The organism is Rahnella aquatilis CIP 78.65 = ATCC 33071 (genome assembly GCF_000241955.1).
Classification (GTDB): domain Bacteria; phylum Pseudomonadota; class Gammaproteobacteria; order Enterobacterales; family Enterobacteriaceae; genus Rahnella; species Rahnella aquatilis.
In genome coordinates, this window is sequence record NC_016818.1 from 918,304 (window position 1) to 975,696 (window position 57,393).

Here is a 57,393-nt window from a genome sequence, read left to right on the forward strand (position 1 = left end):
ATCGAGTGCAATACAGCGCTGTTCGAAACCCGGCAACGTGCGGTTAATCAGCACCATGCCGGGGATTTGCTGCATCAGGCTGGTCAGCTCATCTTCCGGCAGCATTTTGGCGTGAACCACTAACGCCGCACAGCGGTGACGGATCAGTTGCTCAATGGCCTGACGTTCTTTTTCAACGTTATGGTAGCCGTTACCAATCAGCAAAAAATTGCCAGTGGCGTACGCGACCTGTTCAACGGCTTTGACCATCGCGCCGAAAAAAGGGTCGGAAACATCGGCCACGATCAGCCCCAGCGTTTCGGTTGCCTGTTGGGCAAGGGCACGGGCGTTGGCATTCGGATGATATTGCAGATGTTGCATGGCGTTCTGTACGGCTTCCCGCGAACTGTCACTGGCTTTCGGGGAATGGTTAATCACGCGTGAAACGGTCGCAACCGATACGCCTGCCAGTTTTGCTACATCCTTAATCGTTGCCATAACACTTCCATTTTCCGTGAGGGTAATCGTTTACACTGACCAGTTTTGCGGAAAAGACCGGTGGCTGCAAGGATGCTGATCGCAACTTTTTGATGTAAGCGCGATGTAACGGGAAAAGATCGTGCAGCTTTTACGCCCCGCCCTGCGAAAGGGCGGCGGGAGCGGGGTAAATGGCGAAACGCTGGACCACGTAAACGCCATTCCTCTTGCCTCTGTCTACACCTTTCCTTCTTCCTTAATCCACTGCATAAAATCATCGATAAACACTCTTGTTTTAAGCGGCAGCAGTTTATTGGGCAGGGTGATGGCGTAGGTGTTGCGCGGCAGGGGATTCTCCACCCGCCATTCAGGCAAGACGCGACGCAATTTACCATTAGCGATATAGCGGTTGGCGATGAAAGTAGGGATCAGCGCAATGCCGACACCTTGCAAGATGGCATCAATCATGGCGTCACTGTTATTGATCATCAGCCGTGGAACCAGCGTCACGGTCTCCATGATTTCATTGTGCCAGAAACGCCATGGACCGCGAAATTGCCGTTCATCGGGGAAAAAAATATTGTGTTTGATGAGCCCTGCCGGGAAATCCGGCAGCGCTTCGTCGTAATCCGCAGCACAAACCAATACGTAATCAATAGGCATCAGGGCACGGGCGACCATATTCTCCGGCGGGCTTTCGGTGACGCGCAGTGCCAGATCGTAAGCGTCCTGCGTCAGATTCGTGACCCGATCGGTCAGCGACAGCTCGACGTTTATTTCGGGATAGCGGCGTAAAAATCCGGGCAAAAAGGGTGTGAGAAGGATCTTACCGAGTGTGTTAGGCGCGGTGATGCGCAAAACACCCTGAGGAGTATCACTGAAGCTATCAGCCCGGGAGAAAAGTGTCTGCGTAGCCGATAGCACCGTCAGCGCCTGCTGGTAAATTTCCAGTCCGACCTCGGTTATGGCGACAGAGCGGGTCGAGCGGGTAAATAGCACCACATTGAGGCGCTTCTCCAGCCGGTCAATCATCCTGCTCACCGAAGAGGGTGCCAGCGAAGTCTCCCGTCCTGCCGAAGAAAAACTCCCTTTTTCAACCACCTGGATAAAAACGGACAAACTGGGAAGTAGTTCGGCTAACTCATTTGTGCTTTTCACGCATAGCTCTTTTGTTTCTGGAATATCTATCCAAATTATCATCAAGCCGTATGATGTTCAACAGAGGCAATCTCTGGTGAGAATTGGCCATAATAGTCAATTTATTTAATGGGTTAGCTATGTCAGACCAAACGGTTATTGAACGGATACGCCAGCACGATGTGCTGAATGTTGGAGTTAGTCTGGGTTTTAAAGGTTTGTCGTTTCGTAATGTATTGCACAATTGCTGGGAAGGGTTCGACATTGATTTAGCCCGTGCGGTAGCGGTGGCAGTATTAGGTGATGTCGGAAAAATTCATTATATGCCATTGCAGTCCGGTGACCGGTTTCGGGCGCTGCGTGACGGAGTGATTGACCTGGGGTCATTTAATTCCAGCATTACCTTCCAGCGTGAAGCAGAGTCAGACGTCAGTTTTGTTCATCCGATGCTGTTTGATGGCGAAGTGCTGATGACGCCGGCGAGTAATTTGCTCGAACCCGTTGAACAGGCATTGTATACCCGCGAGCGCCGGATAGCGGCCATGCGCGGATCCACCACCGAAGAGAACCTGAAACGTTACTTTGGACATTTAAATCTCTCCTGCGAGATCCGACTGTTTGATTCGCCTACTCAGGCCCGTCAGGCTTATCAGCAAGGTGAATGCAATATCTACTGTCTCGATTCCTATTTGCTGGCCGGCGAACGTGCTCAGCTGCAAGACAAAGAAGCGCATATTATCTTGCAGGATCGCATCTCGCTGGAAGCCATGTCACCTGCTGTGTCCTCTCATGACACGCAGTGGCTGAAAGCAGTGACCTGGATCATGCGTACGCTGATAGAAGCGGAAAACTTACAGGTCACCAGCAAAAACATTCTTGAAATGAGTCAGGAGGCGACGGGTTACCTGCACACCTTCCTTTACCCGTCAGAGCAGCATTGTAAAAATCTGGGGCTGCGTCCTGATTTTATCCGCGCGATCATTCATCAGGTGGGCAATTACGGGGAAATATTCCAGCGTAATTTGGGCAAATACTCAGAGCTTAACCAGCCGCGCCGGGATAATAATTTATGGTCACAAGGGGGAATGCTGTATTCGCCTTTATTCATCTGATATCTGATTTATACAGACCCTTTTAATAACAATTTTTTGTGCGTTTATCATTTTAATATTTCTTTGGCAGGAACATCATGAGTGAGTTATTGGCAGAAAAACAGCAAGAGATAGTATTGTCCGGTTCAGTAAAAAATAATTTCGGTTATTTAGAGACGCAGCCTGATAGTGTCGATTTTAGCATTATCAAGAATATTATTCTGCACGGTCATCATCAGGGTAATGTTCTGTATATCATCCGTAATTTTGCGAATAAAAAAATCTGTCAGGATGTGGCTGAAAACTTTAATCAGATGGTCAATCGCAACGGGGGCGGAAACCGCGCCGATGACGGTTTTGTTCTGACCAATCAGATTGGCGCCACGCAGTTTTCACGTAACGGTGAAAACTATATGGCGGAAGTGAACCGGGTCAACGCCAGTGTGGCAGAACTGATGTCCGTCGCGGACAGTTATGCCACCGAATCGCTGTTCCTCAACCGCACGCTGGAAGATTTATTCCTTGATGAAGGCATCCATTTTGGTCCGGCGCGTTATAAGAATTCTTACGCCTGTTTTGCCACGTTCCGTCGCTGGCTGGATAACGGTGTCATGTCGCTGATGCCGCATGAAGACCGCGCCCAGCTTAAGTTTGCGCAGCAGGATGATTTTGAAATTGCCGATGCCATGACGGTGACCGCGTTTAATGTGTGCCTGGAAGCGGCGCAGGGCGGTGGCGAATTGAAAATGTGGAACCTGGATCCGGATGAGCCATGCCGGGCCCGCTTTGGCGTGACGGACACCGGTTATCCCTATCCTCCGCACCTGTTGCAGGGCGTGGAATCACTCTCCGTGCGGCTGAATGCCGGGGATATTTACTTCATGAACGCCTGCCATCTGCACGGCGTCAGCAGCGTGAGTCAGGGAAGTCGCCTGACGGCCGGGCGCTTTATTGGCAGACTGAATAATAGCAAAGTGGTGTACTGGACCTAGCGGAAGTGAATTAATCATGGTGATTCATTCTCTCTTTGTCCTGAATTAATAACGAGTCTTATATGGAATATGTTAATCATCTTGCGGCCGGGGGATATGCATTTATTCCCGGCAGTTATTATCAAACGTTGCCTGATGTAAATTACGCGAATAAAGATAATTTTCTTTCTGAACTTGAACAGTTAAAACTGGCGTATGAACAACTGACGCTGGACCCTTATTCTGCGGGAAATCGCTGGCGCGGTTATGCGCAATGCCGTCGCAATCCGCAGGGTGAACTCAGTTTTGGTCATTTTACGGAATATAAGCAAACTAAAAAATACAATCCGGATACCGGCGGTATTGTTCGCCATTATCCTTTGCTGCCCGAAAATATTACCGCTAACCGCCTGATGCAGGCGATTTTGCAGGATGACATCGCTTTTGTTGAAGCCTACGGGCGTATCGGGCCAATGGAAGAACTGAGTGTCGGCATTCATTTATTCCGCTATGAAGCGCAGTGCGATGCGCCCGCGTACAGCTCACCCGTCTGGCTGCATAAAGATGATGAGGATGTGGTGTTTGTTCACCTGATCCATGCCTCCGCCAACATGCTGGGGGGCGACAATCTGATTGCCCCGAACCCTAAAAATATTGAGCGGGTGCTGCGCCTCGAGGCGCTATTCGACACGCTGGTGGTCAATCACGACAAATACCATGCTGTGACACCCATCGGCTGCCGCCAGCCGGGGGAGACGGCACTGCGTGACATCATTCTGGTAACGTTCCAGCGCACGATGAGGGAAGCAGCATGAGCCTGAAACATAAAGCATTTATCACGGGTGCCTCCAGTGGTATCGGTCAGTCGATGGTGGCGGCCTATCTGGCTGCCGGTTATGCGGTAGAGGGCATTGACTGTTCCCCGTCCGTTTTCGCCAATGAACCTGACTACGTTCATCACCAGCTGGATATTACCGATTCAGTGCGCCTGGATGGCGTGTTTGAAGCAGCAGAATACGCCAGCGATAACAATGTCTTAATAAACTGCGCCGGTACACGTGAAATCTGCCGTATCGATGAATTATCCCTCTCACTGTGGGAACGTGTTTTTGCCGTCAACGTGACCGCCAGTTTTGTTGCCGGACGTGCATTCTGTCAGCAACTGGTTCGCCATAACCTGCCGGGCAATGCCGTCAATATCGCCTCGGTTTCCGGCCTGATGGGCGAGCCTGACCGCACCGCCTATGTCTCTTCAAAGCACGCCGTGATCGGCCTGACGAAACAGCTGGCGCTGGAATACGGCAAACACCACATCCGGGTGAATGCCATTGCGCCCGGCGTTATCCGCACACCGCTCACTGAACCCTACTATGACAACCCGGCACAGATGGAGAAGATCCAGCGGGGTCAGTTCCTGCCTGTGCTGGGCGAAACGCAGGATGTGGCACAAGCGGCAATGTATCTCACCTCTTCTGATGCGCGATTTGTGACCGGCTCCACGCTGGTGATCGATGGCGGCTGGACGATTGGTAAAGACCTTTAATCCGATGGCCGGCATAACGGCCACAACTGACTTGCAGGAGTTTTATTATGAACAACACCTATATTTTGATCCTTGGCGGCGAGTTTGCTTTACGTGAGCGTGTGCTGGCGGGGGCGTTACGTGCCTCAGGAGGAATGCGGGTACTGACAATGGCAAAAAACCGTACCACGCCGACAATCAAATTTTTCGACGGCTTTTTACCGGGGGATGTCGCCGATGCAGAAGCTGTGCTGCGTGCTGTGCAGGCTCATCAACAGGAAACCGGTGAAACCCCTGCGGCGGTGATCCCGATGAATGATTTCACCGTGCGCGCCGCCAGCCTGCTGACGGAGCATTACCCGCTTTACGGCAATGATTGCCAGACAATCACTAACTGCCGTGACAAATTTGTGATGAAGCAGATCCTGCAAGCTGCGGGTCTGCCGGTGCCGCGTTTCGCTGCGTTTCGCACCCTCACTGAACTGAAAAAACTGATCGCGGAGTTCGGTCTGCCGGTGGTGATTAAACCCCGTGAACTGGCGGGTAGCCTGGGCGTGTTGAAAATCAGTCACGAACAGGAAATCGAAGAAGTGTTCGCCCGCTGCGTTACCGATGTGATTTCACTCAATGGTGAATCCTTTGCGCCGGAAGACTTGTTCCAGGTCGAGGAGTATATCCCGGCGTGGCAGGAAGTCAGCGTTGAGGTGATCAATCAGGGCGACTATCACCGGGCGATGGCTGTTACCGACAAATACCTGGGTGAAGAGCCGAATTTTGTTGAGGTGGGCCACAGTATGCCGTCGCTGCACAGCGACAATCAGGCACTGCGTGACATCGCTGAACGGGCCTGTCATGCACTGGGGATCCGTTACGGGGTGGCGCACTTTGAAGCACGTATTACGCCTGCCGGGGAGATCAAAATCATCGAAGTGGGGGCGCGTACCGGCGGCGACACCATCATGGATCTGGTGGAAAGAACCTACGGTATCAACCCGTATGAACTGCACGTACTCAGCCATCTGAACAAACTTAAACCGCTGCCGGAGACGCTCAAACCTCGCGGCCTGAGCGCCGTCGCTTTTATTAAAGCCGACGTTGGCGTGATTGAGAAAATCACCTTGCCCGCCAGCCTGCCAGCTCACGTGGTGAATATGCAGGTTACCGCTAAGCCGCTGGATCTGTCGAAAAAGCTGGTGTCGTGGAAAACCCGTGAAGGTTCTATCGAGTATTTCTGGCCACAGCGTGCCGCAGAACAGGGTTTTGACGAGCACTTAACGATTGCCGATCAATACGCCCGATCGCTGTTTACCCTTCGTCAGGTCTGATATCACCCGAGCCACCTCATGCGGGGTGGCTTCCGAACTTTTTTAAGGAAAGCAATGATATGAACAGTGATCGTTTTGGATTAAAACGTTTCGTCTTTTCCCGCTTTGCCGGGTCACTGTGCGATCAGTTTTTGCTGTTTGCCGTGCCGCTGGCCATTTTGAAAGCGACCGGTTCTTTAACCTTTTCCTCGCTGGCATTCGTGATTGAATGGCTGCCGCGCATTCTGTTTTTCCCACTGTCAGGTTTTCTGGCTGACCGTATCAGGCCCCGTTTTATCTTCTTTAACGTGGAAGCCGGACGCTGCGTGTTAATGGTGGTCGCTTTCCTGACCCTGACCTTTCATCCCGGCGCCACATTCCCGGTGCTGGCGGTCATGATGGCGCTGCTGTCGGTGGCCTATGTCCTGAACTTTGTTGCCACCGAAGCTTTGTTACCGCGCCATATCCCCGCAGAAACTCTGCCGAAAGCCCATTCCATGTTACAGGGTGTCGACCAGACCACGCAGGTTCTGGGCCCTGCGCTGGCAGTGGCAATTTCCGTTTATGGTGGCGTCGGGGCGATTTTAGCCTGTGCAGCCGTGCTGTTTGCTGTCTCTGCCATCAATTATCTGTTCCTCAAAACTCATGACCTTGAAGTTACTGAGAAGATGAGTCTACGTTCAATTGTGCAATCAAACATTACGGCGATTCAGGTGCTCAGGCAGAATAAAATCCTGCTGCATCTGTGTGCGCTGACCTGGGTAGTGAATCTGGTTTACGGTGCGGCGCTGGTGGTGAGTGCGGCGGTGATCCTCAAAGAGTTTCATCTGCCTGAGAGTTACTTTGGCGTATTACAGACCTCGGCAGCGCTGGTCACCATCATTACGTTTTTCTTTGTGCCGCGAATTGCCAGACGCTTTGGGCTTTCCACGCTGGGAACCCTGTCGTTTTGCGGCATGATATTGTCAGGTGCGCTGATGTCGCTTTCACTCGATTATGCGATGTATCTGGCAGGTTACGCATTACTGATGGCTTTTGACGGTGCATTCAGCGTCTACCTGCGTACCTTACGCAGCCAGATTATTCCGCAGAAACATCTGGGAAAAACCATGGGGCTGATTGGCCTGATGAACATGTGTTCGGTCCCCGTTAGCGGCCTGGCGGTGACAGTGCTGGCAGGAAGCTTTATGCCGTTGCAAATCATCGGCATCATACTGATTTTTGCGCTGATATTAGGACTGATGCTGATCGTCATTGGCCGCCGTGCCTTCGGCTACCACAGCTGGCTGCCGCCGGTCATCGCGCAGCCGCAGGCCTGAAAGGATCATCTCTTTTCAAACGATAAATAATGGGGAGAAAATCCCCTTTTCTGTTTATCCACATTTGTGCTTTGAGTTATCAGCGCCGTGAATGGTATTTTTAAAGTCACTTATCTGCGCTGAGAAAAATAGAAAATATGTCGATAAAACGCTATCCGCAACTGGCCCACTGGGGCGCTTATACCGCCGTGGTGGAAGATGGCCGGTTGATCCGCTGCGAGCCTTATCAGGCCGATGCCGATCCTTCCCCTTTACTCGATTCCATTGCGCCGCTGGTCTATTCCGACAAACGTATCCGCAAACCGGCAGTGCGCCGTTCGTGGCTGAAACACCGCGAAAACAGCGATCGCTCGCTGCGTGGCCGTGAAGATTTCGTCGAAGTGGACTGGGATCAGGCGCTGGATCTGGTGGCTGAAGAGAATAAACGCGTGCGTGATCGTTACGGCGCTTCCGGTATTTTTAACGGCTCTTACGGCTGGTCATCCGCCGGACGTTTGCATCATGCCCGTTCTCTGGTGCGCCGTTTTTATTTCACCGGCGGCGGCGGGGTAGATCAGCAGGGCAACTACAGTTGGGGCTCGGCGCAATTTTTTCTGCCGTACGTTATCGGCACTTTTACCCCGCTGACCGGACGTGTGACCTCGTGGCCAAGTGTGGTCGAGCACGCTGACATTCTGGTGGCGTTTGGTGGGCTGGCGCTGAAAAATGCACAAGTGGCGTCCGGCGGCGCGGTGGAACATACCCTGAAACCGGCGCTGGAACAGCTGGCGAAGAAAGGCACCCGCGTCATTAACATCAGTCCGATGCGCGACGACTGTCCGGAATTCGTCAATGCAGAGTGGATCCCGATCCGCCCGAATACCGACGCCGCGCTGATGATGGCCGTCGCCTATGAAATTCAGCGCCGCGATGCGCAGGACGACGCGTTTCTTGCCAGCCACTGTGTCGGTTATCCGCAGCTTGCCGCCTATCTGCGTGGCGACACGGACGGCATCCCGAAAACCCCTGACTGGGCGAGCGACATCACCGGCGTACCGGCTGAACGTATTGCGCGTCTGGCTGACGACCTGATCGGGGTGCGCAGCTTTATTACCTGTTCTTATTCGGTGCAGCGCGCCCACCGCGGTGAGCAACCTTACTGGATGATGATCGCCCTCTCTGCCATGCTCGGGCAGGTCGGTTTGCCGGGCGGCGGTTTCTCTTTCGGTCACGGTTCGATGAACAGCGTGGGTAATCCGCGTTATGACACGCCGGGGCCAGCCGTCAGTGCCGGGCCGAACCCGTCTGGTTTGTCGATCCCCGTGGCGCGCATCAGCGACATGCTGCTCAATCCGGGCCAGCCGTATGAATTCCAGGGCGAGACGCTCACTTACCCCGATATTCATCTGGTGCACTGGGCGGGCGGCAATCCGTTCCATCATCATCAGCAACTGAACCGTCTGGTGGAAGGCTGGCAGAAGCCGGATACCGTGATTGTGCAGGATAACGTCTGGACGCCAGCCGCGCAGATGGCCGATATCGTGCTGCCTGCGACCACGTCGCTGGAACGTAACGATATCGGCGGATCGTCCCGTGACCGCTTCGTGCTGGCGATGCATCAGGCCATTGCGCCACAACACCAGGCGCGTAACGATTTTGATATTTTCGCAGACATTGCGGATCGTCTCGGTTACCGCGAGCAGTTCACTCAGGGGCGTAATGAGGATCAGTGGCTGCGCCATATTTACCGTCAGTGCGGCGAAGCGCAAAAAGGTACCGGCGTGGAATGGCCGGATTTTGAAACCTTCTGGGAGCGCGGTTTTGTTGAACTGCCGGTGCCGGAAAAAGATTACGTGTTCTTTGAGGCATTTCGTAAAAGCCCGCGCGCTAATCCGCTGGGGACGCACAGTGGCAAAATCGAACTGTTCTCCGAAACCATCGCCGGTTACGGCTATGAAGATTTCGCACCGCATCCTGAATGGCAGCCGCCGGTGGAATGGCTGGGGGCAGAAAGTGCGAAACAGTGGCCGCTGCACCTGATTTCCATTCAGCCGAAAGATCGTCTGCACAGCCAGCTTGATCAGTCGCCGCTGGCGCAGGCGAACAAAACGGCCGGTAAGGAAACCCTGTTCATGCATCCGGAAGATGCCCTCAGCCGTCAGCTTAAGGACGGCGACCGGGTGAAAGTGCACAATGCGCGCGGCAGTTGTCTGGCGGGCGTGTCGCTGAACGACGGGATCACGCGTGGTGTGGTGCTGATGTCCACCGGCGCCTGGTTTGATCCGGGCTTTGGCGGCCAGTGGCAGGAAACCGAGCAGGCGGGAAACCCGAATGTGCTGACGCTGGATATCGGTACGTCGCGCCTGACGCAGGGGCCGAATGCCATGAGTTGCTTGGTCGAGGTGGAAATTATTTAGGGTAGTTTTTAAATGTTTAGCCTGATTTATGATAAATCGGGCCTATTTTCACCACTGGTTACATTTTGCGGGATTATGTTGCGATTGCCTGCTGGCGGTGGTTCTCATAAACCAGCTAAATTGAACGTCCCAGAGGTATTGATTGGTGAATCATCAACGTGCTCTGTATGTTGATACCGATTAAATTTGCACCAACCTACGCGGATGCGTAGGTTTTTTTTTACCTCAATTCCGGCACGCCGATCAGTTCCCTCCTAAACTCTCTCTGACTGTCGTCATTTTTCAGCGGCTTATAGTATGCTGTTTCCCCAACCTTTTTCTTTCAAGATCAGGGATGACACATAAGGAGATGGCAAATATGTATAACTTTCTTTTCGCCGCATTCAGGTGGCTTTTCCGCCTGATGTTCAGGGTTACCGTGACCCCGGTGAAAAACAATTATGATTACCCGCGTTTAATCCTCACGCCAAATCATGTCTCGTTTATCGATGGCATGCTGCTGGTGCTTTTCCTGCCGATCAAACCGGTATTTGCGGTGTACTCCGACATCACGGAAAGCTGGTTTATGCGCTGGCTGAAACCCTACGTGGATTTCATGCCGCTGGATCCGACCAAGCCGATGGCGATTAAGCATCTGATCCGCGAAGTGGAGAAAGGGCGTCCGGTGGTTGTGTTCCCGGAAGGTCGTATTACGGTTACCGGTTCATTAATGAAGATTTATGACGGCGCGGCCTTTGTGGCGGCGAAGTCTGGCGCAACGGTGATCCCGGTGCGTATCGACGGGCCGGAATACACGCCGTTTGGCCGGCTGTTCGGCAGCTTTAAAATCCGCTGGTTCCCGAAAGTCACCATCAATCTGTTACCACCGACCAGGATTGCGATGCCGGATGCACCGCGTTCCCGCGAGCGACGTGTTCTCGCCGGTGAGCAACTGCATAAAATCATGATGCAGGCGCGTATGGATACCCGCGAGCCGGAAACTTTATATCAGGCATTGTTGTCCGCGCAAACCCGTTATGGCCGCCGCAAACCCTGCATCGCCGATATCGCCTTCAAAGAAGATTCCTATCAGGGCCTGCTGAAAAAATGTCTCGGTGTCAGCCGTATCCTGCAACGTTTTACCCGTGAAGGTGAGCATGTCGGGATGCTGTTGCCAAATGCCACCATTATGGCGGCGGCGCTGTTTGGCGCGTCAATGCGTAACCGTATTCCGGCGTTGCTTAACTACACGGCGGGTGCCAAAGGGCTGCAAAGCGCCATGAAAGCGGCGCAGATCAAAACCATTATTACCTCCCGCCAGTTCCTTGAGAAAGGCAAACTGACGCATCTGCCGGAGAACGTGCCGGAGGCGAACTGGGTTTATCTGGAAGATTTGAAAGACACGGTGACCACGCAGGATAAGCTGTGGATCCTGTTCCATCTGGTTTTCCCGCGCCGCGCGATGTTGCCGCAACAAGCCGATGATGCGGCACTGGTACTGTTTACCTCCGGTTCTGAAGGCAATCCGAAAGGTGTGGTGCATTCACACGCCAGTCTGCTGGCTAACGTCGAGCAAATCCGTACCGTTGCTGACTTCACGCCGCGTGACCGGTTTATGTCGTCGCTGCCGCTGTTCCACGCCTTCGGCCTGACGGTCGGATTGTTAACGCCGCTGCTCACCGGTGCCCGCGTGTTCTTGTATCCGAGCCCGCTGCATTACCGCATTGTGCCGGAGCTGGTTTACGACCAGAACTGTACGGTGCTTTTCGGCACCTCAACGTTCCTTGGAAACTATGCCCGCTTTGCGCATCCGTATGATTTTGCACGGTTGCGGTATGTGGTCGCCGGAGCGGAGAAACTGGCAGAGAGCACCAAAGAAATCTGGCAGAACAAATTCGGTATCCGCATTCTGGAAGGCTACGGCGTGACCGAGTGCGCACCGGTGGTGGCGATCAACGTACCGATGGCGACCAAAGTGAATACCGTCGGCAAGATTTTGCCGGGTATGGAATCTCGTCTGATTACCGTGCCGGGCATTGAGGAGGGCGGACGTCTGCAACTGCGCGGGCCGAACATCATGAAGGGTTACCTGCGCGTTGAAAATCCGGGCGTGCTGGAAACACCGCAGGCTGAAAATGCCGCAGGCGAAATGCAGGCGGGCTGGTATGACACCGGCGATATCGTCACGCTGGATGAAAAAGGTTTCTGCACCATTCGTGGCCGCGTGAAACGTTTTGCCAAACTGGCGGGGGAAATGGTCTCGCTGGAAAGTGTCGAACAACTGGCGATCAGCGCCTCACCGGATAAACAGCACGCGGCGACGTCCCGCAGCGATGCCAGCAAAGGCGAGGCGCTGGTGTTGTTTACCACCGATCCTGAATTACGTCGTGATGCGTTAAGTAAAGCCGCCCGTGAGCTGGGGCTGCCGGAACTGGCCGTGCCGCGTGAGATTCGCGTCGTTAAAGCGTTACCGTTGCTCGGCAGCGGTAAACCCGATTTTGTCACCCTGCGCGAGATGGCAGAGAACCCGGAGAGTGAGGCATGAGTCAGCCTTTAACGGCGGCCGCAGGGCCGCTGATGTCAAAGAGTATGACGGCGGTGATCGTGGCGCAGTTCCTGTCGGCCTTCGGTGATAACGCGCTGTTGTTTGCCGCGCTGGCGCTGATTAAACAACAGCTTTACCCCGACTGGAGCCAGCCCGTTTTACAAATGGCGTTTGTGGCGACGTATATCATCCTCGCGCCGTTTGTCGGGCAGTTTGCCGACAGCTTCTCGAAGGGCCGCGTGATGATGGTCGCTAACCTGCTGAAACTGGCGGGTGCGGCGGTGATTTGCGCCGGACTGAATCCGTTCCTCGGCTATACGCTGGTCGGCATTGGCGCTGCGGCTTATTCACCGGCGAAATACGGCATTCTGGGCGAGATCGCCAGTGGAGAACAACTGGTGAAAGCCAACGGGCTGATGGAAGCGTCTACTATTGCCGCGATCCTGCTGGGTTCTGTGGCCGGTGGCGCACTGGCTGACTGGAGCATTCTGGCGGCGCTCGGTATCTGTGTGCTGGCGTATGGCGCGGCAGTGGCGGCAAACTGGTTTATTCCGAAGCTGAACCCGGCGCGTCCGGGGCAGTCGTGGAATCCGGCAAAAATGAGCCGGACGTTTTTCTCTGCCTGCAAAGCCTTGTGGCAGGATGGCGAAACCCGCTTCTCGCTGGTCGGTACCAGCTTGTTCTGGGGCGCGGGCGTGACGCTGCGTTTCCTGCTGGTGCTGTGGGTTCCCGTGGCGCTGGGCATCACCGATAACAAAACCCCGACGTTGCTGAATGCGATGGTGGCGATCGGGATTGTGTTTGGTGCGGGCGCGGCGGCGAAGTTAATCCGTCTGGAAACCGTGAAACGCTGCCTGCCAGCAGGTGTCGCCATTGGTATCGCCGTGGTGGTCTTTGCGCTGCAAACCAGCATGGTGAGTGCTTACATTGTGCTGGTAGTGGTGGGGATTTTAGGCGGCTTCTTTGTGGTGCCGCTGAATGCATTGTTGCAGCATCGCGGTAAGATTTCCGTCGGAGCCGGTAACGCGATCGCGGTACAGAACCTGGGTGAAAACACCGCCATGCTGCTGATGCTCGGCTTGTATTCGCTGGTGGTGATGGCAGGTGCGCCGGTAGTGGCGATTGGCATCGGGTTCGGTGTGGTGTTCGCGCTGGCGATTGCCGGGTTGTGGATCTGGAAAAATATGCAGAAACGCCGTCTGGCGTGATCTGGCATCTGAAAAAAGAAAAGGGCGCTCAGCGCCCTTTTTTGTTGCCTGCAATCAGGATTTACGGCGCAGGAATGGTGAAGCGTTTGTGGATATTTTCCAGATCAGCAAGGATTTCCTCATCGAGTGTCAGATCCTGACTGTCGATGTTGATCTTCAACTGTTCGAGCGTGGTTGCGCCCAGCAGCGTGCTGGCCACAAACGGTTGCTGACGTACAAAGGCCAGCGCCATCTGAGAAGGATCCAGGTTACGTTTCTTCGCCAGCGCGACATATTCGGCAATCGCCGCTTCAGCCTGCGGTGATGAGTAACGGGTGAAACGGCTGAACAGCGTATTACGTGCCCCGGCCGGTTTCGCACCGTTAAGGTATTTACCGCTCAGTGTACCAAACGCCAGGCTGGAATAGGCCAGCAGTTCGACCCCTTCGTGCTGGCTGATTTCCGACAAACCGATTTCAAAGCTGCGGTTCAGCAGACTGTACGGGTTTTGAATCGAAACGATACGCGGCAGATCGTGTTTCTCAGCCAGTTGCAGGTAACGCATCACGCCCCACGGAGTTTCGTTAGAGACCCCGATATAGCGGATTTTACCGGCACGAACCTGTTCATTAAGTGCTTCCAGTGTTTCCAGCAGGGTCACCGGAGACTGCTCTTCGGTGTACTGATAACTCAGTTTGCCAAAGTAATTGGTCTGGCGCTGAGGCCAGTGCAACTGGTAAAGATCCAGATAATCGGTATTCAGACGTTGCAGACTGGCATCCAGTGCCGCGCGGATATTTTTGCGATCCAGCATCTGAGCCGGGCGAATGGCGTTGTCATTACCCCGGGAAGGCCCGGAAACTTTGCTCGCCAGAACGATCTTCTCACGATTACCACGGGCTTTCAGCCAGCTACCGATATAGGTTTCCGTCAGCCCCTGTGTTTCAGGACGCGGCGGAACGGGATACATCTCTGCGGTATCAATCAGGTTGATACCCGCCGCAACGGCGTAATCGAGTTGCTGGTGGGCGTCGGCTTCGCTGTTTTGTTCACCAAAAGTCATGGTGCCAAGTCCCAGTAAGCTCACTTCTAAAGAACTGTGGGGTATACGGTGATATTGCATTGCCGGTCTTCCTTTATATCTGAGAATGTCAGCCTGTTAGAAAAAGCGCCTTAACTGACTATATACAAGGCTGGCAGATGGGGGAAGTGGCAGTGTGTGCGGGAGGAACGACGCGGTCGGTGGATAAAATAACAAAAAGCCAGTCCTGAGAACTGGCTCTGCGACGGGTTAAGAGGCGTAGTGCTTAACGCTTCATCACCTGGCTGACATTGTCATTATTGATCTGGCGATCGTTGCCTTGTTCATCTGTGTAACTCAACAGTCCGGTAGATTTATCCAGCTTAGGTTTACCATCGGTCAGGATCATATTGCCGTCTTTGGTTGAGATGACATAGTCGCTGGCACAGCCTGCGAGGCTCAACACCACAAGCGCAGCACCGGCTGCCATTAAAGTTTTTTTCATCATCGTTAACGTTCCTTTTTGTTGTACCGAAGATAGAGATATTTAGCGTAGCAAACTATCCCGCAGACAGCGGGAAATGATATCAGTTAAAGCTGAAAATGGCGGGCCAGAAGCGCCGCGGTAAAACGCTTCTTCAAATAGAAGCCGCGCGGCAGCGTCAAAATGGGTTGCCCCAATTCGCCGATCGCTTCCGTCAGCGCTTTGCTGTTGGCGGCCTTGGGCCGAATTTGCAGATATTCGCCATGACGGGCTGTGATGCTTTCGACTTTACCCAGAACGATTAAATCCATCAGTTCTTCCCAGTCCTGACGCAGTTGCTCATCTTCTTCCCCGGAGGGTTGCCATAATAAAGGCGCCCCGATGTGGCGCTCAGCCAGGAGGATCTGGCGCTCACCTTCAACCGGTATCCACAAAACCCGCGCCAGTTTGTGGCGCACATGGCTGTTTTCCCATGTCACGCCGCTGTTACCGGTTAAAGGTGCTACGCAGACAAACGTGGTTTCCAATGGTTTGCCACGGGAATCAACCGGGATCGTTTTCAGTTCAATGCCAATGTCAGCGAAATCCTGCTCGGGTTTACTTCCTGCAATGGCACCGAGATATACCTCGAGCAACATACCCACCCAGCCTTTCTCCCGTTTAAGGTTCTCAGGAATGGGCAGGCCAGCGCGTGCGGCGAGTTCACCCAACGTATGACCCGCCAGCGATTGTGCGCGGTGTAACAGTTCCTGTTCATTGTGCGGAGGCCGGGTGGCAGGTAACGGAATAGACATAAAAAAAAAAGCTCACTCGGTAGATTAAATTTCGTACTGCTTTTGTCATGCACAGTGAATAAAAAGTTATCCCTGTGGAGCAATGAAATAATAGCATGATTTGTCTTAGGTTTTTTTTAGGTTTCTGGCGTTTTTTGTGCCTCAATGATTAGGTTGATCACCTGTTGAAGGCGACAATGAACAGGATCTTCCACCTACTTATCCACAGATTTCTTGGATAACCCTGCCTGAATTCGATCACTGGTTCGATTTACAGGCTTGACGGGAGGGGTTTTATGCAATTTTTGGGGCAATGACGTCAACTTTTAGACGATCGCTGTGGATAAAAACGACATTGGTGGATCTTTCGCCAGATTGCTTGCCGGTGTGATATAACTCTCATTTTTAACCGTGGGATAACTCTGCTTTATGTTTTTAATTCTTTGTTGTTAAAGGTTTTTATAAAGTTATATTTTCCCGCTAAAAATAAGTTAAGAAGAGTTTTACCCCGCTTACTCTGAAGTTCTTCACACACCTATCCACAGAAAAAGTGAATAAAATTGCGGATGATTTCTAAAATCTGTTTATAACTCGGCGTATAACTGTGAGTTATCCCATTTTTATTCATACGGATCGGCATTAACCAGTGGTTTACCGCCTGTTGGTAGTATGAAACAATCAGAACATCTATGAGTTTAAGCTATTGAGGTAGTCCGGTGATCGATGATGATGGCTACCGCCCGAATGTTGGTATTGTAATCTGTGACAAGCAGGGTCAGGTGTTGTGGGCCAGACGATACGGCCAGCACTCCTGGCAGTTTCCACAAGGGGGCATAAACCCTGGTGAAACCGCTGAGCAGGCCATGTACCGCGAGCTGTTTGAAGAAGTGGGGCTTGGCCGTAAAGATGTCCGTATTCTGGCTTCAACCCGTAACTGGTTACGTTATAAATTGCCGAAACGTTTGGTGCGTTGGGACACAAAGCCGGTTTGTATCGGCCAAAAGCAAAAATGGTTCTTGCTGCAACTGATGTGTAACGATGCTGACATCAATATGCAGCGCAGCAGTACGCCTGAATTTGATGGCTGGCGTTGGGTGAGTTTCTGGTATCCGGTTCGTCAGGTGGTGTCATTTAAACGCGATGTTTACCGGCGTGTAATGAAAGAGTTTTCCACGACTATTATGCCGATGCAGGAAGTCTCCCTTCCCAGGACGTCACCCGCTTATCGTCGTAAAAGAGGCTAAGTCACGAAGAGATGCTCACGCGTTTGCGAGAAATTGTTGAAAAGGTAGCAATGGCGTCCAGCCTTAATGATGCGCTGGACGTACTGGTCAATGAAACCTGCCTGGCGATGGACACGGAAGTGTGTTCCGTCTATCTCGCTGACAATGACCGTCGTTGTTATTATCTGATGGCGACGCGAGGTTTGAAAAAACCTCGCGGGCGGACTATTACGCTGGCCTTTGATCAGGGGATTGTCGGTCTGGTAGGGCGTCTGGCTGAGCCCATCAACCTTGCTGATGCGCAGAGCCATCCCAGCTTCAAATATATTCCTGCCGTAAAAGAAGATCTTTTCCGATCCTTTCTGGGTGTGCCGATCATTCACCGTCGTCAGCTGCTGGGCGTGCTGGTTATTCAGCAACGCGAACACCGGCAGTTCGACGAAAGTGAAGAGTCGTTTATGGTCACACTCGCCACTCAGCTGGCGGCGATCCTTTCTCAGGCACAGCTTAATGTGCTTTACGGGCGCTTTCGCCAGACGCGCGTTCGTGCGCTTGCTGCATCGCCGGGGGTGGCCATCGGTATTGGCTGGCAGGACAGCTCACAACCTTCGCTCGATCACGTTTATATGGCGTCTACGCTGGATACCGTGCGTGAACGCGAACGTCTGACCCGCGCTCTGGAAGACGCCGGTGCAGAGTTCCGCCGTTTCAGTAAACGGTTTGCAGCGAGTGCGCAGAAAGAAAGCGCGGCGATTTTTGACCTTTATTCTCACCTCCTTAATGATGCGCGGCTCAAGCGCGAACTGTTCGCCCAGATAGATCAGGGCGCAGTCGCAGAGTGGGCAGTCAAAAAGGTCGTAGAAGAGTTTGCGGCGCAGTTTGCCAGCTTGCAGGATACCTATCTGCGTGAGCGTGGCAGCGATTTACGCGCGCTGGGCCAGCGGCTGGTATTCCATCTTGATGATACGATCCAGGGCAACACACAGTGGCCGGAACGTTTTATTCTGGTTGCCGATGAACTGACAGCCACTTTGCTGGCCGAAATGCCGCAAGACCGGCTGGCAGGCGTGGTAGTTCGCGACGGTGCAGCCAACTCGCATGCGGCGATTTTAGTGCGTGCGATGGGGGTGCCGACCATTATGGGTGCCGATATTCAGCCCGCACTGCTCAGCCAGCGACAACTGATCGTTGACGGCTACCGGGGTGAGTTGCTGATTGACCCGGAAGCTGTACTGGTTACGGAATACAAGCGTCTGATCAGTGAAGAAATGGAGCTGAGTCAGAAGGCTGAAGATGACGTTGAGCAACCCGCAGCGCTGAAAAGCGGCGAACGGGTGAAAGTGATGCTCAACGCCGGTCTGAGTGCGGATCACGAAAAACTGTTCGGTAGCCGCGTTGACGGCGTCGGGTTGTATCGCACCGAAATTCCTTTCATGTTGCAAAGCGGCTTCCCTTCTGAGGAAGAGCAGGTCGCGCAATATCAGGGCATGTTGCAGCTGTTTCCGCAAAAGCCGGTGACACTGCGAACGCTGGATATCGGCTCAGATAAACAATTGCCTTATATGCCGATCAGCGAGGAGAACCCTTGTCTGGGCTGGCGCGGTATTCGTATTACCCTCGATCAGCCTGAAATTTTCCTGATCCAGGTTCGTGCGATGTTGCGTGCCAATGCCGCAACCGGAAATCTCGGTATTCTTCTGCCGATGGTCACCAGCCTTGAAGAGATTGATGAGGCACGCCGTTTAATCGATCGCGCCGGACGTGAAGTGGAAGAACAGTTGGGTTACGCGCTGCCGCATACCCGTCTTGGCGTGATGATCGAAGTGCCGTCGATGGTCTTTATGCTGCCTGCATTGGCCGGAAGAGTGGAATTTATTTCCGTCGGCACCAACGACCTGACGCAATATCTGCTGGCTGTTGATCGCAACAATACCCGTGTCGCCGGGCTTTATGACAGCCTGCATCCGGCGATGCTGCGGGTGCTCAAACAAATTGTCACCACCGCTGAGGTGGCCGGACTGGATGTCAGCTTGTGCGGAGAGATGGCGGGTGATCCGATGGGGGCATTACTGCTTACCGGTATGGGCTTTCGTAATCTCAGCATGAACGGGCGCAGTGTTGCCCGTGTAAAATACCTGCTTCGCCGTATCGAACTACATGATGCTGAAGAGCTGGCCAGCCGGGTGTTACAGGCGCATTTCACGACGGACGTTCGTCATATGACCGCTGCTTTTATGGAAAGACGCGGGCTGGGCGGTCTGATCCGTGGGGGGAAATAAGCGCCGGATGCCATGCTTTGTACCGTGTTACTCTCATCCTGCTCGCTTGCCGGCGCAAGATGAGATGATTTTTTACAGAACTTTTCCAGCGGCTTAGCCCCGGAAAACCTTCCGGCTATGCTACTATTCGCTCCCTGCTGGCCCCTGACCGGGCAATAATGATAAACAATTTGTGGTGATAGATGAGCAACAGCTATCTGGCGTTTCCCCAGTTTGATCCGGTGATTTTCTCAATCGGACCGGTATCTCTTCACTGGTACGGACTGATGTACTTAGTCGGTTTTGTCTTCGCGATGTGGCTGGCGGTACGCCGTGCCAATAAGCCAGGCAGCGGCTGGACAAAAGATGAAGTTGAAAACTTACTGTACGCCGGTTTCCTGGGGGTATTCCTCGGTGGTCGTATCGGTTACGTTTTCTTCTACAACCTGCCTTTATTCCTCGATAACCCGCTTTATCTTTTCAAGGTCTGGGATGGTGGCATGTCTTTCCACGGCGGCCTGATTGGCGTGATCGTGGTCATGCTGATTTTTGCCCATCGTACCAAACGCAACTTCTTCCAGGTTTCGGACTTTATCGCTCCGCTGATCCCGTTTGGACTTGGCGCAGGCCGTTTGGGTAACTTCATCAACGGTGAACTGTGGGGTCGTGTGACCACAGATGTGCCATGGGCGATGCTGTTCCCGGGCTCACGTCAGGAAGATATCGCAATTGCGGCTGCTGACCCTAAATGGCAACCTCTGCTGAACCAGTACGGCGTATTGCCACGCCATCCTTCCCAGCTGTATGAACTGCTGCTCGAAGGCGTCGTGCTGTTCATCATTCTGAACGTATTCATCCGTAAATCACGCCCGATGGGCGCGGTGTCAGGCTTGTTCCTGATCGGATATGGCTTATTCCGCATCATCGTTGAACATTTCCGCCAGCCGGATGCACAGCTCGGCCTGTTCGACGGGATCATCAGCATGGGGCAGGTTCTGTCCATTCCAATGGTGGTCATTGGCCTGATTGTGATGGTCTGGGCATATCGCCGTCCGCAGAAACAATTGTCGTGAGGTAACATGAAACAGTATCTGGATTTAATGCAGAAAGTGCTTGATGAGGGCACCCCTAAAGCCGACCGTACCGGTACGGGCACGTTGTCGATTTTTGGTCATCAGATGCGTTTCAACTTGCAGGACGGTTTTCCGCTGGTCACCACCAAACGCTGTCACCTGCGCTCAATCATTCATGAACTCCTGTGGTTCCTGAAAGGCGAGACTAACATCGCCTATCTGCGTGAAAATAATGTCAGCATCTGGGATGAGTGGGCTGACGAAAACGGCGACCTCGGCCCGGTTTATGGCAAGCAATGGCGTGCCTGGGGCGCGGCTGATGGCAGGCAAATCGACCAATTGGCAAGCGTGGTTGAGCAACTGAAAAAAGACCCTGATTCACGCCGCATTATCGTGTCGGCGTGGAATGTGGGTGAACTGGATCAGATGGCGCTGGCACCCTGCCATGCTTTCTTCCAGTTCTATGTGGCCGACGGAAAACTGTCTTGCCAGTTGTATCAGCGTTCGTGCGACATCTTCCTTGGTCTGCCGTTTAACATCGCCAGCTACGCGCTGCTGGTGCATATGATGGCACAGCAGTGTGATCTGGAAGTCGGTGACTTTGTCTGGACCGGTGGTGACACGCATCTGTACAGCAACCATATGGAGCAGACACATCTGCAACTGACACGTGAGCCTCGTGCATTGCCAAAACTGGTGATTAAACGCAAACCGGCCTCCCTGTTTGATTACAACTTCGAAGATTTCGAGATTGAAGGGTACGATCCGCACCCCGCAATCAAAGCGCCTGTGGCGATCTGATTCTTTGTCGTGTGCCGCCTGACAGCCTTGTCAGGCGGTGATTTATCTCTCCTCACGTTTCTTGCAGCACTTTTTACACCTTTCCCTGACGATTCCTATTCCGATTTTCATCATGATGTTATCCCTGCGAGACATCACGCAAACTTTCTGTTGCATGTGTTTTGTTGCAGCGATTGCTCTGAAGACATCCTGGAAAAAATAACTTTGCCGATGGCGATAAAAATCTAAACGTCTATTTTGGCGGCATGAAAACATTTGAGCGAGCAGGAGAGCAGGGAATGTCGTTGATCGAAATGATGGTTGTTGTGGCTCTGGTCGCCATGTGTACATTGTGGGGGATCCACAGCTGGCGCAGTTACCAGCAGGCATTGAAGCTTGAACAATCTGCTCAGCAGTTGCGTTTGTATCTATCCGGTATGCAGGCTGAAGCTAATAACTACAATCGCCCGGCAGTTTTATGGGTGATTGGCGGGTTCCGTGGTTGTGTGGGCACACAGGCTCGTCCTTCAGCATGTCACGTTGCGAAGGGTAAAATATTTTCCATTGCGGAACCGGATATCGAATTGCTCGATTCCACTGATAAAAACATGGGTTTTTACGGTCTGCGCAATGCAGCAATTGCCGGGCATATCACGATGAAAAATTCAGCAGGCAGTTTGCGAATCATTCTTTCCGTCAGAGGACGGTTACGTATGTGTAGTGAAAATCAGCCTTTACTGGGCATCGGGTTATGCCAGTGAATATGGCCCGCTGTCAGGGATTCACACTGCCTGAAGTCATGATTGCCATGGGAATTGGCAGCATGCTGATGCTCAGTGCCGCGCAAATCTATCCGCTTATGCGCCAGAGAAGCCAGAGTCTTGGCTGGCATTATCAGCTCGAACAACTGTTGCGCCAGACCACTTTTGCTATTGGCAAAGATATCCGCCGGGCCGGCTTTTGTAACGGAAACTGTGAGGGTAAATCTTTCATCATCGGCAACGCTGCCGGCGAGGCGGCCAGCTCCTGCATCATTGTTATCTATGATCTTAACCGTAACGGAATATGGGATAAAGCCGGTACGTCGGAGTCTGAATACTTTGGTTATCGTTTACGGCAGGGCGGTATTGAAATTCAGCGCGGCGCAGATGATTGCGGCGGTTCGGGCTGGGAAAAACTTCTTGACCCTGCTGAAGTCAACGTGACCCGGTTTACGGTTACAGAGGTCGCAGAAACTGTCTCCGGCCGACTGTATTCTCTGCAACTGGAAGCCCACTGGAGTAAAAATTCTTTTATCCGCCGTCAGGTCACCGAGATGGTCGCAGGCCATGTTTTATGACAACACTAACCGAAAGAAACGAGTCATTCAGGCAGCAGGGGAGCGCCATGATCCTGAGTATTCTGGTGATGATGGGATTAGGGTTAATTGCTCTAAACTCTTTGCAACAGCAACTTTCCGCCGGACTTGCGCTCACGTCAAATCAGCATCGCTATGCTGTTGCCTGGGAAAATGCGGCTTCAGCATTGGTATGGGGCATAGGGCAGCCATGGAGCGACAGTCATGATTCTTACTGGCAGTGCCGGGATGTGGCGGCAGGGATCATTGTTTCAGGAAGTGGCAGGGCGTGTGCCCGGCCTTCGCTGCGTCAGGATATCTTTCTGGTTCGTGGTGAAGGTCGAATGGCTGAAGGCAATGAGCCTGTCATGCAGTATCAGCAAGTCAGTATCAACAAGCAGGCTGACGGGGATCTGATTTTTTCACCGCTGAAACAGGGATGGCTGGATTTTTGTCCTGAGAGTGATGAGCAGATCTGCAATGAATAAAAGCTATTCAATACAGCAAGGTTTCAGCCTCACGGAAGCGCTAATCGCCATGTTGCTCTTGTCAGTTTCCCTTCTGGGGCTGCTGAATTATTACCAGTCACTGAGCCAGGGTTTTATGCGTCAGTGGCAGGTTCAGCAGGCGTGGTCTGAAGCCCATTCACAGCTTGAAGCATATTCAGTGGCAGGAAAGGGTACAGAGCCTTTTGCGAAAGAGTGGGAATATCTGATTACTGGCACTTCAGACGCACAATCCTGCAAGTTGGTCACTGCGACAATTCAAACGCCGACAAAATATCAGGCAATATTGCGACGCCTGGTATGCAATTTGAGCCTCTGAAGCTGTACCTGCCAGCCGCATACTGCCGGGCAAAAATACGGTTAAGCCACTTGCAATGGCGGGCTAACAGCTTAGAGTGGTTTAACAGGGTGATTTTTCCCTATTGGGAGTAATTGGCTTTATGGCTAAAACGTGACGGAACACAGGAAGAAAATCCCGATTCGATTTTTTTCACAACTATCCTGTTTCTGCGGGGTCTGAACAGACTCAACCGCTCAAAACAGCTTGTTGAGGTTCATCTGTTGTTGAACCGTGTATTTATTGCCCGTGTGGCACGTTTATTCGATTGAGGGAGAGTGGCAATGTTAAAACAGGTTACCCGCGTTTCCGGGGTACTGTTGTTATTGACCTTTTGGGTTCCTGTTGTTTCAAGTGCTGCCGACTGGCAGCCTTTTGCACAAGCTATCAATAAAAGTCAGAACGACCCTCGTCAGTATCAGGCAATAAAACTGGCCAATGATATGACCGTTTTGCTGGTTTCTGACTCTCAGGCACCTAAATCACTCGCTGCACTGGCCATTCCTGTGGGTTCGCTGGAAGATCCTAATTCTCAGTTAGGTCTTGCCCACTATACCGAGCACATGTTGCTGATGGGCTCGAAGAAATATCCTCAGCCGGAAAGCCTGTCTGAATTCCTTAAGAAACACGGTGGCAGCCACAATGGCAGCACAGCCTCTTATCGAACCGCGTTTTATCTTGAAGTCGAAAACGATGCCTTGCCAGAAGCAGCAGATCGCCTTGCGGATGCTATCGGCGAACCGTTGTTAGACCCCGCCAACGGGGACCGTGAACGTAATGCGGTGAACGCTGAACTGACCATGGCCCGTTCGCGTGACGGCATGCGGATGGCGCAAGTTCGCGCAGAAACATTAAACCCCCAGCATCCGGCAGCCCGGTTCTCAGGGGGAAATCTGGATACGTTGAAAGATAAACCTGGCAGTAAGCTTCATGACCAACTGACGGCTTTTTATCAGCGCTACTATTCCGCCAACCTGATGGTCGGTGTGATTTACAGCAATAAAACGTTGCCTGAACTTGCTGAGCTGGCTTCCACAACCTTTGGTCAGATCGCCAATCACCACGCAGCCGTGCCGCCGATTACGGTCCCGACATTAACTGCAGACCAAAAGGGTGAGTTTATCCATTTCGTTCCTGCACAGCCGCGCAAAGAATTACGGGTTGAATTTGCAATTGATAACAACAGTGCTGATTTTCGCAGTAAAACCGATACTTATATCAGCTACCTGATAGGTAACCGCAGCCCGAATACTCTATCTGACTGGTTACAGAAACAGGGCTACGCCGATGGGATCAGCGCAGGTGCGGACCCGATGGTTAACCGTAATATGGGCGTATTCAATATCTCTGTTTCCCTGACTGATAAGGGGCTGGCGCAGCGCGACACAGTTATTTCGGCCATTTTTAGCTATCTCAACGAAATACGCGCGCAGGGGATCCGGAAATCCTATTTTGATGAAATTGCCCATGTTATGGCGCTCGATTTCCGCTATCCGGCGCTGACGCGTGATATGGATTACGTCGAATGGCTGGTGGATACCATGCTGCGCGTTCCTGTCGAGCACGTTCTCGACTCGCCTTATCTGACTGACCAGTATGATCCCAAAGCGATTGAATCACGGCTCACTGAGATGACGCCGCAAAATGCGCGTTACTGGATCATCAGTCCGAACGAACCGCACAATAAAATGGCCTATTTTGTTAATGCCCCTTACGAGATTGATAAAGTCTCCCCGCAAACTTACTCGCAGTGGAAGGCGCTGGGGCAGGGGATTTCGCTGTCGTTGCCAGCGCTGAATCCTTACATTCCTGATTCGCTTGCGCTGGTCACTAAAGATTCGACAGCGACGAAACCTGAGCTGTTGGTTGAGGATAAGGGCTTGCGTGTGTTCTACATGCCGAGCCGGTATTTTGCTGATGAGCCTAAAGCAAATGTCACCGTTTCTTTTCGCAATGAGCAGTCGCTCAGCACCGCTAAAAATCAGGTGCTGTATGGCCTGACGGATTACCTCACCGGTGTGGCTTTTGATCAACTGAGTTATCAGGCATCCATTGGCGGGATCACGTTCGGGACATCTCCGGATAACGGTCTGCAATTTACTGCTACGGGTTTCACCGAGTGCCTGCCAGATTTACTGGCCGCGCTGGTCGATAACTACCCCGATTTCAAACCGACTCAGGAACAGCTTGATCAGGCAAAATCATGGTATCTCGAGCGTTTGGCTTCAGCAGATAAAGGAAAAGCCTTTGAGCTGGCGTTGCAACCGGTGCAGTTGCTTTCGCGGGTGCCTTATACTGAGCGCAGCGAGCGTGAAAAACTGGTTTCCGCCATCACCCTGGATGACGTTAACGCCTATCGTGAACAACTGGTTCACCATGCTGCCGTGGAAGTGATGGTCGTGGGGAACATGACGGCTGATCAGGTTAAAGCGATGTCTTCGCAAATCATGCAAAAGCTGGGCGCGCATGGAACGCAGTGGTGGCGTGGAAAGCAGGCCGTGGTGACTGAGCCGCTGAAAGCCAACATCCAGCGTATCGGGACCAGTACGGACTCAGCGCTGGCTGCGGTATATGTTCCCACCGGTTATGATGAAGTTCAGGGCATGGCGTACAGCGCTTTGCTGGGACAGATTATTCAGCCGTGGTTCTACAGCCAGCTTCGGACACAGGAACAACTGGGTTACGCGGTGTTTGCTTTTCCTATTCCGGTAGGAAAACAGTGGGGGATTGGGTTCCTGCTGCAAAGTAACAGTAAGCAACCTGATTACCTGTATCAGCGCTATCTGGCATTTTATCCGCAGGCTGAAAAACGTCTGCGTGAAATGAAGGATGAGGAGTTCCTGCAATACAAACAGGGACTGGTAAACGAAATGCAGCAAAATCCGCAGACGTTAGATGAGGAAGCCGATCGTCTGGGGAATGATTTCAGTCGCGGCAATCCGCAATTTGATACCCGCACGAATGTGATCCGGGTTATTGCCGGGCTGACGCAAACTCAGCTGGCTGATTACTTCCATCAGGCAGTCATTAAGCAGGATGGCCTGACGATGCTGTCACAGGTGTCAGGTAATGACAGCAAAACGCCACAATACGCGGCGCCTGAGGGCTTTAAAACCTGGCCTGATACATCCACGTTGCAACAGGCGCTGGAACCGCGCGCTGATAAATAACATGCTGATGTGCAAAGAAAATAAAAAGGACGCGGGAGCGTCCTTTTTTACAACCGATGAGATGCTGGGCACTTTTTACAGTTCAGCGATCAGTATTTTTGAGCGACGCTGGTAGTTGTACATTTCCTGTTTCTGAATCGGTAATACATCCACTTCCGCTGGCTTAAAGCCACGTTCCTGGAACCAGTGAATACTGCGGGTCGTCAGTACAAACAGCCTGTTCAGCCCCATGAGTTTCGCCTGGCTGGCAACGCGTTGCAGTAACATTTCACCGCGTGAAGAGCTGCGGTAGTCCGGGTGAACCGCCACGCAGGCCATTTCGCCAATCCCTTCATCATGGAACGGGTAAAGCGCCGCGCAGGCAATGGTCAGGTTATCCCGCTCGATAATGGTAAATTTATCGATTTCCATTTCCAGCTGTTCGCGGGAACGACGTACCAGAATACCCTGTTGTTCCAGCGGACGGATAAGTTCCAGAATGCCACCGATATCGTTGATAGTTGCACGACGAACTTGCTCGGCACTTTCCATCACGATTTGCGTACCAATACCATCGCGCGAGAACAGTTCCTGAATCAGCGCACCGTCTTCCTGATAACTGATCAGATGGCTGCGACGTACGCCGCTGCGGCAGGCTTTCACCGCGCCGCGCAGGAAGCGAACGGTGCCGGAAAGATAATCGCCGCTGGATTCCATCTGATCAATTCTTTGCTGCGCATCGTTGGGGAACAGCTCGGAAATAATATTACCCTCCTCATTGATCACGCCCTGAGAAGAGCAGAAGCCGATCATTTTTTCCGCTTTCAGTTTGATCGCCAGTTGTGTCGCTACTTCCTCTGATGTCAGGTTAAAGCTTTCACCGGTAACCGAAACTGCGACCGGACCGAGCAAGACAATGGCATTGCTGTCAAGCTGACGGTGAATGGCTTCTTCATCAATACGACGGATACGGCCGCTGTGACAGTAATCAATACCGTCATCAACGCCCAGCGGCTGAGCAATAATAAAGTTGCCGCTGACGACGTTGATATGCGCACCCTGGAGCGGCGTATTATTCAGACTCATTGACAGCCGCGCTGTGATATCGAGTTGTAGCAGACCTGCGGCTTGCTTAACCAGTTCGAGCGCGCGGGCATCGGTGACGCGAATGTTTTTATGATAAATCGGTTCGTAATTGTGCTCAGAGAGGTTCTCATCAATCTGCGGACGGGCGCCATAAACCACTACCAGACGGATGCCTAAACTGTGTAACAGGCCGATATCATTGACAATATTGCTGAAATTCTCATGTTCAATGGCTTCTCCACCGAGCATGACAACGAATGTTTTGCCACGGTGAGCATTTATATAGGGAACTGAGTGGCGAAATCCCTGAACCAGTTCAGTACTACGTTCCTTCACGGCAAAACCTCGTATGAATTTTTATTCGTAATTTTTGTATTTTTATTCTTTTATGGCCCTGTGGCAAGTAAGAAATCTCTGTTTTTGTTTTAACACCCGTCACAAACAGTCAACAAATTGATAAATCGAATAAATGTTTAGGAATGACATGCAGGATACGATTCGCTAGAATTCGTAAACTGAGTTTTTTATCAGCTATTTTTAACTTTTGGACCTTTTTGAGACTGCATGACTGACGATACTCACAATCCCGGAAGACGACGCCTCCTGCAAACCGTAGCTGCTTCCTGGATGCTCAGCGTGAGTAAAGTGGGTTTTGCGGCCAGCTCGCAAGTTATCGCCGTACGCATCTGGCCCTCGTCTACTTATACCCGAATAACCCTCGAATCCAGCACTCCTTTAAAATATAAGCAGTTCCTGCTCAGCGATCCGTCGCGCGTTGTGGTGGATATCGAAGGCGTGCATCTCAACAGTGTACTCAAGGGGCTGAGTGAAAAAGTCCAGCAAAGTGATCCTTATATCCGGCAGGCGCGGGTGGGGCAGTTTGATACTAAAACGGTTCGTCTGGTGTTTGAGCTAAAGCGTGTCATCAATCCGCATGTCTTCACGCTGAAACCGGTCGCTGAATTCCATAACCGGCTGGTGGTGGATCTGTATCCGCAGGAGGGTGAGATCAGTGCTCAGGATGATCCGCTGCTGGCGTTACTGGAAGATTACAACCGCGGAGATGTCGCGCGAACGTTACCTCCGGAAAAAGCGAAAGACGGTCAGGCGGGACGAAGCCGGCCACTGGTAATCATGCTTGATCCCGGCCATGGCGGCGAAGATCCAGGTGCGATTGGCAAATACAAGACCCGTGAAAAAGATGTCGTTTTGCAGATTGGCCGCAGATTACAGAAGCTGATTGCGCGTGAACCCAATATGAAAGCGCATATGACCCGTAATGAAGACGTGTTTATTCCGCTCAAAGTTCGCGTGGCAAAGGCACGTAAACTGCGGGCAGACCTTTTTATTTCTATTCACGCAGATGCATTTACCAGCCGGGCGGCAAAAGGCTCGTCGGTTTTTGCGCTGTCAACCAAAGGCGCAACCAGTTCCGCAGCACGTTTTCTCGCACAAACACAGAATGAATCTGATTTGATAGGCGGCGTCAGTAAAAGCGGCGACCGGTATCTGGATCACACCATATTTGATCTGGTTCAGACGGCAACCATCAGCGACAGCCTGAAATTTGGCAAAGAAGTGCTGACACGTATGGGCAAGATTAATCATCTGCACAAAAATAAAGTAGATCAGGCCGGATTCGCGGTATTGAAAGCGCCAGACATCCCGTCGATTCTGGTTGAAACGGCGTTTATCAGTAACATTAATGAAGAGAAGAAATTGCGGACTGCGCATTTTCAGCAGCAGGTGGCGGAGTCCATTCTGGCCGGGATCAAAGCGTATTTCGCAGAAGGTGGGATGTCAGCGAGGGCATGAGTCCAGGCTGGATGCGGGATGATTATTTCCGTAGTTTGCCGGAATTCAGAAACAAAAAAACACCCGTTAGGGTGCCTGATGTTTTAACTTTTCTAGTAGTTGGTTGCGGGGGCCGGATTTGAACCGACGACCTTCGGGTTATGAGCCCGACGAGCTACCAGGCTGCTCCACCCCGCGTCCGTCACTACTAATTACTGCTTTACTTCATCACATTATCCGAACTGAGCATCTTCATGCATCGGTCTCGAATTGGTTGCGGGGGCCGGATTTGAACCGACGACCTTCGGGTTATGAGCCCGACGAGCTACCAGGCTGCTCCACCCCGCGTCCGTATACTGCTTTACTTCATCGTACAATTCAACTGAGCATTTTATGCATCGAAATCGAATTGGTTGCGGGGGCCGGATTTGAACCGACGACCTTCGGGTTATGAGCCCGACGAGCTACCAGGCTGCTCCACCCCGCGTCCGATGGAGGCGAACTATACTCCCCATGAGATTTCGTGCAACCCTTTTTTGAATTTATTCAAATAAAGCACTTAGTTGCTGGCTTTTTATCCACAAAATCGTCGTTTGGTGCTCAATTTGGCTCAGCACACTTTTTTCGGCTGTGGCAATTCCTTTCTGATAGGGCGTTTGTTATCGTTTCGCCAGTCATTTACCTGAATGTAAGAGAGCGCGGCAATAATGAAAGGACGTTGGAGTAAATATCTGCTGAGTGGTCTGGTGATAGCGGTGCTGGCGGGTTGTTCTTCGCGACCGACCGACCGGGGCCAGCAGTATAAAGATGGCCGTCTGGATAATGCGCTCGAATACGTCAATGAGCCGAATGCCACCGGCAAGCCGGTGAATGCGCTGGATTACTCTAATCAGGTCGCCGCGGTTCAAATTGCCTCTTCTTCTTTATACGGTCGTAATAACACGACGTTCCAGGCTGTAGAACAATGGCTGCGTTCCGGCGCTGATACCCGCAATCTGAGCCAGTACGGCATCAGTGCCTATCAGATGGAGGGCGCTGACAATTTCGGTAACGTGCAACTGACCGGCTATTACACGCCGGTGGTACAGGCGCGCTATACCCGGCAGGGTGAATTCCAGTATCCGCTTTACCGTATGCCGCCAAAGCGCGGCCGTTTGCCTGATCGCGCCTCGATTTATTCCGGCGCCCTCAGCGATAACTATGTGGTGGCCTGGACCAATTCCCTGATGGATAACTTTATGATGGAAGTGCAGGGCAGCGGTTATGTTGATTACGGCGATGGTCGCCCGTTCATGTTCTTCGGTTACGCTGGCAAGAATGGTCACGCGTATCGCAGTATTGGTAAGGTGCTGATTGACCGCGGTGAAGTGGCGCGCGAGAACATGTCGATGCAGGCGATCCGTCAGTGGGCGGACACCCACACACCGGCACAAGTGCGTGAACTGCTGGAGCAGAATCCGTCATTCGTTTTCTTCAAACCTGAGCCTTTTGCCCCGGTTCGCGGCGCCAGCGGTGTGCCGCTGATTGCCAAAGCCTCTGTGGCGTCTGACCGTTCGCTGATCCCGGCAGGAACAACATTACTGGCAGAAGTGCCGGAACTTAACGATAAAGGCAAGTTCACCGGTAAATATCATATGCGCCTGATGGTTGCACTGGATGTCGGCGGTGCCATTAAAGGACAACATTTCGATATGTATCAGGGGATTGGCCCTGATGCCGGCCACTCCGCAGGATTTTATAATCACTACGGACGCGTCTGGGTGTTAAAATCAGCGCAGAATGGCAAGCCATTGTTTACGGCCTTCGCGCCATCCAACTAGTTTTCACACGACAAAATTTCAACCGACAAAGTTTTCGAACGCACTGAGGTTTATCTTTTCATGACAGCTATTTACTCCGACGCTTATCAGCAACGTTTTGGCGGCACTGCCCGGCTATATGGTCAGCAATCGCTGGAGCTGTTCTCGCAGGCGCATGTCTGTGTGATTGGTATTGGAGGCGTCGGTTCATGGGCGGCTGAAGCGCTGGCCCGCACCGGTATTGGCGCGATCACGCTGATTGATATGGATGATGTGTGCGTCACTAACACCAACCGTCAAATTCATGCGTTGCGTGAAAATGTCGGGCAGGCAAAAACGGAAATCATGGCGCAGCGTATTCTGGCGATTAACCCGGAATGCAAAGTCACCTGCATCGATGATTTTATTACGCCAGATAATGTGGCTGAGATGCTCGATCAGGGCTTCAGCTATGTCATTGATGCTATCGACAGCGTCCGGCCTAAAGCTGCACTGCTGGCGTATTGCCGTCGTTTTAAAATCCCGGTGGTGACCACAGGCGGTGCGGGTGGCCAGATTGATCCGACCCAAATTTCCGTCGTGGATTTGGCGAAAACCATTCAGGATCCGCTGGCGGCAAAACTGCGTGAACGTCTGAAAAATGATTTCAATGTGGTGAAGAACAGTAAAGGTAAGCTCGGGATTGATTGCGTATTTTCCAGCGAACCGTTGATGTATCCGCAGGCTGATGGTTCGGTATGCGCTGCAAAGGCAAGCGCAGAAGGCCCCAAACGCATGGATTGCGCGTCTGGTTTCGGTGCGGCGACGATGGTGACCGCGACGTTTGGTTTTGTCGCGGTGTCCCACGTATTGAAGAAAATGATGGCTAAAGCACAGCGTCAGGCTCAGGCAGCCTGACGGGCGAGGGTGATGACGCCTTCTGCCAGCGCATCAAGCCCGCTGGAGCGGCTGGTACTCAGTTGCTCACGCAACCCCAACACAGCAAACAGCGCCAGCGGATCCCGCATTAATATCTCTTCTGGCGTTTTGCCTTCTACGGTGGTCAGCAGTACTGCCAGCAAACCTTTAACGATCCGACCTTCGCTGTCACCGTAGAAATGCATCGTTCCATTCTCCGCTTTTTCCGCACCCAGCCAGACCCGGTTTTCGCAACCTGCCAGCTCGTTTTCAGGTGTTTTCAGCGACGTATCCAGTGGTGGTAAAGATTTCGCCAGCAGGATTAGCTGACGGTAACGATCTTCCCACTGGCGGAATGACGCGAACTTTTCGGTCAGCGAGGTTTCGGTGATCTCATGGCCGAAAGGATGTGGCGCTAACATCATGGTATTCCTCAAAAAATAAATTAACCGGCTAACAGGTCGAGGGCATATTTTACCGCACCGACCAGCCGCATAACGTCCTGTTCATTATTATACGGCGCAAATGAGGCCCGTAATGTTCCGCTGATGCCCAGTGCGTCCATCAATGGCTGAGCGCAATGTTGTCCGGCGCGCAAGGCAATGTCCTGTTCGGCCAGCAATGCCACCAGATCACTGTGATGCACACCGGCGATATCGAATGCCAGAACAGAGGAATTCTGACAGCGGAAACTGCGGAAACCGTCAATCTGGGTAAGCTGCTCTTCAGCCAGACTCGCCAGATTTTGCGTATATTTCTCCGCCGCTTGCAGATCTAGGGTATTTAACCATTTCAGCGCTGCTGACATGCCTATCACACCGGCAATGTTAGGCGTACCCGCTTCAAAGCGATAGGGAACGGCCTGCGGTGTAAAACCGGTCATGGAAGCCCGGGTCAGCATTTTCCCGCCGCCCTGCCACGGTGCCATATTCTCGAGTAATTCAGTTTTGCCATACAGCACGCCGATGCCTGTCGGTCCGTAAAGCTTATGACCGGAGAAGGCATAAAAGTCGATATCGAGTTGTTGTACGTCTGGCGGGCAATGAACAACGCCTTGTGCGCCATCGATCAGAACGGATGTGTTGTTAGCGTGTGCCAGTTCAATAGCGCGGGCTATATCGGGTATGCCGCCGGTGACATTCGACATTTGCGTCAGTGCCAGAAGGCGGGTTTTGTTGTTCAGCAGGGCGGAGAGGGCGGTGATATCTGCAATGCCGTATTCATCCACCGGCAGCGTAATAACCTGCGCCTGACATTGCTCAGCCACCATCAGCCACGGAATAAGGTTCGCGTGATGTTCAGCCTGACTGACAATAATTTGGTCGCCGGGCTGCAAGCGCGGACGCAACCAGCTTTGCGCCACCAGATTTATTGACTCTGTGGTTCCCCGCGTCCAGACGATATTCGCGGCACGCGGCGCGTTGATCCACTGCGCTGTCAGCGTTCTGGCCTGTTCATAGGTTTCTGTCAGGCTTTGTGCTGCACGATGCTGGCTGCGGTGAACGGTGGCGCCTTCCTGTGAATAGAAATTCAGGGTGGCCTCGATCACCGCCTGCGGCTTCAGGGCAGTGGCGGCACTGTCGAGATAACATTGGCCCTGAGACAGCGCAGGAAACTGTTGACGAAAATCTGCGGGGTTAAAATCAGTCATACGAAATCAGATCCTTCGGCCTGAGTTAAAAAAACAGGTTTATCTGTAACACAAGCCGCTTATTCATTTTAGGAATGGTTACCTGGAAATTCATCAGAGGTTTGTTATGCTGAATTACGAAGACTAGAAGCATTAGCCTGGAGTCTTACCAGGAATTTGAAGCATATTAATCTGCAAGGAGTCTATGATGAAGAAGATCGCCGCCGTAATTTCAGCTGCACTGCTGACGACAACACTGGCCGCCTGTTCGAGCAACTATGTGATGCATACCAACGATGGCCGTACCATTGTTGCTGAAGGCAAACCTAGCACGGACAATGATACCGGTATGATCAGTTATACCGATGCGTATGGCAACAAGCAGCAGATCAATAAATCTGAAATCAAAGAAATGGCAGAAGGGAATTGATCCCTGATGTGAACACCTTGAGGCAGTTGCTCAGGTAACGTCACACTTTGCTTTATGACAAAACCGGCCCTCTTGCGATGAGGCCGGTTTTGTCACATTATGCGCTCGCCTTCCTGCTGCTTTGCGCTGTCCGTGGGGCATTTTTGCGACCTTTTGCAGCAAAAAAGGGGCAAAAAAAAGCACCGCAAATTGCGGTGCTAAAAAATCACTTTGGACAGACAGGGTAATGTACAGGAAGTGAAAAGTTTGTAGCATTCAAGCTACGCGTCTGGATTGCCAGACAATTGCAAACACAACATCACAACCACAAGCCAAAAGTATTTCAGCATCCTCATACCAATCTACTTTTCGTTCCGGCTCAGGAAGTGGCGCCACTATAGGTTTTTGCCTGTACATCCTCAACGGACAAATTATAATGTCTCGGATTAAAAAAACTAATACCCAAACCCACGGACAGGCGTTCCGCTAACCGGCGAATAAGAAGTATCCATTCTATGTCAAAACGTTTACCGCCTCTGAACTCTTTGCGGGTGTTTGATGCCGCAGCGCGCCACCTTAGTTTTACTAAGGCTGCCGAGGAATTGTTTGTCACGCAGGCTGCTGTTAGCCACCAGATTAAGTCACTTGAGGACTTTTTAGGGCTAAAGCTGTTCCGCCGCCGTAATCGCTCTTTGTTACTGAGCGAAGAAGGGCAGAGCTATTATCTGGATATCAAAGAGATATTTTCTGCTCTGAATGAGGCCACGCGTAAACTTCAGGCACGCAGTGCCAAAGGCGCACTGACCGTCAGTTTGCCGCCAAGTTTTGCGATTCAATGGCTGGTGCCAAGATTGTCTGGCTTTAACTCAGCTTATCCGGGCATCGATGTGCGTATCCAGGCGGTAGACCGTGAAGAAGATAAATTGGCCGATGATGTGGATGTCGCCATATTCCATGGCCGGGGTAACTGGCCGGGGCTGCGGGCAGAGCGTTTGTATGCGGAATATTTACTGCCTGTTTGCTCTCCTTCTTTGCTGATGGGGGATAATCCGCTGAAGGAACCCGCCGATTTAAGTCATCACACATTGCTGCATGATGCCTCCCGTCGCGACTGGCTGGCGTACACCAAACAGCTTGGGTTGCAACAAGTGAATGTGCAGCAAGGGCCGATTTTCAGCCACAGTGCGATGGTGGTTCAGGCTGCCGTCCACGGGCAGGGTATTGCACTGGTGAATAATGTTATGGCGCAGACCGAAATTGAGGCCGGGCGTCTGGTATGTCCGTTCAGTGAGGTTTTAATCAGTAAAAATGCTTTTTATCTGGTTTGTCATGACAGTCAGGCAGAACTGGGTAAAATAGCCGCCTTTCGTCAGTGGATCCTCGCGCGTGCAGCCAGCGAACAGGAAAAACTGCGCTTTCGTTTCGATCAGGCGTGAGACCTGATCTCCGGGGATAGAACGTCCTGATTCTGCTGATGAAACTGATTAATCAGGTTTTTCATCAGCAAATAACGATAACAGGTAACACATAATGACCAGTCGTTCAATGTTGATCTTCGCCGCGATCAGCGGTTTTATCTACGTCGCTTTCGGTGCGTTTGGCGCACATGTATTGAGTCAGTCGCTCGGCGAAGCGGAACTGGCGTGGATACATACCGGGTTAACTTATCAAAGTATTCATACGCTGGCGGTGATGATTCTGGGTGTTGCGATGCAACGTCAGCGCAATGTGTGGTTCTACTGGAGCAGCGCTTTTCTGGCGCTGGGAATCGTTTTATTCAGCGGCAGCCTTTATTGCCTGGCGCTGTCGCATCTCCGTTTATTCGTTTTTGTCACTCCGATTGGCGGTACCTTGTTCCTGGTCGGTTGGATTTTGTTGTTGATCGGCGCACTGCGCCTGAAGAAAAAGGCCGAACGCCATGAATAAAGTTGCTCTCTACTGCCGTCAGGGTTTTGAAAAAGAATGCGCAGCAGAAATTACTGACAAAGCTGCGAAGATGGAAATCTTCGGTTTTGCCCGTGTCAAAGAAAACAGCGGTTATGTGCTGTTTGAATGCTATCAGCCTGATGATGCTGACCGCATTGCTAAGGAACTGCCCTTCCGTGAGCTGATTTTTGCCCGTCAGTTGATCGTGGTGGGGGAGTTACTGAAAGATTTACCGCCGGAAGATCGTGTTTCTCCGATCGTCGGCATGGTTCAGAACGTCATCACCAACGGGGGTGAGCTTCGCGTTGAAGTGCCGGATACCAATGAAAGCAAAGAACTGACCAAGTTCTGCCGCAAACTGACAGTGCCGCTGCGTTCTGCGATGCGCGAATGCAAAGTGCTGGGCAAGAAAGAGAATGCGCTGCGTCCGGTAGTGCATGTGTTCTTTATCGCGCCGGGTTGCTGCTATGTGGGTTATTCCTATAGCAATAATAATTCACCCTTCTATATGGGCATTCCGCGCCTTAAGTTTCCTTCCGAAGCGCCAAGCCGTTCGACGCTGAAACTGGAAGAGGCTTTCCATGTTTTTATTCCGGCTGATGAATGGGATGAACGTCTGGCAAGTGGCATGTACGCGGTGGATTTAGGCGCGTGTCCGGGCGGCTGGACGTATCAGCTGACACAACGCAGCATGATGGTGACGGCAGTCGACAACGGTCCGATGGCGCCAAGCCTGATGGAGACCGGTCAGGTTATTCATCTGCGTGAAGACGGCTTCCGTTACAAATCTACCAGCACCAAGAACTACTGGCTGGTGTGTGATATGGTTGAGAAACCGGCGAAAGTGGCTGCGTTGATGTGTGACTGGCTGGTCAACGGCTGGTGTCGTGAAGCGATTTTCAACCTTAAGTTGCCGATGAAAAAGCGTTACGAAGAAGTTTCTAACATTCTTGAGCGCATCGATGAACGTCTGAAAGAAAATGGCGTGAATGCGGAGATCTTCGCGAAACAGCTTTATCACGATCGTGAGGAAGTCACCGTGCATATCCGTCGTTTCTGGTCGGCAATTGGCGGGCGTCGCGATGAGCGTGATCGCTGATACTCTTCATACTTCGAGTTGCTGATGCGTTGGCTGCATGCGCTCACCCGAATCACTTACTTATGTAAGCTCATCGGGATTCACTTACTTGCCGCCTTCCTGCAACTCGAATTATTTTGAGTATCTGATTATGGCGTTTCTTAATAAGAAGCGCCTTTTTTACACCCATTTTATGGCAGACGCAGTTGCTGTAAATTGCCATCCAGCGCGACGTCGGTTTGCAGCGTCGACACCCGTTTGCAGGCATAGGCCAGTTCCCGGTGCTCCTCCAGCTTATGACGCCATTTTTCCGGCACGCCTTCCAGATTGTCGTAAAGTGCATCCAGCGAGCCAGTTTGCGTCAGTAAGGTGACCGCCGTTTTCGGGCCAATGCCCGGCACGCCCGGAATTTTGCTGCTGCTGATCCCCGCCAGTCCCCAGTAGTCGGTCAGTTGCTGTGGCAATACGCCAAAGGTTTCCTGCACAAAAGGCATATCCAGCCAGCGTTTCTGGAAGTAATCGCGGATCTGAATATTGGGTGCCAGTAACTGACAGTACCCTTTGTCCGTTGAAACGATAGTGACCTGATGGCCGCCCGCCGACACTTTTGCCGCCAGCGTCGCCGCCAGATCATCGGCTTCATTCCCCGCCGAGTGCCAGCAGGCAATGCCCTGTGCTTCGAAACCGGCTTTCAGGCTGGGCATTTCCGCGAACAGGTTGTCCGGCATCGGTGAACGTCCGGCTTTGTAGTCCGGCAGGCACTGATGACGCCAGCTGTCGGCGCGGTCGTCTTCATCGAACACGGCGACGGCATGGGTGGGTTGTGTATGTTGGATCAGTTGCCCGATGGCATTCTGGCAGGTAACCAGACAAGGCGAGCCCTGCACCGCATGGATCCGGCGGATCAGGTTCAGGGCATCGATAATCAGCAGATGTATAGCCATGATAATCTCCATAATAAAGGCGACTCGCGTCGCCCTTAGATTTGCTTGAGAAGTGTGACTGGCCGTATATTCAGGCGATCAGGCACAAATCTCATAACAAGGGATGTACGCGCTGCCCGGCAATTTCATGCGGTGCTGTGCGACAAAACCTTGCAGCAGGCTGTCCATTTTTTTCATTAAGGCCGGATCGCCGTGTAGCTTGAAGCGCCCGTGTTTTTCGATAGCGTGGATCCCAAATTCTTTCACGTTACCGGCCACAATACCGGAGAAGGCGCGGCGCAGTGCGGCGGCCAGTTCCTGCGGTGGCTGGTTCGGATAAAGATTCAGGTTCGCCATGTTTTCATGGTTTGGCTCGAACGGATGCTGCAAATCGGGCGCAATGCGAATCGACCAGTTGAAACTGTAGGCATCACCGCTGTTACGACGGTTTTCTTTCACCAGCGGCATGGCGCGTTTCATCTGGCGGGCGACTTCTGTCGGGTCGTCGATGATGATGGTGTAGAACTTACAGGCTTCTTCACCCAGCGTTTCTTTAATGAAGGCATCGAGAACGTGGAAGTAATCGGCGCTTTCTTTCGGGCCGGTGAGGATCAGTGGTAAAACCTGATCGCTGTTTTCCGGATCCATCAGTATGCCCAGCAGATACAGCAATTCTTCTGCTGTGCCTACGCCGCCCGGGAAGATAATGATCCCGTGCGCAATGCGGACGAAAGCCTCAAGACGTTTTTCGATATCCGGCATGATGATCAGTTCGTTAACCAGCGGATTCGGTGGCTCAGCGGCAATAATCGACGGTTCTGTCATGCCGATAAAGCGACCGGCTTTATAGCGTTGTTGCGCATGACCCACGGCGGCCCCTTTCATCGGGGCTTCCATCGCGCCCGGACCACAGCCGGTACAAATGTTCAGTTCACGCAAACCCAGCTGACTGCCGACGTTGCGGGCATACTGATATTCAATTTCATTAATTGAATGTCCACCCCAGCAAACCACCATGTTCGGATCTTCATCCAGATGCAGGGCGCGGGCATTGCGTAAGATAGAGAACACCAGATTGGTCAGATGCGCTGAGTTTTCAGTATTCAGGTGCTGAAAACGACCGGCGTTGTCGATTTGCCCGCTCACGAACAGGATATCGCGCAGGACAGCAAACAGGTTGGCCTGGAGTGAGCGGATAATCCGGCCATCAACAAATGCGTCTTCCGGTGGGTTTACCAGTTCGAGTTTCACGCCACGTTCTCTGCGCAGCACATTAATATCAAAGCTTTCGTAACGTTCGAGAAGTTCTTTACTGCTGTCAGTCTGGCTGCCGCTGTTAAGGACGGCCAGTGAACAATTTCGGAAAAGGCGGTAGAGGTCGCTGCTCGCTGTACGTTTGAGCATGTCGACTTCCAGCTGCGACAACAAATCCATTGAGCCTAACGGGCTGATATGTGTAATCAAAGTTGCTCCTTGGCACCAACGGGTGCAATGATTCTTTCTGCTACCTGATTGCGGCGCATGATTTTCGGATCATGTTTTTTGCGCCGTATGCGATTTAACAGTAACCCCGCCATCAGGCTTTTACCAATGCTGACAGAGCGTTAGCTCAGTTCTTGAGCAACGTCTCGCATTATTGTCTGACAAGTCTCGTGGTTGCAGGTTCAAACGGGAAGTTGGATCTCCACGGATTGATATCCAGACCGCCGCGGCGTGTATAGCGTGCATAAACGGCAAGCTTTTCAGGCTGGCAGAAACGCATGAGGTCATTGAAGATGCGTTCAACGCATTGTTCGTGAAATTCATTGTGATGGCGGAAAGAAACCAGGTAACGCAACAGCGCTTCACGATCGATTTTCGGGCCGCGATATTGGATCTGGACGGAACCCCAGTCAGGCTGATGGGTGATCAGGCAGTTGGATTTCAGTAAATGACTGACCAGCGTTTCCTCAACGATCTCATCGCCTTTGGCATTGGCCAGATAATCCGTGCTGAACACATAACTGTCGATTTCAATGTCCTGCTCATCAATGCACGTCCCTTCAAAATGCCCGACCGGCGAACCTTCAATTTCAGACAGGCGGCTGACGGTCACCGTGACGTCGCCTTGCGCGCAGGCGCTTAAATCACGGGTTAACGTTTCCTGCACCGCCTGCCAGTCGGGGAAAACGGTCTGATTAAAGCTGTTCAGATAGAGCTTGAAGCTTTTGGATTCGATCAGATTCTGGCTGTGGGCATTCAGACTGATTTCACCCACGGCCACCTGCGGCAGGCCTTTTGCATTGAGCCACGACAGTTCGTACAGCGTCCAGATATCTGCGCCATGAAAGGGTAAGTCGTCAGGGTATAAACCCAGGGGTTCACGGTTCATGCTGCGCGGAACGGCCTGCAATAAAGAGGCGTCGTATTGATCGACATAAGCTGTGCTTTTACCCAGCGTCAGTTGCGCCAGGGCGGGGTTATCCTGATATGAGGACATGCTGTCACCTTAAGAAATAGGTACAATAGTGAATAATCCCTAGTTTACCCCAGCCTTACCGGAAGATGAGAGAATTATGGAGTCTGAAGTTTCTGTAGCATTGCGTGAATTTACTCAGCGTTATGTCGATCTCTGGCAGGAGGAAACCGGCATGCCACCTGCCAGCGAAGCCCTTGTTGGTGTGGATTCGCCGTGCGTGGTCAAAACAGAAGAAGATAAAGTCTTCTGGCTGACGCAGACATTTATCCCTGAAGCAACGCTGCAAAATGTGGAGCGCGCGCTGGAATTACAATTGCGTCCCGAAGCCCATGCGTTTTACACCACGCAGTATGCAGGGGATATGACCGCCAGCTGGCAGGGAAATGCGCTGACGTTATTGCAGGTCTGGAGCGAGGACGATTTCACCCGCTTGCAGGAAAATCTGATCGGGCATCTGGTTACGCAAAAGCGATTGAAACTGTCACCCACTCTTTTTTTGGCGACCACCGATTCTGAGCTGGATATGGTCTCGTTATGCAATGTGACCGGCAATGTGCTGCTCGAACAATTCGGCAGTAAAAAACGAACTATACTCTCGCCATCGTTATCAGAATTTCTTACAATGCTGACCGCTGTCTGTCCCGCCTGACTATCATCTTCTGAACTCCCCCATCCCGCAGAGCACAAATGGCTCACAAGCGTGTGAGAGATCTCTCACAAAGGCTGTAAGAGATCTCGCTAATTTGACTTAGTTAATCATCGATAAAAATACTTATAATAATTAAAATCAATAAGTTAAATTATTTATTGTTTGTGGAGTGGCTTACATCACCTCATTTTGGCTTACAGCCTGTCTTGCCGGGAAGGCAGAAATCAACGATTCTAGTCGTGCACAAAGGAAGCATGAAGCAGAACATCAGGATGATGGCTGATTCATAAAAGAAGGGGACGACTCAGGAAGAGTCAGGACGGCATCGGATTATGCCAGGATGTTTCAGGATGAAACCAGGGACACCTCCAGGACGGAGAAGAGAGCTCACAAAGGAAGCTGAGCGGGTCACAGATGACCAAGGGATTTGAGTCAGGATGATTTAGGATAGCCCGTCAGGATGAAAGTTGGACGATGCGAAGGACAGCCGGTTAGGATAACCGCAGGAAAAGTTTTCAGGGATTGAGCAGGGAGCACTGAGGTAGCTGGATTGCTATAAAACGAACCGGGGGCACTGTGAAAACAGTGCCCCCAACTTTTTATGTGAATAACAATGGCCTCTGTAAAACCTTTCTCTCAGTCAAAAGCGCCAGCCACACCCTCAGCCGATCGCTCCTAAGACATCATCCTGCCCCTGCTTTTTCGGCAGCAGGAATAGCGTGGCAAAAATATCCAGCAGATAAATCGCCGCCAGCAAGGTAATGGCCGCGGTAAATGACACCTGCGCCACCAGCATGCCGATCACCAGCGGACCAAAACCGCCGACACCGCGTCCAAGGTTAAATAACAGATTCTGCGCTGTCGCCCGGACACGCACCGGATAGAGATCGGAAATCAGCCCGCCGTAACCACCAATCATGCCGTTCACGAACATGCCCATCAGTGCGCCCGCGAATAACATCAGCGTCGGGTCAGTCAGTTGTGCGTAACACACTACCATCACGACTGCGCCAATCTGGTAAATCAGGAAGATTTTCCAGCGCGGGAAACGGTCAGACAGCATGCCGAACAGCCAGATGCCGAAGGTCATGCCGATAACTGTTACGGCGGTCCACAGGCCGGATTTGGTCAGCGAAAAACCAAAGTTTTTTGACAGATAACTCGGCATCCAGATCATCAGACCGTAATAGCCAAAGTTCTGAACCGAACACAGGATCAGAATACCGAGGCTGGCTTTGGTGGTGGCTTTATCGCGGAACAGGCGCTTAATGCGGCTGAACAGCGTGCCGTCGTTGCTGGCTGATGCGCTTTTCACAAAGGCTTCCGGTTCGCCCATCGTACGACGAATGAGAAAAGAGGCCAGTGCCGGAAGCAGGCCGACCAGGAACATGCCGCGCCAGCCGATAATCCCCAGCAGCAGCGGCGTCAGGAAGGCCGCCATTAACACGCCCAGTTGCCAGCCCATACCCACGTAGGCCGAAGCGCGGTTACGTTTTTCAGCGGGCCAGGCTTCTGCAATCAGCGCCATGCCAATACCAAATTCGCCACCCAGCCCGACACCGGCCAGCGTGCGATAGATGAGTAAATCCCAGTAGCCTTGTGCGAAAGCGCATAAACCGGTGAACAGGGAGAACATCAGAATGGTGAAGGTCAGTACGCGGATGCGGCCGAAACGATCGCTGATTGGCCCGAAAATCACACCGCCAAGCACGGCACCAATCAGTGTCCAGGTCACCAGTGAACCACTTTGTGAGGACGACAAGCCAAATTCGCTGGTAATGGCCGGGAGCATGAAACCGAGGATCAGTAAATCGAAACCGTCCATGGCGTAGCCGGTTACGGAGGCCAGCATCGCTTTGGCGGGTGTTGCATGGGCTTTTTGAGGGTGTTGTGCGGACATGTGGACACATCTGTAAAGAAAAAAGTGGCGGTAGTTTGCCCGTATCGGGCGTTTATCGCTACCACGAAAAACTTATGGCTGGATTGATAAATTGGATAGGATGCAGAAAGTTGGGGCATCAGTCCTTCAATGTTATGCTTTGCGCCCCCTGGCGGAGGCTGCCCGGGGCCATGAACGAAGAGAGTGATTAATGAATACAGAAAACCAGGTTCGTCAGATTTTAGAAGATATCGAGCAGGCCATGCGTGATGAAAAATTGTGGCACGCCACGCCGCCGGAAGCGGAAGCCTTTGAAAGCAAAGAGCCGTTTTCAGTGGATACTATGTCTGCTGAACAATGGTTGCAATGGGTGCTGGTCCCCCGTATGTACGCGTTGCTGGAGGCTCAGGCGCCACTGCCAACCCGTTTTGCTATCACCCCCTATTTTGAAGTGGCGATGCCTGAAGCATTACGTTTGCTGAGTCAGTTGCAACGCCTCGACGATTTGCTGAACATAGAAGACTGACATGCTGGAAATTTTGTATCAGGACGAACATCTGATCGCAGTGAATAAACCTGCTGGCATGCTGGTTCATCGCAGCTGGCTGGACAGCCATGAAACGGTATTTGTGATGCAAACCTTGCGGGATCAGATTGGTCAGCATGTGTTTACGGTTCACCGGCTGGATAAGCCGACGTCCGGCGTATTACTGCTGGCACTTTCCAGTGAGGTGGCGCGGTTACTGTCACAGCAGTTTGAAAATAACCAGATGAGTAAGGTGTATCACGCCGTGGTCCGCGGATATGTGCCGGGAGACGGCACCCTGGATTACGCGCTGACTGAAGAGCTGGATAAAATTGCCGATAAGTTTGCCCGTCCGGATAAAGCGCCACAACCTGCGGTCACGCATTATCGGGTGCTGGCACAGGTCGAGATGCCGGTGGCTGTCGGTCGTTACGATACCGCACGTTATAGCCTGGTCGAACTGAAACCGGAAACCGGCCGTAAGCATCAGTTGCGCAGGCATATGTCGCATCTGCGTCATCCGATTATCGGGGACAGCGCTCATGGCGACTTAAAGCAAAATCGTGGTATGACGCAGCATTTCGGTTGTTCCGGGCTGATGCTGCACGCGAGTCATATGCAATTGCCGCATCCGGTAACGGGTGAGCCGTTGTCGATTCAGGCCCGCTGGGATCATCGCTGGCAAAATGTGGTGACGCAGTTTGGCTGGCAGGGGAAAATCCCTGAGCTTGAAAGGGTTGAGTTTGCAGAAACTTGCCGTCAGGATAGTGCACAAATTTAAGTCCTTTGATTGAAATATTGGCATCACACAGGAGTGAAACCCATGGCAGAAGTCGGAATTTTCGTCGGTACGGTATACGGCAATGCGTTACTGGTGGCAGAAGAAGCGGAAACCGTGCTGAAAGGCCAGGGGCATGACGTGAAACTGTTTGAAGAAGGTACGCTGGAAGCCTGGCAATATTACCGTCATCACTTTGTCCTGATTGTAACGTCCACCACCGGCCAGGGCGATTTGCCGGACAGCATCGCGCCTTTGTATGCAGCCATCCGTGACAACGTGGGTTATCAGCCAGAGTTGCGTTACGGTATGATTGCGCTGGGTGATATCAGTTACGATCATTTCTGTGGCGGCGGCCATAAGCTGGATGATTTATTGCAGGAGCAGGGCGCGTCGCGTATCGGCGAAATGCTGGAAATTGATGCGATGGAAACTGCTGAACCGGAAACGGTCGCGATCCCGTGGGTGGAAAAATGGGGACAGTTGCTTAAATAACGTCACGTTCTTTTCCATTCTGCGCACTATAAAAAAGGTCAGGCGAAAGCCTGACCTTTTTTGTATTTACATCTTCTGACCGGAATTTATCAGCGGCCGTTGGTGAGTTTTTCCAGATCAGATTCGATCTCAGAAATTTTATTCGCCACAACGGATTCAAGATGACGCAGGTCATCCAGAATTTTACGCTTCAGATCCACTTCTACCTGATCACGCTGACAGATTTGATCCAGTTCATCAATCACATAGCGCAGATTTGGGCTGATCTCGTGAATTTCTTTATAACCCTGACCGGCATTATCAGCAACGATAGTTTTACGCTGGCGCGGATATTTAAACTTCACGCTTTTAGCAAAAAACTCGCCTTTATCTCTGCGGAAATAGATCTTCAGAATATCGTTATTGGCCTCCTGACGCAGGCTGTAACGATCAATATCGTCGGGATTATTAATGCCCAGGCTTTTCAGATTGTCATACATAGCGCCACCTTCGTTTAGGAGAAAAAATCAGAATGTCATGATGAACTGAACGGCGGCTTTAATCATTGATTAATTGCACCGTTTGCCGTTGAGAAGATAAAAAAATAGCGGGTTATTTTTTAAAACAATACCCGCTATTTTTAAGTTTAGTCGATTGTGCGTAATAACTCATTCAGGCCAGTTTTACCCAGTGTTTTCGCATCCACTTTCTTCACGATAACCGCGCAATACAGGCTGTATTTACCGTCTTTAGAAGGCAGGTTGCCGGAAACAACTACGGAGCCAGCCGGTACGCGGCCGTAATGCACTTCGCCGGTTTCACGGTCATAGATCTTGGTGCTCTGGCCGATGTAAACACCCATGGAAATCACCGAGCCTTCTTCCACGATCACCCCTTCAACGATTTCTGAACGCGCGCCGATGAAGCAGTTGTCTTCGATGATGGTCGGGTTAGCCTGCAGTGGCTCAAGGACGCCGCCGATGCCTACGCCGCCGGACAGATGTACGTTTTTACCAATCTGTGCGCAAGAACCTACGGTCGCCCAGGTATCAACCATGGTGCCTTCATCAACATAAGCGCCGATGTTGACATAAGACGGCATCAGCACGGTGTTACGGGCGATGAATGCGCCTTTACGCACTGCCGCAGGTGGCACCACGCGGAAACCTTCACGCTGGAAACGCGCTTCATCGTAGTCAGCGAATTTCATAGGTACTTTATCGAAGTAACGGCTTTCACCGCCTTCCATCACCTGGTTGTCATTGATTCTGAACGAGAGCAGTACCGCTTTCTTCAGCCACTGATGCGTCACCCATTCGCCATCAATTTTCTCAGCAACGCGCAATTCGCCGCTGTCGATTTTGCTGATAACTTCAGTGATAGCGTCGCGCGTTACGCTGTCAACGTTAGCCGGGGTGATGTCTGCACGGCGCTCGAAGGCTTGTTCAATAACGGTTTGTAGTTGCTGCATCCTGTTCTCTTTCCTGAATTGGTTTTAAAAGATATGGTACTTGTATCACATTTTATCGCCAGGGTTGAGTGCCTCGGTTAACCGGCGTGTGATTTCCTGGCGAGTTTGCTTATCCAGCGCGCGACGCTCGCCATTTGCCAGAATAAATAAATCCTCTACGCGCTCACCGATGGTCGAGATGCGCGCACCGTGCAGCGACAGGCCGAGATCAGAGAAGACTTCCCCGATGCGGGCCAGCAGGCCGGGCTGATCCAGCGCCACCAGTTCCATATACGTCCGGCGGTCAGTATGTGTGGGCAGGAAACTGACTTCGGTCTGCACACTGAAATGACGCAGTTTCGGCGAAGGACGTCGTGCGCGTGGTGGCTGATAAGCCTGCGTCATCGACTGTTCCAGCGCGTAACGAATGGCTTCATGGCGATCTTGTGCCAGCGGGCTGCCGTCCGGTTCCAGCACGATGAAAGTATCCATCGCCATGCCGTCGCGATTGGTGAAAATCTGTGCGTCATGAATGCTCAGGTTACGCCTGTCCAGCTCACCGGCGACGGTAGCAAACAGATAAGGACGATCCGGGCTCCAGATAAATATCTCCGTCCCGCCGCGTGTTGCCTGGCGGCTGACCAGCACCAGTGGTTTGGTGGAGTCGTGTTCCAGCAGATGCCTTGCGTGCCATGCCAGCTGATTGGGCGAGTGACGCAGGAAATAATCCGCACGACAGCGGCTCCAGATCCGGTGCAGCGCTTCTTCGTCAATATTGTCCATGCGCAGCAGGGCCAGTGCCTGCAGACGGTGATGGCGCACGCGCTCGCGCAGATCCGGCGTGTTTTGCATGCCGCGACGCAGTTGTTTTTCGGTGGCGAAATACAGCTCACGTATCAGGCTCTGTTTCCAGCTGTTCCACAGGGTTTCATTGGTTGCGCAAATATCTGCCACGGTCAGGCTGACCAGATAACGCAGGCGCACTTCGGTCTGCATTTCAGCGGCGAATTGCTGAATTTCATTAGGATCCTGAATATCGCGGCGCTGCGCCGTCACTGACATCAGCAGATGACAGCGAACCAGCCACGCCACCAGTTGCGTTTCGCGGGAATTCAGCCCGTGCAGTTCGGCAAATTCCAGCACATCCTGCGCGCCGAGAATCGAGTGATCGCCGCCACGGCCTTTGGCGATGTCGTGGAATAAGGCAGCCATCAGTAACAGCTCTGGCTGTGGCAGCCGCGGATACAGTTCCACGCACAAAGGATGCTTCGGCCGGGTTTCCTCATGGGCAAAGCTTTCAAGTTTTTGCAGAACGCGAATGGTATGTTCATCGACCGTGTACGCGTGGAACAAGTCGAACTGCATTTGCCCGACGATTTGCCCCCATTGCGGCATATACGCCCACAGTACGCTGTGACGGTGCATCGGCACCAGCGCGCGTGACACAGCGCCCGGATGGCGCAGGATTGACATAAACATTTCGCGCGCCTGCGGGATCATGCACAGCGGCTCTTTGAGATGGCGGCGTGCATGGCGCAGCAGACGGACGGTAGTGGAGTAAATCCCTTTAATTTCGCGATGACGCACCATCAGGTGGAACATGCTGATGATCGTTTCCGGACGGCGGTCAAAAAGGGTGCTGTCCCGCAGGTCAATCAGGTCGCCACGCAGCTGGAAATCTTCATCGAGCGGCCGGGGTTTTTCATTCGGGCCGATGGCCAGAATTGCTTCATCGAACAGCTGTAATAACATCTGATTCAGCTCGCCGACCCGGCGGGTCATGCGGTAGAAATCTTTCATCATGCGTTCGACGGGCTGGTTGCCTTCACCCTGATATTGCAACAGTTGCGCCACACTTTGCTGACGGTCAAACAACAGACGGTTGTCGTAGCGCGGCAACAACAAATGCAGGGCAAAACGGATGCGCCACAGGAAGCTCTGGCATTCCAGCAGTTCGTTGCGCTCGGCTTTGGTCAGGAAACCAAAGGCCACCATTTCATCCAGCGATGTGGCGCCAAAATGACGACGGGCCACCCACAATATGGTGTGAATGTCGCGCAGGCCACCGGGGCTGCTTTTGATATCGGGCTCAAGGTTATAACTGGTGCCGTGATAACGCTGATGGCGTTCATTCTGTTCATCAATCTTGGCGCGGAAAAAGTTCGGCGAAGGCCAGAATCCGTCGCTGAAAATGTGTTTTTGCATGCTGAGAAACAGTGCGACATCGCCGCAAATCAGGCGGGATTCGATCAGGTTGGTGGCCACGGTTAAATCAGCCAGTCCTTCCAGCAGACACTCTTCCAGCGTACGCACGCTATGACCGACTTCCAGCTTAAGGTCCCACAGCAATGTAATCAGTTCACCGATCCGCAACGCCTGTTCATCGTTGAGACGTTTCTGGCTGAGCACCAGAACGTCGATATCCGATAAAGGATGCAATTCACCGCGCCCGTAGCCGCCTACGGCCACCATCGCAGTTTCAGGAATATTGTCGAAGCCATAGAACGTCCACAGACGTTGCAACAACTGATCAATGTAATGCGTCCGTGCGTCTACCAGTTCTTCAGCCCGTTGCCCGGCATTGAAGGCATCTGCCAGCCATGCCTGAAATTGTTCCATATGCTGTTTCAGACTCTGACGGTTTAAATCGTCGTCCGGATAGGCAGAAGGGGAGGCAGGTTTTGGCGGGAAAGTGCGGGTGAGATCCTGCGTGGTTTGCAATAGCAGGCTCTTTTCAACCGGGAAGTTTTCAATCATGGATGCGCAGCCCTACACGTGAGAGACCAATAAACGTGAAAGATAAAAAAACCGGCTTTCGCCGGTTTGATTCACAGATTTATACCCTTCTCCGCAGAGCGGGTGACTGTTTAGTCGTGCGTCAGGATAGCCGGGATGGTGTCATCCTTACGCAGCGTCATAATTTCACAACCGTTATCTGTCACCACAATAGTATGCTCGTACTGAGCCGACAAGCTGCGATCTTTAGTTTTTACTGTCCAGCCGTCTTTCATGGTACGGATGCGGTAATCGCCTGCGTTGACCATCGGTTCAACGGTAAACGCCATACCAGCCTGGAGTACAACGCCGCCATCATCCGCATCGTAATGCAGAACCTGAGGCTCCTCGTGGAAACCTTCGCCGATGCCGTGTCCGCAATATTCGCGTACCACAGAGAATTTCTCGGCTTCAACGAATTTCTGGATCTCTTTACCCAACGTGCGCAGGCGGATACCTGGTTTGATCATGCGCAGTGCGATATACAGGCTTTCCTGCGTGATACGGCAAAGACGCTCGCCCAGAATCGTCGGTTTACCGGCGATAAACATTTTGGATGTATCACCGTGGAAGCCGTCTTTAATGACCGTCACGTCGATGTTAACGATGTCGCCATCTTTCAAAATTTTGTCTTCGCTCGGAATACCGTGGCACACCACTTCGTTAACGGAGATACAGACAGATTTCGGGAAACCGTGGTAATCCAGACAGGCAGAAACTGCCTGTTGCTTGTTCACGATGTGATCGGCACAAATGCGATCCAGCTCACCGGTGCTGACGCCCGGTTTAACAAAAGGCTCAATGATTTCCAGCACTTCCGCGGCCAGACGGCCAGCAACGCGCATTTTTTCGATATCTTCAGGGGTTTTGATTGAAATAGCCATGTGTTGTCCTGCGGGTTCTGTGCATCAGGTGTGCTTTATTTCTACACCGATGTCGTCAATAATTAGCTGTCGCTTATGGTATCAGCCCTGATATTTGCTGCCAAACTATCATTTCCCGGGAAGCAATCCGGTGAACAAAAGTTGCTGCCGGGCCGTCATTTATGGTATAAAGCGCGCCGGCAATCCGCTCTGGGTCTTACGACGCTGAGGGATTAAAGCCAAAATCACTCATTGTGTACTTATTAACGTAAGTAATAACACACACGTATCGACACATACGCCGGGGTGCCTTGGGAATTCGTTCTGCAGGGTCGGTTGTATGGGATACGTGGAGGCATAACCCCAACTACTTAATAGAGGTTTTATCATGGCAACTGTTTCCATGCGCGATATGCTCAAGGCCGGTGTTCACTTCGGTCACCAAACCCGTTACTGGAACCCGAAAATGAAGCCATTCATCTTCGGCGCTCGTAACAAGGTTCACATCATCAACCTTGAGAAAACTGTTCCAATGTTCAACGAAGCTCTGGCTGAGTTGCAGAAGATCTCCTCCCGTAAAGGTAAGATCCTGTTCGTTGGTACTAAACGCGCAGCAAGCGAAGCGGTAAAAGAAGCTGCACACAACTGCGACCAGTTCTTCGTGAACCATCGCTGGTTGGGCGGCATGCTGACTAACTGGAAAACCGTTCGTCAGTCCATCAAACGTTTGAAAGATCTGGAAATTCAGTCTCAGGACGGTACCTTCGAGAAGCTGACCAAGAAAGAGGCGCTGATGCGTACTCGTGAACTGGCTAAGCTGGAAAACAGCCTGGGTGGTATCAAGGATATGGGTGGTCTTCCTGATGCTCTGTTCGTTGTCGATGCTGATCACGAACACATTGCAATCAAAGAAGCTAACAACCTGGGTATCCCGGTATTCTCCATTGTTGATACCAACTCCGATCCGGATGGCGTTGACTTTGTTATCCCAGGTAACGATGACGCAATCCGTGCAGTAAATCTGTACCTGAGCGCTGTTGCTGCCACTGTACGTGAAGGCCGTTCGCAAGATCTGGCTGTTCAGGCAGAAGAAAGCTTCGTAGAAGCTGAATAATAAGGCAAGCTCAGCAGAGCCCTTATTAACCAGGTATTGAAATATGTTGGTTAGGGGGCCTTTATTGGCCCCCTTTGCTTATCTTAAATGCGAGAAATATCTCACCGCAAAACCCCTTTTTGCACTGAGATAATCGAGGAAAATACAATGGCTGATATTACCGCTGCCCTGGTAAAAGAACTGCGCGAACGTACTGGCGCTGGCATGATGGATTGTAAGAAAGCTCTGGTTGAAGCTAATGGCGACATCGAGCTGGCAATTGAAAACATGCGTAAATCTGGCGCGATCAAAGCGGCGAAAAAAGCAGGCAACGTAGCTGCTGACGGCGTGATCAAAACTAAAATCGAAGGCAACTTCGGCGTGATTCTGGAAGTTAACTGCCAGACTGACTTCGTGGCTAAAGATGCTGGTTTCCAGGCTTTTGCTGACAAAGTGCTGGACGCTGCTGCTGCAGGCAAAGTGACTGACGTTGAAGTCCTTAAAGCTCAGTTCGAAGAAGAGCGTATTCAGCTGGTTGCTAAAATCGGTGAGAACATCAACATTCGTCGCGTTCAAATCCTTGAAGGCGACGTGCTGGGCAGCTACCTGCACGGCGCACGTATTGGTGTTCTGATTGCTGCTAAAGGCGCTGATGAAGAGCTGGTTAAGCAAATTGCTATGCACGTTGCAGCAAGCAAACCAGAATTCGTTAAGCCTGAAGATGTGTCTGCTGACGTGGTAGAAAAAGAGTACCAGGTTCAGCTGGACATCGCGATGCAGTCTGGCAAGCCGAAAGAAATTGCAGAGAAAATGGTTGAAGGCCGCATGAAGAAATTCACCGGCGAAGTTTCTCTGACTGGTCAGCCTTTCGTTATCGACCCAAGCAAAACTGTGGGCCAGGTTCTGAAAGAACACAACGCTGACGTGATTAACTTCATCCGCTTTGAAGTGGGCGAAGGTATCGAGAAAGTTGAGACTGACTTTGCTGCTGAAGTTGCAGCAATGACTAAACAGTCTTAATCAGTATCTGATACACCCTAAAATGGAACCGCTGCGAAAGGGCGGTTCCGTTTTATCCAGCCCAAATTCCTATTACATTGTGCGTGAAGTCATTCAGACAGCGCTATGATGTAAAGACCGACTATCCATTAAGACACATTGCTTCTAGGACAGACACCATGGCTACCAATGCGAAACCCGTTTATCAACGTATCCTGCTCAAACTTAGTGGCGAAGCCCTGCAGGGTAGTGAAGGTTTTGGTATCGACGCGAGTGTATTAGATCGCATGGCTCAGGAAGTGAAAGAGCTGGTCGAACTCGGCATTCAGGTAGGTGTTGTGATCGGCGGCGGTAACCTGTTCCGCGGCGCGGGTCTGGCACAGGCGGGCATGAATCGTGTTGTAGGCGACCATATGGGGATGCTGGCGACTGTCATGAACGGCCTGGCAATGCGTGATGCATTACACCGTGCCTATGTTAACGCACGCCTGATGTCTGCAATCCCATTGAACGGTGTTTGTGATAATTACAGCTGGGCTGAGGCCATCAGCTTGCTGCGTCATAACCGCGTAGTGATTTTCTCCGCCGGTACCGGCAATCCTTTCTTTACCACTGACTCAGCCGCGTGTTTGCGCGGGATTGAAATCGAAGCTGATGTGGTATTAAAAGCCACCAAAGTTGACGGCGTGTATTCTGCCGATCCGGTGAAGAACCCGGAAGCGACTCTTTACGAAACACTGACCTATCAGGAAGTGCTGGAACAGGAATTGAAAGTGATGGATCTGGCGGCCTTTACGCTGGCCCGCGATCACAACCTGCCAATTCGTGTCTTCAACATGAATAAGCCTGGTGCACTGCGTCGCGTGGTGATGGGTGAAAATGAAGGGACGCTGATTTCTAAAGCGGAATGATCCTTCACAATTGAACATGACGTTCAGCCAGCCTCTGCTGGCATGAGTATTCACGGACTATACTGATGTTATGGTCTGCCAGGTAATCAGCTTTCAAAGGTTCCCAACGTGATTAACGAAATCAAAAAAGACGCTGAAATTCGCATGGAAAAATGCGTTGAATCATTCAAAACGCATATCAGCAAAATTCGTACCGGCCGTGCATCTCCGGGCATTCTGGATGGCATCATGGTGGAATACTATGGTTCAGCCACGCCTCTGCGTCAGCTGGCACAGGTGACGGTGGAAGATTCCCGTACTCTGGCCATCTCTGTTTTTGACCGCTCTATCAGCGCTGCTGTTGAAAAAGCGATCATGACCTCTGATTTGGGTCTGAACCCGTCTTCTGCAGGCGCGACAATCCGTGTTCCATTGCCAGCTCTGACCGAAGAACGTCGTAAAGACTTGATCAAAGTGGTACGTGGTGAAGCAGAGCAAGGCCGGGTATCTGTACGTAACGTCCGCCGTGATGCGAACGATAAAACCAAGGCACTGTTGAAAGATAAAGAAATCAGCGAAGACGAAGACCGTCGTTCTCAGGACGATATTCAGAAACTGACTGATATTTTCATCAAGAAAATCGACGTTGCTCTGAGCGAGAAAGAAGCCGAGTTAATGGAGTTCTAATCCGGCTTGAATCCCTTCCAAAGCGCCGCAATTGCGGCGCTTTGTTTTTATCAGGCTTTAAATTTTTTACCGGTTCGCACAATCTCATAGACAAGCTACATAAGAGGTTTCAGACTGTGCACTTTCCGAATTTACGAGCGCTATCCCGGGCATTTTCATGAAAAAAATGACTATTCTTGGTTCGACAGGGTCTGTCGGCACCAGTACGCTTTCCGTTGTCCGGTCTAATCCTGACGACTTCTCCGTTAAAGCACTGGTTGCAGGGCGCAATGTTGACGTTATGGCGCAGCAGTGCCTTGAGTTTCACCCTGCATACGCTTCGATGGCGGATGAATCTTCTGCCCGTGCGCTGAGAGCCATTCTGGCTGAACAGGGAAGCCGTACCGAGGTGCTTTCGGGCCCTGATGCTGCGACTGAACTGGCTGCTCTTGATGATGTAGATCAGGTGATGTCGTCTATAGTGGGTGCTGCGGGCTTGTTACCGACACTCGCCGCTGTGCGCGCAGGTAAACAGGTTCTTCTGGCGAACAAAGAATCGCTGGTGACCTGCGGGCGCATTTTTATGGATGCTGTCCGCCAGAGCCAGTCTCAGCTATTGCCCATCGACAGTGAACACAATGCAATTTTCCAGAGTTTGCCTGAATCCGTTCAGAGGCAATTGGGATATGCTTCCCTCAAAAGCCATGGGATCTCACGTATTATTTTAACCGGATCCGGTGGTCCGTTCCGCGAATTGCCGTTGGATAAATTCCGCGATGTCACTCCTGATCAGGCTTGCGCGCACCCCAACTGGTCGATGGGGCGTAAAATTTCCGTCGACTCGGCAACCATGATGAACAAAGGGCTGGAGTATATTGAAGCCCGCTGGTTGTTTAATGCCTCTGCTGCTGAAATGGAAGTGATTATCCATCCGCAATCCGTGATCCATTCCATGGTGCGTTATTGCGATGGCAGCGTGCTGGCTCAACTGGGATCGCCGGATATGCGCACCCCGATTGCGCATGCTATGGCATACCCGCGCAGAGTCAGAACCGAAGTCGAAGCCCTGGATTTTTGTAAAATGGGTGCGATGACTTTCAGCGCTCCGGATTATGCCCGTTATCCTTGCTTGCAACTTGCTATCGAAGCCAGCAACACCGGGCAGGCAGCGACGACGGCACTGAATGCCGCGAATGAAATTTCAGTGGCCGCGTTCCTCAATGGCGAGATTCGTTTTACCGACATTGCTTTCCTGAATCGTCAGGTGATGGAGCAGTTAGTGAGTGCTGAACCTGATTCTGTTGAAGAAGTGTTGGAGATAGACGCACAGGCGAGAGCCAGCGCACGTGAGAAACTTCATACATTTGCGCTATAAGGCTGTTTTTGTACTTATGCAGCAGTTTGTTAGCATCACATTGAAATGGTATAGTCTGCGCCACACTGACAGTAGATTTGGCTTTTCAGGGCCTGAGCGTTAAAGGTGGAATCGGTGATCTGTCAGTGTAAGCCGTGCCTGCAAGGGAGACACGGCTTTTTTGCGCGTGTAGTCGCACCAGCGACAGAAAGGTGGGCCGCCAGCTAACTGTTGTGGCGTCCAGCCAGAAGAATGTTATGTCAGCCAGAAAGCCGCTGTGTTCTGATAAAAGGAAATGAGTACGCGTTATGTCCCTCGAAAATCAACAGATGTCTGATATGTGTTGCTCTCAACCTCGCCATGTTGCCATTATCATGGACGGTAACGGACGCTGGGCAAAACGTCAGGGTAAAATGAGGGTATTCGGTCATAAAGCGGGAGTGAAGTCGGTGCGCAAAGCGGTGAGTTTTGCTGCCAGTCATCACCTTGATGCGCTCACGCTTTATGCCTTTAGCAGTGAAAACTGGAATCGTCCGGCTCAGGAAGTCTCTGCATTGATGGAGTTGTTTGTCCGTGCATTAGACAGTGAAGTCAAAAGCTTGCATAAACATAATGTCAGGCTTCGGGTCATTGGCGACGTGAGTCGCTTTAGTGCTCGTCTGCAGGAACGTATTCGTCGTTCAGAAACACTTACTCAAAATAACGACGGTCTTACCCTGAACATTGCCGCGAATTACGGTGGCCGATGGGATATTATTCAAGGCGTTAAGACGCTGGCGGGGCAGGTTGAAGCCGGCACACTGCGGGCAGAACAGATTACAGAAGAATTGCTGAATTCAGCGGTCTGTATGAGCGAACTGGCACCCGTCGATTTGGTGATCAGAACCGGTGGGGAACATAGGATCAGTAACTTTTTGCTGTGGCAAATTGCCTACGCGGAGCTGTACTTTACCGATGTCCTCTGGCCTGATTTTGATGAAAATACCTTTGAAGGTGCGCTGACGGCTTTTGCTCAACGCGAGCGCCGCTTCGGGGGGACCACACCTATCGGCGCCAATGCGTCCTAGGGAGAACATTTGCTGAAGTATCGCATTATCACAGCTCTGATTTTAATACCGATTGTTATTGCAGCACTCTTTCTATTACCGCCTGTCGGTTTTGCCATCGTGACATTAGTTGTATGCATGTTGGCAGCGTGGGAGTGGGGCCAACTGGCCGGTTTTGCAAGCCGTAATCAGCGCATCTGGCTGGCTATATTATGTGGTTTCCTTCTGGCAGCGATGATGCTGAGCATACCGGCTTACCAGCAAAGCGTGCATCTGTTGCAAGTCGGGGGCTCATTATGGGCAGCGCTTGCGTGGTGGTGTCTGGCACTGGTGCTGGTGGTCGGGTATCCGGCTTCGGCAGCCTTTTGGCGCCATTCCCGTGTGCTGCGTTTGGTCTTTGGCATACTGACCATTGTGCCGTTTTTCTGGGGCATGGTCGCACTGCGCCAATACGGTTATGCAGAAAATCATCATACTGGCGCATGGTGGTTGTTATATGTGATGCTACTGGTCTGGGGTGCAGATTCCGGCGCTTACCTGTTTGGTAAATTATTGGGTAAGCATAAACTGGCACCTAAAGTATCTCCGGGGAAAACCTGGGAAGGATTTGCTGGCGGTCTTCTGACTTCAGCCGTCATAGCCTGGCTATTCGGCCGCTATGCACCACTTGATGTGGTACCTTCAACTTTATTGATTTGTTCTGTTGTTGCTGCACTGGCTTCTGTGCTGGGCGACCTGACGGAAAGTATGTTCAAACGCGAGGCAGGCATCAAAGACAGCGGTCATATGATCCCTGGTCATGGCGGAATACTGGATCGTATCGACAGCCTGACGGCTGCGGTACCTGTATTCGCTTGTCTGATGCTGTTAGTGTATTAATCCGTCCCTGACGGTGAAGTTTTCTAAGGAATAGTTAGACATATGATGAACATACTCTGGAGCCTGGCCGCCTTTATCGTCGCATTGGGGGTGCTTATCACCGTGCACGAGTTCGGCCATTTCTGGGTTGCTCGTCGTTGTGGTGTGCGTGTCGAACGTTTTTCTGTTGGTTTTGGACGTGCACTATGGCGCCGGACCGACCGTCAGGGAACAGAGTATGTTCTG

53 protein-coding genes and 3 tRNA genes (2 of these 56 cut by a window edge) are annotated in these 57,393 nt (G+C 52.0%); 37 read left to right on the forward strand and 19 right to left on the reverse strand.

The annotated features are described in order from the left end of the window. A protein-coding gene (gene galR, locus RAHAQ2_RS04200) for an HTH-type transcriptional regulator GalR (RefSeq protein ID WP_015696050.1) crosses the window boundary here: on the reverse strand, positions 1–477 show its beginning. It extends 531 nt beyond the left edge of the window; only the first 477 of its 1,008 coding nucleotides appear in the window; its start codon is at positions 475–477; its stop codon lies beyond the left edge, outside the window. Between the two features lie 216 nt (positions 478–693). Further along, the gene (locus tag RAHAQ2_RS04205; protein ID WP_015696051.1) at positions 694–1,614 is read right to left on the reverse strand and encodes a LysR family transcriptional regulator; all 921 of its coding nucleotides are present in this window, start codon (positions 1,612–1,614) and stop codon (positions 694–696) included. A gap of 119 nt (positions 1,615–1,733) precedes the next feature. On the opposite strand from RAHAQ2_RS04205, the gene RAHAQ2_RS04210 reads away from it, so the two are divergent. The 9 genes from RAHAQ2_RS04210 to lplT all read left to right on the forward strand — a co-directional run bounded on the left by RAHAQ2_RS04210 (position 1,734) and on the right by lplT (position 13,928). Beyond that, positions 1,734–2,705, forward strand: coding sequence for a transporter substrate-binding domain-containing protein (locus RAHAQ2_RS04210; protein WP_015696052.1), 972 nt, complete (start codon positions 1,734–1,736; stop codon positions 2,703–2,705). 77 nt (positions 2,706–2,782) lie between these two features. Next, a complete protein-coding gene (gene hilA / locus RAHAQ2_RS04215) occupies positions 2,783–3,676 on the forward strand; it encodes an L-isoleucine 3(1)-dioxygenase (RefSeq protein ID WP_015696053.1) in 894 nt (297 codons plus the stop codon). Positions 3,677–3,738: 62 nt separating this feature from the next. After that, the gene (hilB, locus tag RAHAQ2_RS04220; protein WP_015696054.1) at positions 3,739–4,470 is read left to right on the forward strand and encodes a 3(1)-hydroxy-L-isoleucine 4-dioxygenase HilB; all 732 of its coding nucleotides are present in this window, start codon (positions 3,739–3,741) and stop codon (positions 4,468–4,470) included. After that, on the forward strand, positions 4,467–5,198 hold the full coding sequence (locus RAHAQ2_RS04225) for an SDR family NAD(P)-dependent oxidoreductase (protein ID WP_015696055.1): 732 nt from the start codon (positions 4,467–4,469) through the stop codon (positions 5,196–5,198). Before hilB ends, RAHAQ2_RS04225 begins: the two co-directional genes overlap by 4 nt. Positions 5,199–5,245: 47 nt before the next feature. Beyond that, positions 5,246–6,502, forward strand: coding sequence for an ATP-grasp domain-containing protein (locus RAHAQ2_RS04230; protein WP_015696056.1), 1,257 nt, complete (start codon positions 5,246–5,248; stop codon positions 6,500–6,502). A 59-nt stretch (positions 6,503–6,561) separates the two neighbouring features. After that, positions 6,562–7,800 carry an MFS transporter gene (locus RAHAQ2_RS04235; protein WP_015696057.1) on the forward strand — a complete coding sequence of 413 codons (1,239 nt, stop codon included), beginning with the start codon at positions 6,562–6,564 and terminating at the stop codon, positions 7,798–7,800. A gap of 137 nt (positions 7,801–7,937) precedes the next feature. Continuing rightward, entirely contained in the window at positions 7,938–10,196 is a 2,259-nt protein-coding gene (locus tag RAHAQ2_RS04240) for a molybdopterin guanine dinucleotide-containing S/N-oxide reductase (RefSeq protein ID WP_015696058.1), read from the forward strand. A 358-nt stretch (positions 10,197–10,554) separates the two neighbouring features. Then, on the forward strand, positions 10,555–12,720 hold the full coding sequence (gene aas / locus RAHAQ2_RS04245; RefSeq protein WP_015696059.1) for a bifunctional acyl-ACP--phospholipid O-acyltransferase/long-chain-fatty-acid--ACP ligase: 2,166 nt from the start codon (positions 10,555–10,557) through the stop codon (positions 12,718–12,720). Then, positions 12,717–13,928 (forward strand): lysophospholipid transporter LplT, encoded by a 1,212-nt coding sequence (lplT, locus tag RAHAQ2_RS04250; RefSeq protein ID WP_015696060.1) that lies wholly within the window; start codon positions 12,717–12,719, stop codon positions 13,926–13,928. Before aas ends, lplT begins: the two co-directional genes overlap by 4 nt. Before the next feature lie 61 nt (positions 13,929–13,989). On the opposite strand, the gene RAHAQ2_RS04255 is transcribed toward lplT, so the two are convergent. The 3 genes from RAHAQ2_RS04255 to mutH form a co-directional block, all read right to left on the reverse strand. Then, on the reverse strand, positions 13,990–15,030 hold the full coding sequence (locus tag RAHAQ2_RS04255) for an NADP(H)-dependent aldo-keto reductase (RefSeq protein ID WP_015696061.1): 1,041 nt from the start codon (positions 15,028–15,030) through the stop codon (positions 13,990–13,992). A 184-nt stretch (positions 15,031–15,214) separates the two neighbouring features. Beyond that, positions 15,215–15,433 carry a YgdI/YgdR family lipoprotein gene (locus RAHAQ2_RS04260; RefSeq protein ID WP_015689428.1) on the reverse strand — a complete coding sequence of 73 codons (219 nt, stop codon included), beginning with the start codon at positions 15,431–15,433 and terminating at the stop codon, positions 15,215–15,217. An 86-nt stretch (positions 15,434–15,519) separates the two neighbouring features. Beyond that, complete coding sequence (mutH, locus tag RAHAQ2_RS04265; protein ID WP_015696062.1) at positions 15,520–16,206, reverse strand: DNA mismatch repair endonuclease MutH; 687 nt, start codon at positions 16,204–16,206, stop codon at positions 15,520–15,522. A 695-nt stretch (positions 16,207–16,901) separates the two neighbouring features. On the opposite strand from mutH, the gene rppH reads away from it, so the two are divergent. The 9 genes from rppH (at position 16,902) to ptrA (ending at position 26,868) form a co-directional block, all read left to right on the forward strand. Continuing rightward, a complete protein-coding gene (rppH, locus tag RAHAQ2_RS04270; RefSeq protein ID WP_013574162.1) occupies positions 16,902–17,429 on the forward strand; it encodes an RNA pyrophosphohydrolase in 528 nt (175 codons plus the stop codon). An 11-nt stretch (positions 17,430–17,440) separates the two neighbouring features. Continuing rightward, positions 17,441–19,687 carry a phosphoenolpyruvate--protein phosphotransferase gene (gene ptsP / locus RAHAQ2_RS04275; protein WP_015696063.1) on the forward strand — a complete coding sequence of 749 codons (2,247 nt, stop codon included), beginning with the start codon at positions 17,441–17,443 and terminating at the stop codon, positions 19,685–19,687. Positions 19,688–19,869: 182 nt separating this feature from the next. Beyond that, a complete protein-coding gene (lgt, locus tag RAHAQ2_RS04280) occupies positions 19,870–20,739 on the forward strand; it encodes a prolipoprotein diacylglyceryl transferase (RefSeq protein WP_015696064.1) in 870 nt (289 codons plus the stop codon). 6 nt (positions 20,740–20,745) lie between these two features. Beyond that, a complete protein-coding gene (gene thyA, locus RAHAQ2_RS04285; RefSeq protein WP_015696065.1) occupies positions 20,746–21,540 on the forward strand; it encodes a thymidylate synthase in 795 nt (264 codons plus the stop codon). A 245-nt stretch (positions 21,541–21,785) separates the two neighbouring features. Then, complete coding sequence (locus tag RAHAQ2_RS04290; protein ID WP_274378168.1) at positions 21,786–22,280, forward strand: prepilin peptidase-dependent protein; 495 nt, start codon at positions 21,786–21,788, stop codon at positions 22,278–22,280. Beyond that, positions 22,271–22,858: a prepilin peptidase-dependent protein gene (locus tag RAHAQ2_RS04295; RefSeq protein WP_015696067.1), complete on the forward strand. Its 588-nt coding sequence runs from the start codon at positions 22,271–22,273 to the stop codon at positions 22,856–22,858. Before RAHAQ2_RS04290 ends, RAHAQ2_RS04295 begins: the two co-directional genes overlap by 10 nt. A 47-nt stretch (positions 22,859–22,905) precedes the next feature. After that, entirely contained in the window at positions 22,906–23,343 is a 438-nt protein-coding gene (locus tag RAHAQ2_RS04300) for a YgdB family protein (protein WP_037040497.1), read from the forward strand. Next, a complete protein-coding gene (locus tag RAHAQ2_RS04305) occupies positions 23,336–23,680 on the forward strand; it encodes a prepilin-type N-terminal cleavage/methylation domain-containing protein (protein WP_015696069.1) in 345 nt (114 codons plus the stop codon). Before RAHAQ2_RS04300 ends, RAHAQ2_RS04305 begins: the two co-directional genes overlap by 8 nt. A 302-nt stretch (positions 23,681–23,982) precedes the next feature. Continuing rightward, positions 23,983–26,868: a pitrilysin gene (gene ptrA / locus RAHAQ2_RS04310; RefSeq protein ID WP_015696070.1), complete on the forward strand. Its 2,886-nt coding sequence runs from the start codon at positions 23,983–23,985 to the stop codon at positions 26,866–26,868. Between the two features lie 75 nt (positions 26,869–26,943). Here ptrA and argA read toward each other — a convergent pair whose 3' ends face one another. After that, positions 26,944–28,269 (reverse strand): amino-acid N-acetyltransferase, encoded by a 1,326-nt coding sequence (argA, locus tag RAHAQ2_RS04315; RefSeq protein WP_015696071.1) that lies wholly within the window; start codon positions 28,267–28,269, stop codon positions 26,944–26,946. A gap of 228 nt (positions 28,270–28,497) precedes the next feature. On the opposite strand from argA, the gene amiC reads away from it, so the two are divergent. Next, positions 28,498–29,748, forward strand: a complete 1,251-nt coding sequence (gene amiC / locus RAHAQ2_RS04320) for an N-acetylmuramoyl-L-alanine amidase AmiC (RefSeq protein WP_015696072.1) — start codon at positions 28,498–28,500, stop codon at positions 29,746–29,748. 100 nt (positions 29,749–29,848) lie between these two features. Here amiC and RAHAQ2_RS04325 read toward each other — a convergent pair. The 3 genes from RAHAQ2_RS04325 to RAHAQ2_RS04335 form a co-directional block, all read right to left on the reverse strand. Further along, positions 29,849–29,925, reverse strand: a tRNA-Met gene (locus RAHAQ2_RS04325). A 73-nt stretch (positions 29,926–29,998) separates the two neighbouring features. Next, positions 29,999–30,075, reverse strand: a tRNA-Met gene (locus RAHAQ2_RS04330). A gap of 62 nt (positions 30,076–30,137) precedes the next feature. Then, positions 30,138–30,214, reverse strand: a tRNA-Met gene (locus RAHAQ2_RS04335). 220 nt (positions 30,215–30,434) lie between these two features. Between RAHAQ2_RS04335 and mltA the strand changes: the two genes are divergently transcribed. Both mltA and tcdA read left to right on the forward strand, forming a co-directional pair. Further along, positions 30,435–31,547: a murein transglycosylase A gene (mltA, locus tag RAHAQ2_RS04340; protein WP_015696073.1), complete on the forward strand. Its 1,113-nt coding sequence runs from the start codon at positions 30,435–30,437 to the stop codon at positions 31,545–31,547. Positions 31,548–31,607: 60 nt separating this feature from the next. Next, positions 31,608–32,423, forward strand: coding sequence for a tRNA cyclic N6-threonylcarbamoyladenosine(37) synthase TcdA (gene tcdA, locus RAHAQ2_RS04345; protein ID WP_015696074.1), 816 nt, complete (start codon positions 31,608–31,610; stop codon positions 32,421–32,423). Here the strand turns inward: tcdA and csdE are convergent. Beyond that, positions 32,411–32,848 carry a cysteine desulfurase sulfur acceptor subunit CsdE gene (gene csdE, locus RAHAQ2_RS04350; protein WP_015696075.1) on the reverse strand — a complete coding sequence of 146 codons (438 nt, stop codon included), beginning with the start codon at positions 32,846–32,848 and terminating at the stop codon, positions 32,411–32,413. The genes tcdA and csdE overlap by 13 nt on opposite strands. A 20-nt stretch (positions 32,849–32,868) precedes the next feature. Continuing rightward, the gene (csdA, locus tag RAHAQ2_RS04355) at positions 32,869–34,074 is read right to left on the reverse strand and encodes a cysteine desulfurase CsdA (protein WP_015696076.1); all 1,206 of its coding nucleotides are present in this window, start codon (positions 34,072–34,074) and stop codon (positions 32,869–32,871) included. Between the two features lie 187 nt (positions 34,075–34,261). Here csdA and RAHAQ2_RS04360 point away from each other — a divergent pair, with 187 nt between their 5' ends. The 4 genes from RAHAQ2_RS04360 to rlmM all read left to right on the forward strand — a co-directional run bounded on the left by RAHAQ2_RS04360 (position 34,262) and on the right by rlmM (position 37,487). After that, positions 34,262–34,483, forward strand: a complete 222-nt coding sequence (locus RAHAQ2_RS04360) for a YgdI/YgdR family lipoprotein (RefSeq protein ID WP_015696077.1) — start codon at positions 34,262–34,264, stop codon at positions 34,481–34,483. Between the two features lie 494 nt (positions 34,484–34,977). Beyond that, a complete protein-coding gene (locus RAHAQ2_RS04365) occupies positions 34,978–35,898 on the forward strand; it encodes a transcriptional regulator GcvA (protein WP_013574178.1) in 921 nt (306 codons plus the stop codon). Between the two features lie 94 nt (positions 35,899–35,992). Continuing rightward, positions 35,993–36,388, forward strand: coding sequence for a DUF423 domain-containing protein (locus tag RAHAQ2_RS04370; protein WP_015696078.1), 396 nt, complete (start codon positions 35,993–35,995; stop codon positions 36,386–36,388). After that, positions 36,381–37,487 carry a 23S rRNA (cytidine(2498)-2'-O)-methyltransferase RlmM gene (rlmM, locus tag RAHAQ2_RS04375; protein ID WP_015696079.1) on the forward strand — a complete coding sequence of 369 codons (1,107 nt, stop codon included), beginning with the start codon at positions 36,381–36,383 and terminating at the stop codon, positions 37,485–37,487. Before RAHAQ2_RS04370 ends, rlmM begins: the two co-directional genes overlap by 8 nt. A 170-nt stretch (positions 37,488–37,657) precedes the next feature. On the opposite strand, the gene xni is transcribed toward rlmM, so the two are convergent. From xni to queF, 3 genes are all read right to left on the reverse strand, one after another. After that, a complete protein-coding gene (gene xni / locus RAHAQ2_RS04380; RefSeq protein WP_015696081.1) occupies positions 37,658–38,410 on the reverse strand; it encodes a flap endonuclease Xni in 753 nt (250 codons plus the stop codon). Positions 38,411–38,488: 78 nt separating this feature from the next. Continuing rightward, the gene (gene ppnN, locus RAHAQ2_RS04385) at positions 38,489–39,853 is read right to left on the reverse strand and encodes a nucleotide 5'-monophosphate nucleosidase PpnN (RefSeq protein WP_015696082.1); all 1,365 of its coding nucleotides are present in this window, start codon (positions 39,851–39,853) and stop codon (positions 38,489–38,491) included. Between the two features lie 169 nt (positions 39,854–40,022). Continuing rightward, positions 40,023–40,868 (reverse strand): NADPH-dependent 7-cyano-7-deazaguanine reductase QueF, encoded by an 846-nt coding sequence (gene queF / locus RAHAQ2_RS04390; protein WP_015696083.1) that lies wholly within the window; start codon positions 40,866–40,868, stop codon positions 40,023–40,025. Positions 40,869–40,944: 76 nt separating this feature from the next. Here queF and syd point away from each other — a divergent pair, with 76 nt between their 5' ends. Beyond that, a complete protein-coding gene (gene syd / locus RAHAQ2_RS04395; protein ID WP_015696084.1) occupies positions 40,945–41,496 on the forward strand; it encodes a SecY-interacting protein in 552 nt (183 codons plus the stop codon). A gap of 661 nt (positions 41,497–42,157) precedes the next feature. Here the strand turns inward: syd and RAHAQ2_RS04400 are convergent. Next, positions 42,158–43,396, reverse strand: coding sequence for an MFS transporter (locus RAHAQ2_RS04400; RefSeq protein WP_015696085.1), 1,239 nt, complete (start codon positions 43,394–43,396; stop codon positions 42,158–42,160). A 190-nt stretch (positions 43,397–43,586) separates the two neighbouring features. Between RAHAQ2_RS04400 and RAHAQ2_RS04405 the strand changes: the two genes are divergently transcribed. From RAHAQ2_RS04405 to RAHAQ2_RS04415, 3 genes are read left to right on the forward strand one after another with little or no spacing between them, the layout of a single operon-like run. Further along, positions 43,587–43,901 (forward strand): YqcC family protein, encoded by a 315-nt coding sequence (locus RAHAQ2_RS04405; RefSeq protein WP_015696086.1) that lies wholly within the window; start codon positions 43,587–43,589, stop codon positions 43,899–43,901. Between the two features lies 1 nt (position 43,902). Beyond that, positions 43,903–44,682 (forward strand): tRNA pseudouridine(65) synthase TruC, encoded by a 780-nt coding sequence (truC, locus tag RAHAQ2_RS04410; RefSeq protein ID WP_015696087.1) that lies wholly within the window; start codon positions 43,903–43,905, stop codon positions 44,680–44,682. A gap of 42 nt (positions 44,683–44,724) precedes the next feature. Continuing rightward, the gene (locus RAHAQ2_RS04415; protein ID WP_015696088.1) at positions 44,725–45,174 is read left to right on the forward strand and encodes a flavodoxin; all 450 of its coding nucleotides are present in this window, start codon (positions 44,725–44,727) and stop codon (positions 45,172–45,174) included. 89 nt (positions 45,175–45,263) lie between these two features. On the opposite strand, the gene RAHAQ2_RS04420 is transcribed toward RAHAQ2_RS04415, so the two are convergent. The 4 genes from RAHAQ2_RS04420 to map all read right to left on the reverse strand — a co-directional run bounded on the left by RAHAQ2_RS04420 (position 45,264) and on the right by map (position 50,262). Beyond that, positions 45,264–45,653, reverse strand: a complete 390-nt coding sequence (locus RAHAQ2_RS04420) for a DUF3461 family protein (protein WP_013574189.1) — start codon at positions 45,651–45,653, stop codon at positions 45,264–45,266. Positions 45,654–45,799: 146 nt separating this feature from the next. Next, the gene (gene dapD / locus RAHAQ2_RS04425; RefSeq protein WP_013574190.1) at positions 45,800–46,624 is read right to left on the reverse strand and encodes a 2,3,4,5-tetrahydropyridine-2,6-dicarboxylate N-succinyltransferase; all 825 of its coding nucleotides are present in this window, start codon (positions 46,622–46,624) and stop codon (positions 45,800–45,802) included. A gap of 45 nt (positions 46,625–46,669) precedes the next feature. After that, on the reverse strand, positions 46,670–49,360 hold the full coding sequence (glnD, locus tag RAHAQ2_RS04430) for a bifunctional uridylyltransferase/uridylyl-removing protein GlnD (RefSeq protein WP_015696089.1): 2,691 nt from the start codon (positions 49,358–49,360) through the stop codon (positions 46,670–46,672). Between the two features lie 110 nt (positions 49,361–49,470). After that, a complete protein-coding gene (map, locus tag RAHAQ2_RS04435; RefSeq protein ID WP_015696090.1) occupies positions 49,471–50,262 on the reverse strand; it encodes a type I methionyl aminopeptidase in 792 nt (263 codons plus the stop codon). Positions 50,263–50,629: 367 nt separating this feature from the next. On the opposite strand from map, the gene rpsB reads away from it, so the two are divergent. The 8 genes from rpsB to rseP all read left to right on the forward strand — a co-directional run. Continuing rightward, positions 50,630–51,355, forward strand: coding sequence for a 30S ribosomal protein S2 (gene rpsB / locus RAHAQ2_RS04440; protein WP_015696091.1), 726 nt, complete (start codon positions 50,630–50,632; stop codon positions 51,353–51,355). Positions 51,356–51,502: 147 nt separating this feature from the next. Then, on the forward strand, positions 51,503–52,354 hold the full coding sequence (gene tsf, locus RAHAQ2_RS04445) for a translation elongation factor Ts (RefSeq protein WP_015696092.1): 852 nt from the start codon (positions 51,503–51,505) through the stop codon (positions 52,352–52,354). A gap of 158 nt (positions 52,355–52,512) precedes the next feature. Next, positions 52,513–53,244: a UMP kinase gene (gene pyrH / locus RAHAQ2_RS04450; RefSeq protein WP_013574195.1), complete on the forward strand. Its 732-nt coding sequence runs from the start codon at positions 52,513–52,515 to the stop codon at positions 53,242–53,244. 108 nt (positions 53,245–53,352) lie between these two features. Further along, entirely contained in the window at positions 53,353–53,910 is a 558-nt protein-coding gene (frr, locus tag RAHAQ2_RS04455) for a ribosome recycling factor (protein ID WP_013574196.1), read from the forward strand. Between the two features lie 157 nt (positions 53,911–54,067). Next, complete coding sequence (gene ispC, locus RAHAQ2_RS04460; protein WP_015696093.1) at positions 54,068–55,264, forward strand: 1-deoxy-D-xylulose-5-phosphate reductoisomerase; 1,197 nt, start codon at positions 54,068–54,070, stop codon at positions 55,262–55,264. 287 nt (positions 55,265–55,551) lie between these two features. Further along, the gene (ispU, locus tag RAHAQ2_RS04465; RefSeq protein ID WP_015696094.1) at positions 55,552–56,310 is read left to right on the forward strand and encodes a (2E,6E)-farnesyl-diphosphate-specific ditrans,polycis-undecaprenyl-diphosphate synthase; all 759 of its coding nucleotides are present in this window, start codon (positions 55,552–55,554) and stop codon (positions 56,308–56,310) included. Between the two features lie 9 nt (positions 56,311–56,319). After that, positions 56,320–57,168: a phosphatidate cytidylyltransferase gene (gene cdsA / locus RAHAQ2_RS04470; protein ID WP_015696095.1), complete on the forward strand. Its 849-nt coding sequence runs from the start codon at positions 56,320–56,322 to the stop codon at positions 57,166–57,168. 42 nt (positions 57,169–57,210) lie between these two features. After that, positions 57,211–57,393, forward strand: the 5' end (the start) of a protein-coding gene (gene rseP, locus RAHAQ2_RS04475) for a sigma E protease regulator RseP (RefSeq protein WP_015696096.1). 1,173 nt of this gene lie beyond the right edge of the window; the window shows 183 of its 1,356 coding nt (coding positions 1–183); it begins with the start codon at positions 57,211–57,213; its stop codon lies beyond the right edge, outside the window.

Bases quoted from the DNA above. Each gene is read 5' to 3' on its own strand.
- RAHAQ2_RS04210 (WP_015696052.1), top strand. From the start codon at position 1,734: ATGTCAGACCAAACGGTTATTGAACGGATACGCCAGCACGATGTGCTG.
- hilA (WP_015696053.1), top strand. From the start codon at position 2,783: ATGAGTGAGTTATTGGCAGAAAAACAGCAAGAGATAGTATTGTCCGGT.
- hilB (WP_015696054.1), top strand. From the start codon at position 3,739: ATGGAATATGTTAATCATCTTGCGGCCGGGGGATATGCATTTATTCCC.
- RAHAQ2_RS04225 (WP_015696055.1), top strand. From the start codon at position 4,467: ATGAGCCTGAAACATAAAGCATTTATCACGGGTGCCTCCAGTGGTATC.
- RAHAQ2_RS04230 (WP_015696056.1), top strand. From the start codon at position 5,246: ATGAACAACACCTATATTTTGATCCTTGGCGGCGAGTTTGCTTTACGT.
- RAHAQ2_RS04235 (WP_015696057.1), top strand. From the start codon at position 6,562: ATGAACAGTGATCGTTTTGGATTAAAACGTTTCGTCTTTTCCCGCTTT.
- RAHAQ2_RS04240 (WP_015696058.1), top strand. From the start codon at position 7,938: ATGTCGATAAAACGCTATCCGCAACTGGCCCACTGGGGCGCTTATACC.
- aas (WP_015696059.1), top strand. From the start codon at position 10,555: ATGTATAACTTTCTTTTCGCCGCATTCAGGTGGCTTTTCCGCCTGATG.
- lplT (WP_015696060.1), top strand. From the start codon at position 12,717: ATGAGTCAGCCTTTAACGGCGGCCGCAGGGCCGCTGATGTCAAAGAGT.
- RAHAQ2_RS04255 (WP_015696061.1), bottom strand. From the start codon at position 15,030: ATGCAATATCACCGTATACCCCACAGTTCTTTAGAAGTGAGCTTACTG.
- RAHAQ2_RS04260 (WP_015689428.1), bottom strand. From the start codon at position 15,433: ATGAAAAAAACTTTAATGGCAGCCGGTGCTGCGCTTGTGGTGTTGAGC.
- mutH (WP_015696062.1), bottom strand. From the start codon at position 16,206: ATGTCTATTCCGTTACCTGCCACCCGGCCTCCGCACAATGAACAGGAA.
- ptsP (WP_015696063.1), top strand. From the start codon at position 17,441: ATGCTCACGCGTTTGCGAGAAATTGTTGAAAAGGTAGCAATGGCGTCC.
- lgt (WP_015696064.1), top strand. From the start codon at position 19,870: ATGAGCAACAGCTATCTGGCGTTTCCCCAGTTTGATCCGGTGATTTTC.
- thyA (WP_015696065.1), top strand. From the start codon at position 20,746: ATGAAACAGTATCTGGATTTAATGCAGAAAGTGCTTGATGAGGGCACC.
- RAHAQ2_RS04290 (WP_274378168.1), top strand. From the start codon at position 21,786: ATGAAAACATTTGAGCGAGCAGGAGAGCAGGGAATGTCGTTGATCGAA.
- RAHAQ2_RS04295 (WP_015696067.1), top strand. From the start codon at position 22,271: ATGCCAGTGAATATGGCCCGCTGTCAGGGATTCACACTGCCTGAAGTC.
- RAHAQ2_RS04300 (WP_037040497.1), top strand. From the start codon at position 22,906: ATGATCCTGAGTATTCTGGTGATGATGGGATTAGGGTTAATTGCTCTA.
- RAHAQ2_RS04305 (WP_015696069.1), top strand. From the start codon at position 23,336: ATGAATAAAAGCTATTCAATACAGCAAGGTTTCAGCCTCACGGAAGCG.
- ptrA (WP_015696070.1), top strand. From the start codon at position 23,983: ATGTTAAAACAGGTTACCCGCGTTTCCGGGGTACTGTTGTTATTGACC.
- amiC (WP_015696072.1), top strand. From the start codon at position 28,498: ATGACTGACGATACTCACAATCCCGGAAGACGACGCCTCCTGCAAACC.
- mltA (WP_015696073.1), top strand. From the start codon at position 30,435: ATGAAAGGACGTTGGAGTAAATATCTGCTGAGTGGTCTGGTGATAGCG.
- tcdA (WP_015696074.1), top strand. From the start codon at position 31,608: ATGACAGCTATTTACTCCGACGCTTATCAGCAACGTTTTGGCGGCACT.
- csdE (WP_015696075.1), bottom strand. From the start codon at position 32,848: ATGATGTTAGCGCCACATCCTTTCGGCCATGAGATCACCGAAACCTCG.
- csdA (WP_015696076.1), bottom strand. From the start codon at position 34,074: ATGACTGATTTTAACCCCGCAGATTTTCGTCAACAGTTTCCTGCGCTG.
- RAHAQ2_RS04360 (WP_015696077.1), top strand. From the start codon at position 34,262: ATGAAGAAGATCGCCGCCGTAATTTCAGCTGCACTGCTGACGACAACA.
- RAHAQ2_RS04365 (WP_013574178.1), top strand. From the start codon at position 34,978: ATGTCAAAACGTTTACCGCCTCTGAACTCTTTGCGGGTGTTTGATGCC.
- RAHAQ2_RS04370 (WP_015696078.1), top strand. From the start codon at position 35,993: ATGACCAGTCGTTCAATGTTGATCTTCGCCGCGATCAGCGGTTTTATC.
- rlmM (WP_015696079.1), top strand. From the start codon at position 36,381: ATGAATAAAGTTGCTCTCTACTGCCGTCAGGGTTTTGAAAAAGAATGC.
- xni (WP_015696081.1), bottom strand. From the start codon at position 38,410: ATGGCTATACATCTGCTGATTATCGATGCCCTGAACCTGATCCGCCGG.
- queF (WP_015696083.1), bottom strand. From the start codon at position 40,868: ATGTCCTCATATCAGGATAACCCCGCCCTGGCGCAACTGACGCTGGGT.
- syd (WP_015696084.1), top strand. From the start codon at position 40,945: ATGGAGTCTGAAGTTTCTGTAGCATTGCGTGAATTTACTCAGCGTTAT.
- RAHAQ2_RS04400 (WP_015696085.1), bottom strand. From the start codon at position 43,396: ATGTCCGCACAACACCCTCAAAAAGCCCATGCAACACCCGCCAAAGCG.
- RAHAQ2_RS04405 (WP_015696086.1), top strand. From the start codon at position 43,587: ATGAATACAGAAAACCAGGTTCGTCAGATTTTAGAAGATATCGAGCAG.
- truC (WP_015696087.1), top strand. From the start codon at position 43,903: ATGCTGGAAATTTTGTATCAGGACGAACATCTGATCGCAGTGAATAAA.
- RAHAQ2_RS04415 (WP_015696088.1), top strand. From the start codon at position 44,725: ATGGCAGAAGTCGGAATTTTCGTCGGTACGGTATACGGCAATGCGTTA.
- RAHAQ2_RS04420 (WP_013574189.1), bottom strand. From the start codon at position 45,653: ATGTATGACAATCTGAAAAGCCTGGGCATTAATAATCCCGACGATATT.
- dapD (WP_013574190.1), bottom strand. From the start codon at position 46,624: ATGCAGCAACTACAAACCGTTATTGAACAAGCCTTCGAGCGCCGTGCA.
- glnD (WP_015696089.1), bottom strand. From the start codon at position 49,360: ATGATTGAAAACTTCCCGGTTGAAAAGAGCCTGCTATTGCAAACCACG.
- map (WP_015696090.1), bottom strand. From the start codon at position 50,262: ATGGCTATTTCAATCAAAACCCCTGAAGATATCGAAAAAATGCGCGTT.
- rpsB (WP_015696091.1), top strand. From the start codon at position 50,630: ATGGCAACTGTTTCCATGCGCGATATGCTCAAGGCCGGTGTTCACTTC.
- tsf (WP_015696092.1), top strand. From the start codon at position 51,503: ATGGCTGATATTACCGCTGCCCTGGTAAAAGAACTGCGCGAACGTACT.
- pyrH (WP_013574195.1), top strand. From the start codon at position 52,513: ATGGCTACCAATGCGAAACCCGTTTATCAACGTATCCTGCTCAAACTT.
- ispC (WP_015696093.1), top strand. From the start codon at position 54,068: ATGAAAAAAATGACTATTCTTGGTTCGACAGGGTCTGTCGGCACCAGT.
- ispU (WP_015696094.1), top strand. From the start codon at position 55,552: ATGTCCCTCGAAAATCAACAGATGTCTGATATGTGTTGCTCTCAACCT.